Source organism: Streptomyces atratus, assembly GCF_040655115.1.
Taxonomy (GTDB): Bacteria; Actinomycetota; Actinomycetes; order Streptomycetales; family Streptomycetaceae; genus Streptomyces; species Streptomyces atratus_D.
In genome coordinates, this window is record NZ_JBFAJH010000003.1 from 56,642 (window position 1) to 113,875 (window position 57,234).

At 69.5% G+C, this 57,234-nt stretch carries 46 protein-coding genes and 4 pseudogenes (1 of these 50 running past the window's edge); 25 read left to right on the forward strand and 25 right to left on the reverse strand.

Translation table 11 applies throughout. From position 1 onward, the window contains the following. Together AB0I23_RS05385 and AB0I23_RS05390 are read right to left on the reverse strand one after the other, a co-directional pair. A protein-coding gene (locus AB0I23_RS05385) for a hypothetical protein (protein WP_359107043.1) crosses the window boundary here: on the reverse strand, positions 1-143 show its 5' portion. It extends 220 nt beyond the left edge of the window; only the first 143 of its 363 coding nucleotides appear in the window; the start codon lies at positions 141-143; the stop codon falls past the left edge of the window. Next, complete coding sequence (locus AB0I23_RS05390) at positions 140-424, reverse strand: hypothetical protein (protein ID WP_359107045.1); 285 nt, start codon at positions 422-424, stop codon at positions 140-142. The genes AB0I23_RS05385 and AB0I23_RS05390 overlap by 4 nt, the downstream gene beginning before the upstream one ends. A 138-nt stretch (positions 425-562) precedes the next feature. On the opposite strand from AB0I23_RS05390, the gene AB0I23_RS05395 reads away from it, so the two are divergent. The 3 genes from AB0I23_RS05395 to AB0I23_RS05405 all read left to right on the forward strand — a co-directional run bounded on the left by AB0I23_RS05395 (position 563) and on the right by AB0I23_RS05405 (position 2,739). Continuing rightward, positions 563-1,387: a helix-turn-helix domain-containing protein gene (locus AB0I23_RS05395; protein ID WP_359107047.1), complete on the forward strand. Its 825-nt coding sequence runs from the start codon at positions 563-565 to the stop codon at positions 1,385-1,387. Continuing rightward, a complete protein-coding gene (locus AB0I23_RS05400) occupies positions 1,374-1,598 on the forward strand; it encodes a DUF397 domain-containing protein (RefSeq protein WP_359107049.1) in 225 nt (74 codons plus the stop codon). Before AB0I23_RS05395 ends, AB0I23_RS05400 begins: the two co-directional genes overlap by 14 nt. 673 nt (positions 1,599-2,271) lie before the next feature. Continuing rightward, complete coding sequence (locus AB0I23_RS05405) at positions 2,272-2,739, forward strand: transglycosylase SLT domain-containing protein (RefSeq protein WP_359107051.1); 468 nt, start codon at positions 2,272-2,274, stop codon at positions 2,737-2,739. 346 nt (positions 2,740-3,085) lie between these two features. Here the strand turns inward: AB0I23_RS05405 and AB0I23_RS05410 are convergent, their stop codons facing one another. After that, positions 3,086-3,880 (reverse strand): SDR family NAD(P)-dependent oxidoreductase, encoded by a 795-nt coding sequence (locus AB0I23_RS05410; RefSeq protein ID WP_359107053.1) that lies wholly within the window; start codon positions 3,878-3,880, stop codon positions 3,086-3,088. A gap of 89 nt (positions 3,881-3,969) precedes the next feature. Further along, positions 3,970-4,587, reverse strand: a complete 618-nt coding sequence (locus tag AB0I23_RS05415) for a TetR/AcrR family transcriptional regulator (RefSeq protein ID WP_359107055.1) — start codon at positions 4,585-4,587, stop codon at positions 3,970-3,972. Between the two features lie 324 nt (positions 4,588-4,911). Between AB0I23_RS05415 and AB0I23_RS05420 the strand changes: the two genes are divergently transcribed. Beyond that, complete coding sequence (locus tag AB0I23_RS05420) at positions 4,912-5,247, forward strand: hypothetical protein (protein WP_359107057.1); 336 nt, start codon at positions 4,912-4,914, stop codon at positions 5,245-5,247. A gap of 373 nt (positions 5,248-5,620) precedes the next feature. Here the strand turns inward: AB0I23_RS05420 and AB0I23_RS05425 are convergent, their stop codons facing one another. From AB0I23_RS05425 to AB0I23_RS05435, 3 genes are read right to left on the reverse strand one after another with little or no spacing between them, the layout of a single operon-like run. Further along, on the reverse strand, positions 5,621-6,451 hold the full coding sequence (locus AB0I23_RS05425; RefSeq protein ID WP_359107059.1) for a sugar phosphate isomerase/epimerase family protein: 831 nt from the start codon (positions 6,449-6,451) through the stop codon (positions 5,621-5,623). Beyond that, positions 6,448-7,593 (reverse strand): dihydrodipicolinate synthase family protein, encoded by a 1,146-nt coding sequence (locus AB0I23_RS05430; protein WP_359107060.1) that lies wholly within the window; start codon positions 7,591-7,593, stop codon positions 6,448-6,450. The genes AB0I23_RS05425 and AB0I23_RS05430 overlap by 4 nt, the downstream gene beginning before the upstream one ends. Beyond that, on the reverse strand, positions 7,590-8,741 hold the full coding sequence (locus AB0I23_RS05435; RefSeq protein WP_359107062.1) for a Gfo/Idh/MocA family protein: 1,152 nt from the start codon (positions 8,739-8,741) through the stop codon (positions 7,590-7,592). The genes AB0I23_RS05430 and AB0I23_RS05435 overlap by 4 nt, the downstream gene beginning before the upstream one ends. Positions 8,742-8,849: 108 nt before the next feature. Between AB0I23_RS05435 and AB0I23_RS05440 the strand changes: the two genes are divergently transcribed. Both AB0I23_RS05440 and AB0I23_RS05445 read left to right on the forward strand, forming a co-directional pair. Further along, positions 8,850-9,953: a LacI family DNA-binding transcriptional regulator gene (locus tag AB0I23_RS05440; RefSeq protein ID WP_359107064.1), complete on the forward strand. Its 1,104-nt coding sequence runs from the start codon at positions 8,850-8,852 to the stop codon at positions 9,951-9,953. A gap of 119 nt (positions 9,954-10,072) precedes the next feature. Beyond that, positions 10,073-10,861: a sugar phosphate isomerase/epimerase family protein gene (locus tag AB0I23_RS05445; RefSeq protein WP_359107066.1), complete on the forward strand. Its 789-nt coding sequence runs from the start codon at positions 10,073-10,075 to the stop codon at positions 10,859-10,861. Between the two features lie 129 nt (positions 10,862-10,990). On the opposite strand, the gene AB0I23_RS05450 is transcribed toward AB0I23_RS05445, so the two are convergent. Then, positions 10,991-11,929 carry an EamA family transporter gene (locus AB0I23_RS05450; protein WP_359107068.1) on the reverse strand — a complete coding sequence of 313 codons (939 nt, stop codon included), beginning with the start codon at positions 11,927-11,929 and terminating at the stop codon, positions 10,991-10,993. Between the two features lie 100 nt (positions 11,930-12,029). On the opposite strand from AB0I23_RS05450, the gene AB0I23_RS05455 reads away from it, so the two are divergent. The 5 genes and pseudogenes from AB0I23_RS05455 to AB0I23_RS05480 all read left to right on the forward strand — a co-directional run bounded on the left by AB0I23_RS05455 (position 12,030) and on the right by AB0I23_RS05480 (position 17,265). Next, entirely contained in the window at positions 12,030-12,938 is a 909-nt protein-coding gene (locus AB0I23_RS05455; RefSeq protein WP_359107070.1) for a LysR family transcriptional regulator, read from the forward strand. A 357-nt stretch (positions 12,939-13,295) separates the two neighbouring features. Further along, positions 13,296-15,122, forward strand: a complete 1,827-nt coding sequence (locus tag AB0I23_RS05460) for a glycoside hydrolase family 3 protein (protein WP_359107072.1) — start codon at positions 13,296-13,298, stop codon at positions 15,120-15,122. A 514-nt stretch (positions 15,123-15,636) separates the two neighbouring features. After that, positions 15,637-15,884, forward strand: a pseudogene (locus tag AB0I23_RS05470) (transposase family protein); the annotation flags it as partial. Positions 15,885-15,886: 2 nt separating this feature from the next. Further along, positions 15,887-16,315: a hypothetical protein gene (locus AB0I23_RS05475; RefSeq protein WP_359107074.1), complete on the forward strand. Its 429-nt coding sequence runs from the start codon at positions 15,887-15,889 to the stop codon at positions 16,313-16,315. 557 nt (positions 16,316-16,872) lie between these two features. Next, complete coding sequence (locus AB0I23_RS05480) at positions 16,873-17,265, forward strand: hypothetical protein (RefSeq protein WP_359107076.1); 393 nt, start codon at positions 16,873-16,875, stop codon at positions 17,263-17,265. A gap of 530 nt (positions 17,266-17,795) precedes the next feature. Here the strand turns inward: AB0I23_RS05480 and AB0I23_RS05485 are convergent. Next, a pseudogene (locus AB0I23_RS05485) lies at positions 17,796-18,038 on the reverse strand (aminopeptidase); the annotation flags it as partial. A gap of 35 nt (positions 18,039-18,073) precedes the next feature. Then, a complete protein-coding gene (locus AB0I23_RS05490; RefSeq protein WP_436846875.1) occupies positions 18,074-18,529 on the reverse strand; it encodes a hypothetical protein in 456 nt (151 codons plus the stop codon). 147 nt (positions 18,530-18,676) lie between these two features. Here AB0I23_RS05490 and AB0I23_RS05495 point away from each other — a divergent pair, with 147 nt between their 5' ends. After that, positions 18,677-19,171: a hypothetical protein gene (locus AB0I23_RS05495; protein ID WP_359107078.1), complete on the forward strand. Its 495-nt coding sequence runs from the start codon at positions 18,677-18,679 to the stop codon at positions 19,169-19,171. Positions 19,172-19,231: 60 nt separating this feature from the next. Here AB0I23_RS05495 and AB0I23_RS05500 read toward each other — a convergent pair whose 3' ends face one another. The 6 genes from AB0I23_RS05500 to AB0I23_RS05525 form a co-directional block, all read right to left on the reverse strand. Continuing rightward, complete coding sequence (locus AB0I23_RS05500; protein WP_359107080.1) at positions 19,232-23,020, reverse strand: ABC transporter ATP-binding protein; 3,789 nt, start codon at positions 23,018-23,020, stop codon at positions 19,232-19,234. Between the two features lie 155 nt (positions 23,021-23,175). Continuing rightward, a complete protein-coding gene (locus AB0I23_RS05505) occupies positions 23,176-24,075 on the reverse strand; it encodes a serine hydrolase (protein WP_436846883.1) in 900 nt (299 codons plus the stop codon). A 208-nt stretch (positions 24,076-24,283) separates the two neighbouring features. Then, the gene (locus tag AB0I23_RS05510; protein WP_359107084.1) at positions 24,284-24,610 is read right to left on the reverse strand and encodes a hypothetical protein; all 327 of its coding nucleotides are present in this window, start codon (positions 24,608-24,610) and stop codon (positions 24,284-24,286) included. Between the two features lie 27 nt (positions 24,611-24,637). After that, positions 24,638-26,323 (reverse strand): thiamine pyrophosphate-binding protein, encoded by a 1,686-nt coding sequence (locus AB0I23_RS05515; protein ID WP_359107086.1) that lies wholly within the window; start codon positions 26,321-26,323, stop codon positions 24,638-24,640. Continuing rightward, a complete protein-coding gene (speB, locus tag AB0I23_RS05520; protein ID WP_359107088.1) occupies positions 26,320-27,297 on the reverse strand; it encodes an agmatinase in 978 nt (325 codons plus the stop codon). Before speB ends, AB0I23_RS05515 begins: the two co-directional genes overlap by 4 nt. A 171-nt stretch (positions 27,298-27,468) precedes the next feature. Continuing rightward, positions 27,469-28,935 (reverse strand): sodium:solute symporter, encoded by a 1,467-nt coding sequence (locus tag AB0I23_RS05525; protein ID WP_359107090.1) that lies wholly within the window; start codon positions 28,933-28,935, stop codon positions 27,469-27,471. Positions 28,936-29,067: 132 nt separating this feature from the next. Here AB0I23_RS05525 and AB0I23_RS05530 point away from each other — a divergent pair, with 132 nt between their 5' ends. The 5 genes from AB0I23_RS05530 (at position 29,068) to AB0I23_RS05550 (ending at position 32,760) form a co-directional block, all read left to right on the forward strand. Further along, entirely contained in the window at positions 29,068-30,570 is a 1,503-nt protein-coding gene (locus AB0I23_RS05530; RefSeq protein WP_359107092.1) for a PucR family transcriptional regulator, read from the forward strand. Between the two features lie 109 nt (positions 30,571-30,679). Continuing rightward, positions 30,680-30,877, forward strand: coding sequence for a hypothetical protein (locus AB0I23_RS05535; protein ID WP_359107094.1), 198 nt, complete (start codon positions 30,680-30,682; stop codon positions 30,875-30,877). A gap of 71 nt (positions 30,878-30,948) precedes the next feature. After that, a complete protein-coding gene (locus AB0I23_RS05540; protein ID WP_359107095.1) occupies positions 30,949-32,106 on the forward strand; it encodes an acyl-CoA dehydrogenase family protein in 1,158 nt (385 codons plus the stop codon). A 154-nt stretch (positions 32,107-32,260) separates the two neighbouring features. Then, positions 32,261-32,470 (forward strand): hypothetical protein, encoded by a 210-nt coding sequence (locus AB0I23_RS05545; protein ID WP_359107096.1) that lies wholly within the window; start codon positions 32,261-32,263, stop codon positions 32,468-32,470. Positions 32,471-32,535: 65 nt separating this feature from the next. Continuing rightward, positions 32,536-32,760 carry a hypothetical protein gene (locus tag AB0I23_RS05550; protein WP_359107098.1) on the forward strand — a complete coding sequence of 75 codons (225 nt, stop codon included), beginning with the start codon at positions 32,536-32,538 and terminating at the stop codon, positions 32,758-32,760. Positions 32,761-32,919: 159 nt separating this feature from the next. On the opposite strand, the gene AB0I23_RS05555 is transcribed toward AB0I23_RS05550, so the two are convergent. Then, positions 32,920-33,699, reverse strand: a complete 780-nt coding sequence (locus tag AB0I23_RS05555; protein WP_359107100.1) for a phosphatase — start codon at positions 33,697-33,699, stop codon at positions 32,920-32,922. A 480-nt stretch (positions 33,700-34,179) separates the two neighbouring features. Here AB0I23_RS05555 and AB0I23_RS05560 point away from each other — a divergent pair, with 480 nt between their 5' ends. Both AB0I23_RS05560 and AB0I23_RS05565 read left to right on the forward strand, forming a co-directional pair. Further along, complete coding sequence (locus AB0I23_RS05560) at positions 34,180-35,112, forward strand: helix-turn-helix domain-containing protein (RefSeq protein ID WP_359107102.1); 933 nt, start codon at positions 34,180-34,182, stop codon at positions 35,110-35,112. A gap of 52 nt (positions 35,113-35,164) precedes the next feature. Beyond that, on the forward strand, positions 35,165-35,752 hold the full coding sequence (locus AB0I23_RS05565) for a Uma2 family endonuclease (RefSeq protein WP_266985408.1): 588 nt from the start codon (positions 35,165-35,167) through the stop codon (positions 35,750-35,752). A gap of 98 nt (positions 35,753-35,850) precedes the next feature. On the opposite strand, the gene AB0I23_RS05570 is transcribed toward AB0I23_RS05565, so the two are convergent. Next, positions 35,851-36,456, reverse strand: coding sequence for an SACE_7040 family transcriptional regulator (locus tag AB0I23_RS05570; RefSeq protein WP_359107104.1), 606 nt, complete (start codon positions 36,454-36,456; stop codon positions 35,851-35,853). A gap of 108 nt (positions 36,457-36,564) precedes the next feature. On the opposite strand from AB0I23_RS05570, the gene AB0I23_RS05575 reads away from it, so the two are divergent. From AB0I23_RS05575 to AB0I23_RS05590, 4 genes are read left to right on the forward strand one after another with little or no spacing between them, the layout of a single operon-like run. Then, a complete protein-coding gene (locus tag AB0I23_RS05575) occupies positions 36,565-38,172 on the forward strand; it encodes a carboxyl transferase domain-containing protein (RefSeq protein WP_359107106.1) in 1,608 nt (535 codons plus the stop codon). 14 nt (positions 38,173-38,186) lie between these two features. Further along, on the forward strand, positions 38,187-40,265 hold the full coding sequence (locus AB0I23_RS05580; RefSeq protein ID WP_359107482.1) for an acetyl/propionyl/methylcrotonyl-CoA carboxylase subunit alpha: 2,079 nt from the start codon (positions 38,187-38,189) through the stop codon (positions 40,263-40,265). Then, positions 40,262-41,221, forward strand: coding sequence for a hydroxymethylglutaryl-CoA lyase (locus tag AB0I23_RS05585; RefSeq protein WP_359107108.1), 960 nt, complete (start codon positions 40,262-40,264; stop codon positions 41,219-41,221). Before AB0I23_RS05580 ends, AB0I23_RS05585 begins: the two co-directional genes overlap by 4 nt. An 8-nt stretch (positions 41,222-41,229) precedes the next feature. After that, positions 41,230-42,390 (forward strand): acyl-CoA dehydrogenase family protein, encoded by a 1,161-nt coding sequence (locus tag AB0I23_RS05590; RefSeq protein WP_359107109.1) that lies wholly within the window; start codon positions 41,230-41,232, stop codon positions 42,388-42,390. 29 nt (positions 42,391-42,419) lie between these two features. Here AB0I23_RS05590 and AB0I23_RS05595 read toward each other — a convergent pair whose 3' ends face one another. Then, positions 42,420-42,971: a GNAT family N-acetyltransferase gene (locus AB0I23_RS05595; protein ID WP_359107111.1), complete on the reverse strand. Its 552-nt coding sequence runs from the start codon at positions 42,969-42,971 to the stop codon at positions 42,420-42,422. A 265-nt stretch (positions 42,972-43,236) separates the two neighbouring features. Here AB0I23_RS05595 and AB0I23_RS05600 point away from each other — a divergent pair. Beyond that, positions 43,237-43,347: pseudogene (locus AB0I23_RS05600) on the forward strand (IucA/IucC family protein); the annotation flags it as partial. Between the two features lie 83 nt (positions 43,348-43,430). On the opposite strand, the gene AB0I23_RS05605 reads toward AB0I23_RS05600, so the two are convergent. The 5 genes from AB0I23_RS05605 to AB0I23_RS05625 form a co-directional block, all read right to left on the reverse strand. Then, positions 43,431-43,655: a hypothetical protein gene (locus AB0I23_RS05605; RefSeq protein ID WP_359107113.1), complete on the reverse strand. Its 225-nt coding sequence runs from the start codon at positions 43,653-43,655 to the stop codon at positions 43,431-43,433. Between the two features lie 565 nt (positions 43,656-44,220). After that, entirely contained in the window at positions 44,221-44,487 is a 267-nt protein-coding gene (locus AB0I23_RS05610; RefSeq protein WP_359107115.1) for a hypothetical protein, read from the reverse strand. Positions 44,488-44,915: 428 nt separating this feature from the next. Beyond that, entirely contained in the window at positions 44,916-45,431 is a 516-nt protein-coding gene (locus tag AB0I23_RS05615; RefSeq protein WP_359107117.1) for an Imm21 family immunity protein, read from the reverse strand. A gap of 108 nt (positions 45,432-45,539) precedes the next feature. After that, positions 45,540-45,980 carry a hypothetical protein gene (locus AB0I23_RS05620; protein ID WP_359107119.1) on the reverse strand — a complete coding sequence of 147 codons (441 nt, stop codon included), beginning with the start codon at positions 45,978-45,980 and terminating at the stop codon, positions 45,540-45,542. A gap of 8 nt (positions 45,981-45,988) precedes the next feature. Further along, positions 45,989-55,048, reverse strand: coding sequence for a DNRLRE domain-containing protein (locus AB0I23_RS05625; RefSeq protein WP_359107121.1), 9,060 nt, complete (start codon positions 55,046-55,048; stop codon positions 45,989-45,991). Between the two features lie 265 nt (positions 55,049-55,313). On the opposite strand from AB0I23_RS05625, the pseudogene AB0I23_RS05630 reads away from it, so the two are divergent. Next, positions 55,314-55,467: pseudogene (locus AB0I23_RS05630) on the forward strand (SIP domain-containing protein); the annotation flags it as partial. A 126-nt stretch (positions 55,468-55,593) separates the two neighbouring features. On the opposite strand, the gene AB0I23_RS05635 reads toward AB0I23_RS05630, so the two are convergent. Next, the gene (locus AB0I23_RS05635; protein WP_359107123.1) at positions 55,594-57,231 is read right to left on the reverse strand and encodes a beta-N-acetylhexosaminidase; all 1,638 of its coding nucleotides are present in this window, start codon (positions 57,229-57,231) and stop codon (positions 55,594-55,596) included. Between the last annotated feature and the right edge of the window lie 3 nt (positions 57,232-57,234).

Genomic DNA, 57,234 nt, shown 5'->3' on the forward strand with positions numbered 1-57,234 from the left:
ATGCCGAGTTGGACGCTCTCGACGCCGTCCGCCATCCGTGACACATAGCCGGCGCCGTCCCCCAGGAGGTAACACGGCTTGCCCTCCGACCCCGTCCAGGGCAGCAACCTGAACGTGTGGTGTTCGCACGGCTCCCCGTTCACGCGGCGGCCTCGGCTCCACGGAGGGGCCGGGGCCCGACGTCCGCACCGTGCACGGCGAGCCACAGCGTGCGCCGCCGACGCCGCGCCTCGGTCATCTGCCGCTCGTGCGCTACGAGATACGGACGGACCAGCGGGCTGTCCTCCCCACGCGGCGGACGCTCACCGGTACGGCGGGCGGTGGGGCCGGCCACGTATACGCAGGAGTACGGATGGACGGTGACGGGGACCGGGCGCAACAGCCGCACCAGCGACTCGGTGAACCGGCGGACGAGATCCTTCATGTCGGCGTGCTCTCCCTCTGATTACCCACGAACGGATGCGTTCTGTAGCGAACTCATCACAGAGTGAGGCCGGGCGTGGCTACGCTCCAGGGGTTCGGGCTTGACAGCCCGCCAGTCAGAAAGGGGAGTTGGGGCCGCATGGCGATGAACCGCAAGCCGCGTACACCGAGGGAGAAATACGGGGAGGAGCTGAGGCTGCGACGGACGGCGGCGGGGCTGACCCAGGAGGCCCTGGGCGATCAGGTGGTGTGCTCGCCGACGCTGATCAGTCATTACGAGGCGGGGCGGCGGCTGCCGAACCCGGATGACGCGCAGCGGGTCGACCGCGCACTTCAGACGGATGGCTTCTTCGCCCGATGGCTGGAGGACCTGGAGACGAAGTATGCCGATCACTTCGCCGTGATGGCGGAGTTGGAGCGGCAGGCAACACTGATCCAGCAGTTCGCGCTCTCCCTGGTGCCCGGCCTGCTCCAGACGGACGGTTACGCGCGTGCGCTGTTCCGCGCGTACCGACCGAATCATCGGCAGGAGGACCTTGACCGGGAGGTCGCCATCCGCACCGAGCGCGCCCGCATCCTCGACTCCCCGTTGAACCCAGTCCTGTGGACCCTGCTGGACGAGGCCGTGATCAGGCGCCAGGTCGGCGGACCGCAGGTGATGGCGGAACAGCTGCGCAAGATCGCGGACATGGCCGATGCCGGGCGACTGCGGCTCCATGTGCTGCCGTTCGGAGTGGGCGCCCACGCACTCCTGGAGAGCCTGGTATCACTTCTGAGCTTCGAGGACTCGGCGCCGGTCTCATACGTCGAGGGCTTGCTGACAGGGCACTTGATGGATGATCCGGCCCTGGTGAGAGCCAGTCAGACGGCCTACGATCTCGCCTTGAGCGATGCGATGTCACACCAGGAATCAGTGGCCCTTGTGCGGGCGGCAGCAGAGGAGCACGAACATGGCCAGCAGTAAGCACATCGTCTCCGACTCGTCCACGCTCACGGGGTGGTTCAAGTCCAGCCACAGCGGCGGCGGTCAGGGCGAGTGCCTTGAGGTCGCCCGCGGCTACGCCAACATCCCAGTCCGGGACAGCAAGGCCGCCAACGGCCCCGCGCTCGTCTTCTCCACGGGCGGCTGGTCGGCCTTCGTCGCCGCGGTCAAGCAAGGCGAGCTCTCAGCCTGAGGCGTTCACGGCAGCGCAGCGGCCCCGTTACGGTCACGGACCTGACGGGGCCGCTGTCATGTCTTCCGGGTAAGGACCCTTTGGCCGGAGAACTGGACTCCCTGATGACACTTCAGCGAATCGACATTGACGACCCCGAAGCGGACATGGACGACGGCGAGGCTCTCCACTACGAAGGAGAGCCCTTCACCGGCGAGGTCGTCGAATATCAAAATGGTGCACTCATCTGCCCGCGAGGGTCCGCGCGGCATCGTCCAGCGCCGGGTCGACGACAACCGGACTCATGACGAGACCTTCACCCGCCACCTCCGTTGAGACTGCTTCCGCGGACTCCCCCACGCCGCTTTTCGAATGGGTCGACCGCACTCTCATGACGCCGTGCTATTTATTCATCACACGGGTCGAACAGGAGGCTTTTCGTTTGGTGCAGGCAATATATATCCATGTCCGCTTTGGGTGATTTAATACTTTTGTCGTGTGACGTGGGCGATATGGCGCGCGTCACTATGATACGACTTAGTAGGGCAAAGAGGCCGTTTCATGGCCCGTTTGCGGCCATTTCGGACACTATTGCCGCTTCCCTGTACGTAACCCGATAGTAATGAGGGTTATTGACCGGAACTTGAACCCCGTTTAAGAATTCTTGGCATCCCCACGGAAGAGGTAATTTCCGATGCAGATCTCCGCGATGTCCAAGAAGTTCGCTCACATGACCCAGACCAAGAAGATCTCGCTGGGCATGGCCGCCGCCGGCGCCGCAGTCGTTGCCGGTTCTCTCGTCAGTGCTCCGGCCGCCTCGGCCGCCACCCCCGCCCAGTCCGGCGGCAGCGTCAGCACATGGATCAACCAGTCACTGGAGATCATGCGGGCGCAGGGCATCCCGGGCTCCTACAACGGCATCTACAAAAACCTGATGCGCGAGTCCTCCGGCAACCCCAACGCCATCAACAACTGGGACTCGAATGCCGCCAAGGGCATCCCGTCCAAGGGTCTGCTCCAGGTCATAGAACCGACCTTCAAGGCGTACCACGTCCCCGGCACCTCGTGGAACATCTACGACCCGGTCGCCAACATCACCGCCGCCTGCAATTACGCGGCCCACCGCTACGGCTCGATCGACAACGTCAACTCGGCCTACTGATCAGCCGGCGGCAACGCCTATCTCGACGGCCGCCGGCCTCGAACACCCCTTCCTCACAGTGAACCGCACGCCGTTCTCCCGGCACCTCAGATCTCGGGCGTTGACACCTCAAGATCTGTACGGGGGAACGGCGTGTACTGCGTCAGGCGCTCCGTACCGGCCCACGGATGGAGGAGACGAGCCGCGAAGACCCTGTACGTAGAGATTTCTTCGCACTGATGGCCCGGAAGTGTCGAATGCGGCTGCCGTGCGGAGTCGTCGACGACGAGGCCGCGTAAGGCGCGGCGATCACTTGTGCCGTGTCAGGCAATGTTTGCCCTGTCGACGACGCGTAGGCGTCGGTGGCTCACGCGCTCGGGCGTACGCTCCGTTCGGCGATGCGGATCAGGGGGCGCTCCGGTGCCAGGCGGCTGACGACGCGTGACACCAGGGCATTGCCGGCGCCGTCGACGACGGTCGCCTTGCGTCCGCCGAGCGCCGCGAGCGCTGTGGCGACGACCTGCTGCGGTGTGCGCCGGGCGCCGACCGACGCGTTGTCACCGGCCACGTCGAAGAACGGGGTGTCGGTGGCGCCCGGGCAGATCCCGAGGACGGTCACACCGGTGCCGCGGGTCTCACCCCAGAGGGAACGCGTGAAGGACAGGACGAATGCTTTCGTGGCGGAGTACACCGCCATGTGTGGCACCGCCTGGAATCCGGCCGTGCTGGCGACGTTGATGATGGTGCCGCGCCCGCGCTCGACCATGCCGGGCAGGAGCCGGGTGGTGTTGCCGACGAGCGTACCGACGTTCAACTGCACCTGGGAGGCCATGTGGTCGGGGTCGGCCTCGGCGAGGTCGCCGTGGGAAGCGAAGCCGGCGTTGTTGACGAGGATGTCCACGGCGACGCCCTGCTTGTCGAGCGTGCGCGCGAGGGTCTCGGAGGAATCGGGCCGGGAGAGGTCGAGGGCAATCGGCGTGACGGTCACGCCGTGCTTGGTCCGCAGGGTCGAGGCGAGCTCCTCCAGCTTGCCTTTCGAACGGGCGACGAGGACCAGGTCCACACCGTGGGCGGCCAGTTGCTGGGCAAACTCGGCGCCGATCCCTGAAGAAGCGCCGGTGACGACGGCCAGCTGGGAAGTGAGGGTGTCCGAATAGTTCATGTCTGTCTCCATACCGACTCAAAGGTTTTTTTCTTCGTGATGAGGAGGCCGAGGTGGCCGACGTGCGTGGCGTCCGGCCCGCCCGGCGTTCAGTGAGCTTCGATGGTCGCCTCAATGACTTCGGTGAGAACGGCCGCCGCACGGTGCAGCTCTTCGGGGGTGGCGCGTCCCGTGGCCTCGAGGACGCCCTTCAAGCCGTCGAACGCGCCCACGAATACGGTCGCCAGCGTGTGGGCGTCGGCCGAAAGATGCAGGTCGCCTGCGTGGGCGCCTGCGAGGAGGAGTTCTTCGACCAGGCCGACCCACTCCGCGAGAACGGACGCCTCGCCATGGTCCTGCGGCGACTCGGTGGTGAGCTCGCGGTCGAGCCGTACGACGGACCATCCCGCGGGTTCGGCGATGACGAGGTCCACGAGGACGGGGACGAGTCCGCGTACCTGTGCGGCCGGCCCTCCGAGCCCCTCGAGCCGCCCGCGCACATGCGCAAGCATCCCCTGCTTCTGATCGTCGACGACCGCGTGGGCCAGGGCGGCCTTGCTCTTGAAGTGGAAGTACACGGCGCCCTTGGTGAGGCCGGTCTCGCTCACCACGTCGTCCATCCGGGCCAGGGCGTACCCCTTGGCGTCGAAGACACGGGCGGCGGCGCGCAGAATGTCCCGGCGCGTCGCCGCGCCCTTCGGTGTCAGTTGGTCCACTGGCCTTCCCATGCCCCCGATAGTAAATACCTTCGAGTCGGTTTTTCAAGTTGATCAGGAGCCGCATTGCCCGGAGGGCCGTAGATGGTCGCAAGCAATGACCGAATCGCGCGGGGCTCGCTCACGACGAGTTCGGTGGTGAAGGCTCGCTCGCAAGCTCCGCACCTGGGCCGGCGCCCGCCCCATCTGCCACCGCGACATACCAACACTCGTACCGATGACCAAGCCCTACTGGCGACGTGCAGGCGGCCGTCCCTATGATTCTGCGCTGACCAGCGCCGTCGCCATCTTCCCGACCCGGCCCGGCATTTCCCCCTTGTCGCAGAGGACCTGCCCATGCCTTTCCGCCGGATCGCCGCCCTGGTCGCGGTGCCCGTGACCGTACTGCTGCTGGCCTCCTGTGGCAGCAGCGATGTGCACGGCACCATAACCGAGAAGGAATACAAGCCGGCCCGCATCACGTGGACGACCGAGCCGGTCACGAAGAGGAAGTGCACCACATCCCGGAGCAACGGCAAGACCAAGAAGTCGTGCCGCACGGTGCAGACCGGTACCCACCGTGTCTCGCACCGGCATCCGGCGTGCTGGCAGATCGAGCTGGACGACGACGCGCACGAGCTGTGCATATCCAGGAGCCGGTGGAACAAGGTGCGTGTCGGCGACCGGTGGTGACCCGCTGAGACCGCTACAGGGGGGCCGGTTCGGTCCCGCCCAGCATCCCTCGTGACCTGGGCGCGGATGGCGGCAATACCGAGGGGCACCCTCGCTCCGTCGCCCACGCGGGCGGAAGGGTCAAGGCCACAGGGACGAATACCGGGCCGGGACTCCGCCCGGCCGGTCCGTGGGGGCCGCAGCCCCGCAGCTGTGTCCTGGGAGACGAAATGGGGTCCGGTCAGAAGACCGGACCCCCCTCGCTTTCCCCCGTCAGGGCTTCCCGATCCCCCGGATCCCTCCCGGAAGCTCCCGACGCACGATACGACCCGGCAGGGCGGCAAAGGGTTGTAAGCCATTGCGATCTCTTTGCCCGGGCATCCGGCGCCCGCTCTCAGCAGGCGTGCTCGACGTACCGCGCCGCGACCTCCGCGAGGACTTCGGCGCCGTCGCGCGCCCACAGGTCCTCGTTGAAGATCTCCACCTCGATCGGTCCGTCGAAGCCGGTGCCCTCGACCATCTCGCGGAATGCGCGGAAGTCGACGCTCCCCTCGCCGAGTTGGCCCCGTCCGACGAGCACGCCCGCCGGGAGCGGGGTGATCCAGTCCGCCAACTGGAACGAGTGGATACGGCCGCCCTCCCCCGCCCTCGCGATCTGTGCGGCCGCCTGGTCGTCCCACCAGATGTGGTAGGTGTCGACGACCACGCCCACCTGCTCCGCCGGGAAGCGCTCCGCGATGTCCAGGGCCTGGGACAGGGTGGAGACGACGCAGCGGTCCGAGGCGAACATGGGGTGCAGCGGTTCGATCGCGAGGCGTACGCCGCGTTCCCGCGCGTACGGGCCCAGCTCGGCAAGCGCTTCCGCGATGCGTTCGCGGGCGCCGCGGAGGTCGCGGCTGCCGGGCGGGAGACCGCCGGAGACCAGGACCAGGGTGTCGGTGGACAGGGCCGCCGCCTCGTCGATCGCGGCGCGGTTGTCGTCCAGGGCGCAGGCCCGTTCGGCCGGGTCGAGCGCGGTGAAGAAGCCGCCCCGGCAGAGGCTGGTGACGGTCAGGCCCGCGTCCTTCAGGAGCTGCGCGGTGCGCTCGACTCCGTACTCCTGGACAGGGCCACGCCACAGGCCGACCTTGTCGATGCCCGCCTTGACACAGCCCTCGATGAGCTCGGGCAGCGACCACTGCTTGATGGTCTCCTGGTTGATGCTCAGGCGCGACAGGTCCGTCACCGGACACCTCCGTGGACCGTGAACAGGGCGCGCATCCGGGATTCGGCCAGCTCCGGGTCGGGGAACAGGCCCAGCCGGTCGGCGAGTTCGTACGCCTTCGCCAGGTGGGGCAGTGAGCGGGCGGACTGGAGGCCGCCGACCATCGTGAAGTGGTCCTGGTGGCCGGCCAGCCAGGCGAGGAGGACCACGCCCGTCTTGTAGAAGCGGGTGGGCGCCTGGAAGAGGTGCCGGGACAGCTCGACCGTGGGGTCGAGGAGTTCGCGGAAGCCCTTCACGTCCCCGGTGTCCAGGACGCGTACCGCGTGGGCGGCCAACGGGCCGAGCGGGTCGAAGATGCCGAGCAGGGCGTGGCTGAAGCCCCGGTCGTCGCCCGCGATCAGCTCGGGGTAGTTGAAGTCGTCGCCGGTGTAGCAGCGGACCCCGCCGGGAAGGCGGCGGCGTACGTCGATCTCGCGCTCGGCGTCGAGGAGCGAGATCTTGATGCCGTCGACCTTGTCGGGGTGTTCGGCGATGACCTTCAGGAAGGTGTCCGTGGCGGTGTCGAGGTCCGGTGAGCCCCAGTAGCCCTCCAGCGCGGGGTCGAACATCGGGCCGAGCCAGTGCAGGACGACCGGCTCCGAGGCCTGGCGCAGCAGGTGTGCGTACGTCTCCAGGTAGTCCTCGGGGCCGTTCGCCGCGGCGGCGAGGGCGCGGGACGCCATCAGGATGGCCTGGGCACCGCTCTCCTCGACGAGGGCGAGCTGCTCCTCGTACGCGGCCTTCACCTCGGCGGGCGTGGCGGGCCCTGCGGGGAGCTGGTCGGTGCCGACGCCGCACGCGATCCGGCCGCCGACCGCCTTCGCCTCGGCGGCGGAGCGGCGGATGAGCTCGGCGGCGCCGGCCCAGTCCAGGCCCATGCCGCGCTGGGCGGTGTCCATGGCTTCGGCGACGCCGAGACCGTGCGACCACAGGTGGCGGCGGAAGGCGAGGGTCGCGTCCCAGTCGACGGCCGCGGGGTCGTCGGGGCTGATGTCGGCGTACGGGTCGGCGACGACATGGGCGGCGGAGAAGACCGTACGGGAGGCGAGCGGCGCCCCGGCCGGCGCGAGGTCGAGGGGTGTGGTTCGGGGTTCGTACGGGCCCTGCGGGAGATGGATCGTCACGGCGTCAGCTCCGGTACGTCCAGGCGCCGGCCCTCGGCGGAGGACCTGAGCCCGAGCTCGGCGAGCTGGACACCGCGGGCGCCGGCCATCAGGTCCCAGGTGTACGGCTCGTCGAGCACGATGTGACGCAGGAAGAGCTCCCACTGGGCCTTGAAGCCGTTGTCGAAGACGGCGTTGTCGGGGACTTCCTGCCACTGGTCGCGGAACGACTCGGTGACCGGGAGGTCGGGGTTCCAGACCGGCTTGGGGGTGGCCGAGCGGTGCTGGGTGCGGCAGTTGCGCAGCCCGGCAACGGCGGAGCCGTGCGTTCCGTCGACCTGGAACTCGACGAGTTCGTCGCGGTTGACGCGCACGGTCCAGGAGGAGTTGATCTGGGCGACGGCGCCACCGGTCAGCTGGAAGATGCCGTAGGCGGCGTCGTCGGCGGTGGCGGCGTAGGGCTTGCCCTGCTCGTCCCAGCGCTGCGGGATGTGCGTCTGCACATGCGCCTGAACGGTCTTGATCTGGCCGAACAGCTCGTGGAGCACATACTCCCAGTGCGGGAACATGTCGACGACGATGCCGCCGCCGTCCTCGGCACGGTAGTTCCAGGAGGGGCGCTGGGTCTCCTGCCAGTCGCCTTCGAAGACCCAGTAGCCGAACTCGCCGCGCACGGAGAGGATCTCGCCGAAGAAGCCGCCGTCGATGAGGCGCTTCAGCTTCAGCAGGCCCGGCAGGAAGATCTTGTCCTGGACGACGCCGTGCTTGATCCCGGCGTCCTTGGCGAGGCGGGCCAGCTCCAGGGCGCCCTCGACGTCCGTGGCGGTGGGCTTCTCGGTGTAGATGTGCTTGCCCGCGGCGATCGCCTTCTTGATCGCTTCGACGCGGGCCGAGGTGACCTGGGCGTCGAAGTAGATGTCGTTGCGCTCGTCCGCGAGGACCGCGTCGAGGTCGGTCGACCACTCGGTCAGACCGTGCCGGTCGGCGAGTTCCTCCAGCGCGTGGGCGCGGCGGCCGACGAGGACGGGTTCGGGCCACAGCACCTCGCCGTTACCGAGGTCGAGGCCGCCCTGCTCGCGGATCGCGAGGATCGAGCGCACCAGGTGCTGCCGGTATCCCATGCGACCCGTGACGCCGTTCATGGCGATGCGCACTGTCCTGCGTGTCACGAAGTTCCCTCCATACAGCCGTAGCAAGCGCTTTCTATGCGGTATGACGCTAGCCTGCCGACAGCGGCCCGGACAAGAGGGCTCGGTCCAAAACCCTCGGAGGAAGCGATGACAGTCACCCTCGCGGACGTGGCGGCTCGCGCCCGGGTGTCGCCCGCCACCGTGTCGCGCGTACTCAACGGCAACTACCCGGTGGCGGCGTCCACTCGGGAGCGGGTGCTGCGCGCGGTGGACGACCTGGACTACGTACTCAACGGGCCGGCCAGCTCGCTCGCCGCGGCCACGTCCGACCTGGTCGGCATCCTGGTCAACGACATCGCCGACCCGTTCTTCGGGATCATGGCCGGGGCGGCGCAGACCGAGATCGGCGGGCCGGGCGACGGCTCCGGGCGAGCCGGGGGCGAGAAGCTCGCCGTCGTGTGCAACACCGGCGGTTCCCCCGCACGCGAACTCACCTACCTCACCCTGCTCCAGCGCCAGCGCGCCGCGGCCGTCATTCTCACCGGCGGCGCGGTGGAGGACCCGGCGCACCAGGCGGCGATGGCGGCGAAGCTGGCGAAACTCGCGGACGCAGGGACCAGGGTGGTGCTGTGCGGGCGGCCCCCGCTGCCCGAGGGCGAAGCGGTCGTGGCGGCGCTCGCCTTCGACAACCGGGGCGGCGGCCGACGCCTCACCGAGCATCTGCTCTCGCTCGGCCACCGGCGGATCGGCTATGTCGCGGGCCCGGTGGAGCGGACGACGACGCGCCACCGGCTGGAAGGGCACCGCGACGCGATGGCGGCGGCGGGCCTGTACGGGGACGACACGACCGCGGAAGGGCGTCTCGCGAACGCCCGGGACGAGAATCGCCTCACCGTGCACGGCCCGTACGACCGCCGGTCCGGTTACGACGCGACGCTCGAACTCCTGCGCCGCGAACCGGAGGTGACGGCGATCATCGCCGCCAACGACACCGTGGCCCTGGGCGCGAGCGCGGCGATCCGGGACCGAGGACTGCGTATCCCCGAGGACATCTCCGTGGCCGGCTTCGACGACCTGCCGTTCTCGGTGGACGCGGTCCCGGCCCTGACGACCGTACGGCTGCCGCTGTTCGAGGCGGGGGCGCGGGCCGGCCGGCTGGCGATGGGCAAGGAGACGCCGCCGCCCGGAGGCATCGCGACGATCGCGGCGGAGCTCATGGTGCGGGGGTCGACGGCGCCGCCGCGGAAGTGACGCGGCCTGGTTCCGCTCCCCGGTCCGGTACCCGTACCGCGGACCATGGGCCGATGATGTGCGGGCCGCTGTCCGGTCCGTACGGCGCAGGGGCAGGTACCGACGGAAGGAACACGCTCGTGAAGCTCGCTTTCTCGACCCTCGGAGTACCGGGGATGCCGATCGCCGACGTCATCCGGCTCGCCGTCGCCCACGGCTACCAGGGGGTGGAGCTGCGAGCCCACCCCGATGAGCCGGTGCACCCGGGGCTCTCCTCGGCCGAACGTGCCGACGTGGCCGAGAAGTTCAAGAAGGGCGGCGTCGAGATCCTGACCGTCGCCGGGTACGTCCGGGTCGCCGCCGAGGGGGACGACCAGCCGGTGCTGGACGAGCTCGCCGGGCTGGTGGAGCTGGCGCGGGATCTCGGCGCCTCCCACGTCCGGGTCTTCCCCGGTGGCGGTGGACTGGACCCGGAGGTGGCCGATGCGAACGCCGCACGCCGGCTGGGCGCCGCCGCCCCGTACGCCGCCGACCTGGGCGTACGGATCCTGCTGGAAACTCATGACTCGCACCGGGCCGGTGCCGATGTGGCCCGGATCGCCGGGACGGTCGGGCACCGGCAGGTCGGTGCGCTGTGGGACATCATGCACACCTGGCTGGCGGGCGAGGAGCCGGCCGCGAGCCATGCGGTGCTCGCCCCGCACCTGGGATACGTCCAGGTCAAGGACATCGCATCGGCGCAGGACTCCGAACCGTTGGCGCTCGGGGCCGGGGTACTGCCGCTGGGTGCCTGCCTGGACACGCTGGACGCGGACAGCTGGGTCTGCTGGGAGTACGAGAAGCGCTGGCACCCGGACGCGGCCGAACTGCCCGGGCTGCTGACCGCGGGACGGGAGCATCTGCTGCGGCTGGGCGCACCGAAGGGGTAGCAGGAGTCGGCGGTGGCGGACTCCCGGGGAGCAGGGCTTCCTGGGAGTCCCGTACGTGACGTGAGGCGGAACGCGGGGCCCGGCACGTGCGAGCCGGGCCCCGCGTTCCGCCAGGGTCTCTCGTTCGAATCAGGCCGGAGAGGGAGCCGGATTCGACTCCGGCTCCTCCTCCGGTGCCGGAACGTCGTCGGGCCCACCCGCCGTACGCGTCCGCCGCGCCCCCGCCAGTGAGGTGAGCGCCACCCCGCCCACCAGCAGCGCCGCCGCGCACCACCGCAGCGGGCTCACCGACTCGCCGAGGAACAGCGCGGCCGAGGACATCCCGAAGACCGGGACGAGCAGGGTGAACGGGGCCACGGACGAAGCCGGGTGGTGGCGCAGCAGGAAACCCCACGCCCCGAAGCCGAAGACCGTGGTGATCCAGGCGACGTAGACGATGATGCCGACGCCGCTCCAGTCCAGTGCGGCCAGCGCGTCGGCGTCGCGGTCCCAGCCCTCGAAGAGGAGGGAAAGACCGAGCAGCGGCAGGACGGGCACGGTCGAGACCCACACCATGAAGTTGAGGGAGTCGGGCGGGGCGGCCTTGCGGGTCAGGACGTTCGACACGCCCCAGCAGGCCGCCGCCACGATCACCAGCACGAACGCGAGCACGGGGCCGCTCGCGCCCTCGTCCACCGCCGCGACCCCGATGCCGGCCAGCGCGATCCCCATCCCCAACACCCTTGTTCCACCTGGCCGTTCGCCGAGCGCCACGGCCGCGAAGAGGGCCGTGAAGACCGCCTGGACCTGGAGCACCAGGGAGGAGAGGCCGGCGGGCATTCCGCGGTCCATGCCGATGAACAGCAGGCCGAACTTCGCCACGCCCAGGACCAGCCCGACGCCCACGATCCACTTCCACGCGACCTTGGGCCGCCCGACGAAGAAGACCGCGGGCAGCGCCGCGACCAGGAAGCGCAGGGCGGAGAAGAGCAGCGGAGGGAAGTGTCCGAGGCCGACCTCGATGACGACGAAATTGACACCCCAGACGGCAGCCACCAGGGCGGCCAGGGCGATGTGAAGGGGACGCATGGAGCGAGGATCACCCGCCGGGACCATGTAGCACCAGCGCGGATCTCTTCATGGTGAAATTGAGCGTTGCTAATGAATCAGGAAAGTCCGGGAGGTTCCGGTGCTCGATCTGTCCCGGTTGCGTGCCCTGCACGCCATCTCCGTCCACGGCTCCGTCGCGGGCGCCGCCGCCGCGCTCGGCTACACCCCGTCGGCGGTCTCCCAGCAGATCACGAAGCTGGAGCGGGAGACCCGCACGACGCTGCTGGAGCGGCGTGGGCGCGGTGTCGCCCTCACCGAGGAGGCGCTCCATCTCGCCGCCACCGCACAGCAGTTGCTGGCGATCGTGGAGCGCGCCGAGACGACGCTGGAGGAGCGCCGGGGGCTGCCGACGGGGCGGCTGTCGATCGGCGCCTTCGCGTCCGCGGCGCGCGGTCTGCTGCCCGGCGTGCTGGCCGAGCTGGACCGGGACCACCCCGCCCTGGACGTGCGGCTGTCCGAGGTCGACCCGCATCTGTCGGTCGATCTGGTGGCCAAGGGCGTGATCGACCTCGCCGTCGCGCACGACTGGGACATCGCACCGCTGCCCGCCCCCGAGGGCATCGCGCAGGCGGTGATCGGTGACGACCGGTGCGATCTGCTGGTGCCCCAGGGGCATCGCCTCGCCGGGCGGGACGCGGTACGGCGCGAGGAGCTGGCGAAGGAGCGGTGGATCTGCCAGCCGCCGGGGACGGTCTGTCACGACTGGCTCGTGCGGACGCTGCGGGCGGCGGGCTACGAGCCGGACATCCGGCACCAGGCGGAGGAGAGCCACACCCAACTGGCACTGCTCGCCGCCGGTCTCGGGGTCGCGATGATCCCGCGGCTGGGGCGGGGACCGCTGCCGGCGGAGGTGGTGGCGGTGCCGCTGGACCCCGTACCGGTGCGGCGGCTGTACGCGCTGTGGCGCACGGAGGCGGCCCGGCGGCCCGCGATCACGGTGGCGGTGGAATCGCTTCAGGCGCGGGGTGTGGGGGCGGGGTTGGCGTAACGGCCTCCCCCGCGGTAGGGAGTGGATCAGCGAGCGGCGTCATGCGGCTTCGATTGCAAGGCGGAGGAGGGAGTCGACGCGGAGCGTCGGTGACTGACGACAACGCCGCAAGCGGAGTCGCAGGGCGTCGGGAGCCCACTCCCTATCGCGGGGGAGGCCGTAAGCGCGGTGCTTCCGGGGCGCGGCCTTCGGCCATGAACCGCCCCGATCGCCGAACGAGCCGAGCCGGATCGCACGTCGCCGAGACGATTATCGGACCACCCCCTTGACTGGAAGTTACTTTCTAGATATTCGTGCCCCTTGGAAGTTACTTTCACCGCCCCCCTCTCTCCCCTGAGCACGGCCGAAGGAGCTCACGTGCACCACCGCACCTCCAGACGCACTCTCCTCACCGCCACCGCCGTGACCGCCGCAGCGGTTGCGACCGGCGCGGTCTCCGCCCCCGGGGCATTCGCTGCCTCCGCAGCCTCCGCCTCCACCACCGAGCGCCTCAAGCAGCTCATCTCCCGGATGAGCCTGGAGGAGAAGGTCGGCCAGCTCTTCGTGATGCGGGTGTACGGGCACTCCGCCACCGAACCCGACCAGGCCGACATCAACGCGAACATGGCCGAGATCGGGGTCCGTTCCGCCGCCGAGATGATCGCCAAGTACCACGTCGGCGGCATCATCTACTTCGCCTGGGCGCACAACACCCGCGACCCGCACCAGATCGCCGACCTCTCCAACGGCATCCAGCGCGCCGGTCTCTCAGGTCCCACGCCCCTGCCGCTCCTGATCTCCACCGACCAGGAGCACGGCATCGTCTGCCGCGTCGGCGAGCCCGCCACGCTGATGCCGGGTGCGATGGCGCTCGGTGCGGGCGGTTCGCGTTCCGACGCGCGCCGGGCCGGGCAGATCGCGGGCGCCGAGCTCGCCGCGATCGGCATCAACCAGAACTACGCCCCGGACTCCGACGTCAACGTCAACCCGGCCAACCCGGTGATCGGCGTACGGTCCTTCGGCGCCGATCCGCAGGCCGTGGCCGGGATGGTCGCCGCGCAGGTGAAGGGCTATCAGAGCGCCGGAATCGCCTCGACGGCCAAGCACTTCCCTGGCCACGGCGACACCAACACCGACAGCCACTCCGGCCTGCCCTACATCCACCACTCCCGCGACCAGTGGGACGAGCTGGACGCGCCGCCGTTCCGCGCCGCGATCGCCGCGGGCATCGACGCGATCATGACCGCGCACATCGTCGTCCCCGCGCTCGACGCCGCCGAGGACCCGGCGACCCTGTCCCGGCCGATCCTCACCGGCATCCTGCGCGAGGAGCTCGGTTACGACGGTGTCGTGGTCACCGACTCGCTCGGCATGGAGGGGGTGCGCACGAAGTACGGCGACGACCGCGTGCCCGTCCTCGCCCTGCAGGCGGGTGTGGACCAGCTGCTGAACCCGCCGAGCCTCGACGTCTCCTGGAACGCCGTTCTGGCGGCCGTGAAGAGCGGCGAGATCAGCGAGGCCAGGATCGAGGAATCGATCCTGCGCATCCTTCGGCTGAAGGCGAAGCTGGGGCTGTTCGACGACCCGTTCGTCAGCCACGAGGGCGTGGACCGTACCGTCGGCACCCGGTCGCACCTCGCCGCCGCGGACCGGATCGCGGAGCACACCACCACACTGCTGGCCAACACCGGTGCGGTGCTGCCGCTCTCCCGCCGCTCCCACAAGAACCTCCTCGTGGTCGGCGCCGATCCCGCCTCCCCGTCGGGCACCACCGGACCGCCGACCACGACCCTCGCCGGCGCCTTCACCGAACTGGGGTACGCGGCGACCGCACTGTCCACCGGTACCGCGCCCACCCAGGCGAAGATCGCCGAGGCGGTGGCGGCCGCGCAGGGCAAGGACGCGGTGATCGTGGGGACGTACAACGTCTCGGCGACCAGCTCCCAGCGCACCCTGGTCAGCGCCCTCGTGGCGACCGGCGTCCCGGTGATCACGATCGCGATCCGGAACCCGTACGACATCGCCCGGCTGCCCGCCCACGCGGCGAGCCTGGCCGCGTACTCCTGGACGGATGTCGAACTGCGCGCCGCGGCCCGGGTGATCGCGGGCCGCGCCGAACCGGAGGGCCGACTGCCGGTGCCGGTGCAGCGGGCGGACGATCCGGCGCAGGTGCTGTACCCGGTCGGCTACGGCCTGACGTACTGACCTCGCCGTTTCGGTTGGGCGGGGCCGGTTGGTGCCCAGTAACACGAAAGTGCCTTCTGAGCTGGGACGATGAACCTTGTCGAGGGGTTCTGTCGTCTCAAGCGGAAGGCACTTTCTACGTGCAGGCCATCGTCTCGCGTCCCAAGCCTCACGTCACCGCTGACGGGTCGGGGGGTCCGCATGCCGGAGCGCGGTTGCTGGCGGATCTCGCCGATGCGACCGGGCTGACCGGTGCGTACGCCACCGCACTGCGGTCGTTGCGACCGCGCGGGACCGGGCACGGCAGGCAGCGCGTCGAGCGACGCGGTGGTGAACACGGACACGTCGACCGCCCCGGCGGCGACGTGCCGAACCGAACCTCGCGCCACTCGGTGGGCTTGATCCATCCCAGGGTCCGCATGTGGTCGACCAACTCGCCCAACATCGAAACGTTCAGCGGCCTGGTCGGGATCGAGCGGGGTGGCAGCGGCGACCGGGGCAGCCCAGGCCCGGCTTCTTCCCGCGGGTTCTCGCCTGCTGGGCCGACAAGGGCTACCAGGGCGCCGGCGGAACTGTCCGTGTTCCCTACCATGACCGGGGGAGATGCTCTTTGATGGCCCGTAGGCGGCCCACCGCTCCCACGCGAAGAGACGGGCCCTCGTCGAGCAATCCGTCGCCACTCTCAAGTCCTGGCGTCTGCTTCGCACGCTCCGATTCACAACCACCCGGATCACGAGTCTCGTTCAGGCCATTTTTAGTCCGTATCTCGCCAGCTCGGACTGAGGATGGAAAGCGTTCAATCGAGGCTTGGTGACTACATGTGCCTGCCGCTGCAATCGTCCACGCATGAGACCCCCGATCGCCGCCATCCCCTGGTTTTTCTCATGCCGCTGGCGGCATGCAAGTCCCCTGAAAACAGGGCAACTTCGACTCCTCGCCCGCATATTGCCGCCGACATCGACGGTGAATCCCATAGCGAAAGCGAACGCCTCCACCTCGACGGCGAGCGGTACTACTTCCGTAACGACATCCCGCAACGCAACAAAGAATCCTTTATCGCGCAAATGGGACGAGAAAAAGGGAACGCCGCATTCCATCGCCAGGAAGCTGCACGCGAGCACTTGCGCTCACTGAAAATCTTGATTGAAGTCGTGGCGCAAACGATCAAGCCATGCCATCCTGTGCCGACCATCCGGTCCACATACAGGAGTTAGCCTTGACAGCAAAGACAGCAAGACAGACAAAACGGAGACGGGGATTCCTGCACGGGCTGCTGGCATTGGTCGGCGCGCTGATGCTCACGCTTACCACCGCCACTAGCGCCAGCGCCCACTACGTCTATGAACACGATGAAGTGTGGGCGAATGCGGACAGTTCCCATTGTCTGTATACGCGGGCCGAGGTCTCCCACGGGAGTCGCGGAGGCTACGTACAGTCGAGAGGACTCGCTTCCGACGACTGGGGAGTCCCGCCAGTTTGCATTTGGGGCTGGGACCGCCCGGCCGGAAACCTCGCCACTAAGTGGTCCTACTACAAGAAAACCTCTTCGGGCTGGAGCCTGTGTCGCTCGATATCATGGAAATATAACACTAGTAAAACAAACGTCCTCAGGGCCTCGAAGGACTTCGGCGTTGCTCCGCCGTGCGGCGGTGGCTACTACGCCACGAAGGCTTGGTCGAAGGTTTACTACTCCGGTGCTTGGCACGGTGCATACAGCATCTGGTCTGGATCCCACTACATCGAGCCGTAAACGCAGCGAAGGAGCACGCCCATGAAGAGAGCCCGCATTGCCCTCGTCGCAGCAGTGGCATCAGCACTGTTCGCGACTGGAGCGCTGACCGCAACGGCATCTGACGTACCTCCTCCTCCGGCGGACCCCGAGTGGGTCACCACTAACGGAAGAGTTGACGAAAGCTTGATGCCCAGCGAGATGCCAGTTGTCGGATCTGACGGCGAAATTCTCACGGACACCGCCGGCGACCCGATCACGGTCGACCCTAGAAGCGGAGATCCCGAGTTCGAGCCCATCCCGCGCTGCGGGCGGTGCCCCGACACAGAAGAGCCGCCCGTCGACGCCGGGGACACCCACAGCGTGACAACCAACACCGAGGGGATCATCGAGGAGTCAGTGGACGTTACTGATGACTCCCCCCTAGTTCCCTGATACCAATCACGTAGCCTCCGCCGGGCCACGAAAGGTTCTGGCGGAGGAACGCGGGTATACCGGTCGCGCAGTGCGCCTCGTAGCCGCAGAAAAGACAGAGGCCGCGACATTCTTGGATATCGAATCCGTCCGAGGCCTGGCCGGTCGCTGCCAGGCAAGCCGAGCGGTACCGGAATCCCTTCCGTACCGCGGCTTCCCGCGATGCATATGACGTTGCAAGCCGCCTTGGGGCATTTCAGCGCTCACCATCGTCCTGACGAGTTGTCAGCAGGCTGTGATCGAAGGTCCACCAGTGGGCGGACGCCTCCTGGGTACGGCGTGATGTTCCCGGGACCCGCCAACCATCGTCGCGGACTGTGTCCCCAGCTCCCGCAGGAACAGGTCGGAGAGACCGCCTGGAACGGTTCGGGGGCCGACGCCCCGCAGTTCGAGGTGGTTTCGGCGGTCGGCCCGCGCGCATGGTCTCTGCAGACGGCTGATCTGTATGTACGGTGGGGCGGGAAAAGGCCGGTGGGCTGCGCGCGCCGCGTCTAAAAGGAGATCTGCTTCAGCGCGGTGAAGACGCGATGCTGGTCGCCGGCTGCCTGCCAGATGTCGAGCTTCGACCAGTCGGCGGGGGCGGGACGGGGTAAAGAGGCGGTACTCCAGCGAGACCTGGTTGCCGTCGATAATGCGGGTCGCTCGGAGCGGCTGAGGTTCGTGGAGACGTTGTACCCGCTGGTGCAGAAGACCGGCGGGCGCGACGTGTGCTTGTGCAGCAGGGTAATGCGCTGCTGAAACGCGCACTCCTGTCACATCGTCTGAAATATCAGCAGAGTATCCAGCCCGTGGCGCCGGATTTTCCGGCGACCGAACCCGCGACCCGGACACATCGGTGCAGCGCGTGGACGGTCACCCGGCCGGTCTGCTGGGTGAACCTGCCGCTGTCGGTGACGGGCCGGCCACCGCGCGCCTGGATCATGACGGACATCCTTCGGCGCGGTCCCGACTTCCTCGCGACCGCGATCGCACAGGCGTAGGAGCGGCTCCTGAAGATGCGCACCTCACCCGTCGAGAACGTCACCGTCTTCGCGAGCCGTCCGCCGCAGGCCGATGCGGCGTCGGCGCTGCCGGCCCCGGGACCGCCGAGCACCAGCCCGACGGCGCTCACCAGCGCGAGTACGAACGCCTGGACGAGCACCCTCCGTCCGGTGCCGCCGCCTCCGGCAGCTCCGGCGGTCTTCTCATTCCTGTTCCCCGGCAGTTCCCTCACCTCATCGAACACTCTCGCCCTCACCCGGCCCATGCGCGTACATGCGTACGACGCGAAGGGCCATCCGAAGGTTGCATGCGGCGCGCACCGCATCCTGCGCAACCGAACCGTCACAGCATGGCCCCATAGGACAGAGCCATACGAAAGGAAGGAACCGTCATGGTCCAACTCCGCAATGCGCCCACCCCGCGCGTCCGCCGCACCGCCGGCCGCACCCTTCTCGTGACCGCTCTCCTCGCCGCCGCCTTCGTGGTCCCGGCCGCCGCTGCCGCGCCGCAGGCCCCGGCGCACGCGGCGCAGGTGCGCAGCGCCCTCTCCACCCCCGCCCATCAGCAGGTCGCCCACTTCTACGGCGCCTATGTCGACGCGGTCACGGCCAAGGGCGGCGGCAAGCTCGCCACCGCCCTCCGGTCCTTCTATCTGACACCCGGTCTCCGCTCGCAGCTGCGCACCTGGGAGGCGCGCAACCACGCGGACGGGGTGCTCCGCGCCCAGAGCACACCGCTCGCCCTCAAGGTCACCGCGGGCGACAGCGGTGCCGGTCACACCTGGTCGAAGGTGCGGCTGACCTGGAGCGGCGGCAAGCACCCCACGTACACCTATCTGACCGTTCAGTCGGACCTGCAGACCGGCAGGATCTCCGGCATCCGCTGAGACCCGCGGTTCAGAGTGTCCGGCAGTAGGCGTCGCGGGGCTGCCTCCTGCCGGGCACTGTCAGACTCCCGCGGGCTCGTCCTCCCCGATGAAGGTGCGCCACAGCACGGCGTAGTGCCCTTCCCCGGCGAGGAGTTCGTCATGCGTGCCGTCCTCGACGACCCGGCCGTGGTCCATCACCACGACCCGGTCGGCGCGGGCGGCCGTGGTCAGCCGGTGGGCGACGACGAGGGTGGTGCGCCGGCCGGTCAGCCGGTCGGTCGCCTGGTTGACCAGGGCCTCGCTGGCGAGGTCCAGGGAGGCGGTCGCCTCGTCGAGCAGCAGGATGTCCGGGTCGACGAGTTCGGCGCGGGCGAGTGCGATCAGCTGGCGCTGGCCGGCCGAGAGGTTGCGGCCCCGCTCGGCGACCTCGTGCAGATAGCCGCCGTCCAGTGTGGCGATCATGTCGTGGGCGCCGACCGCCCGGGCCGCCGCCTCCACCTGTGCGTCGGTGGCGTCCGGCCGCCCGTACGCGATGGCGTCCCGGACCGTACCCTCGAAGAGGTACGCCTCCTGCGGTACGACTCCGAGCCGGTGCCGGTACGCGGTGAGGTCGAGGCGGCGCAGATCGGTGCCGTCCGCCGTGACCCGGCCGCCCGTCGGGTCGTAGAACCGGGCGACGAGTTTGACCAGGGTGGACTTCCCGGCGCCGGTCTCCCCGACGAAGGCGACGGTCTGCCCGGCCGGAATCCGCAGGTTGATGCCGGTGAGTGCCTCCTCCTCGTCGTCGCCGGAGCCGTACGCGAAGGTCACGTCCTCGAACGCGATCTCGCCGCGCAGCGAGAGCACGTCCAGCGGCTCCTCGGAGTCGGCAGTGGAGGTCGGCTCCCGGAGGAGTTCCTGGATGCGGCCGAGCGAGACCGTGGCCTGCTGGTAGCCGTCGAAGACCTGCGAGAGCTGCTGCACGGGCGCGAAGAACAGGTCGATGTAGAGGAGGTACGCGACGAGGGCGCCGGTGGTGAGGGTGCCGTTGTCGACGCGGCCCGCACCGACGATCAGCACGGCGGCGGCGGCCACCGACGACAGCAGTTGCACGAACGGGAAGTAGACCGAGATCAGCCACTGGCCGCGCACCCGGGCCTCGCGGTAGTGGTCGCTGCGGTCGGCGAACCGTTCCGCGCCGTCCTTCTCGCGGCGGAACGCCTGCACGATCCGGAGCCCGGACACGGACTCCTGGAGGTCGGCGTTGACGACGCCGATCCGCTCACGGGCCAGCTCGTACGCCTTGACGCTCTTGCGGCGGAAGAAGAACGTACCGATGACCAGCACCGGGAGCGTCGCGAAGACGACGAGCGCCAGCTCGACGTCGAGGACGAGCAGCGCGCCCATGATGCCGAAGAAGGTGACGACGGAGACGAAGGCCGTGACCAGACCGGTCTGCAGGAACGTGGACAGCGCGTCCACGTCCGTCGTCATCCGGGTCATGATGCGGCCGGTCAGCTCGCGCTCGTAGTAGTCGAGACCGAGCCGCTGGAGCTGCGCGAAGATCTTCAGCCGGAGTGAGTAGAGCACCCGCTCCCCGGTGCGGCCCGTCATCCGGGTCTCGCCGATCTGCGCCGCCCACTGCACCAGTACGACGAGCAGGGCGAGCGCGGAAGCCGCCCAGACCGCACCGAGTGCCATCTGCGTGACGCCCCGGTCGATGCCGTGCCGGATCAGTACGGGCAGGAGCAGGCTCATGCCCGCGTCGACGGCGACGAGCGCCAGGCTGACCGTCAGCGGAAGCCCGAAGCCGTGCAGCAGCCGTCGCAGCCCGTAGGACTCCTCGCGCCGGACGGCGCGCGCCTCGTCGATCTCGGGGGTGTCGGTGGCTGGGGGCAGCGCCTCGACCTGGGCGAGCAGCTCGGGCGTGGCGGGCATGCCGGCCGCGCCGGTGTCGCGGGGCTCCTCCTTGCGGACCCAGAGTCCGGGGCTGATGCCGCGCTCGGCGTCGAAATCGGCTTCCAGCTCCTCCTGGAGCGCCCGGTCGTCCTCGACGGTGGTGTCGGCCATGACCGGCTGGTGGCCCGGGGAGGTGCCGCCCAGCTCGTCCGGGTCGGTGAGCAGACGCCGGTAGAGGGCGGAGCGGCGCTCCAGCTCCTCGTGCGTGCCGATGTCGGCGAGCCGGCCCTTTTCGAGCACGGCGATGCGGTCGGCGAGGCCGAGGGTGGAGCGGCGGTGAGCGATGAGGAGCGTGGTCCGCCCCTCCATGACCTGGGCGAGGGCCTCGTGGATCTCGTGCTCGACGCGGGCGTCGACGGCGGAGGTGGCGTCGTCGAGGAGGAGAAGCCGGGGGTCGGTGAGGATGGCGCGGGCGAGCGCGACGCGCTGGCGCTGGCCGCCGGAGAGGGTGAGCCCGTGCTCGCCGACCTTGGTGTCGTAGCCGTTCGGCAGATCGGCGATGAACCCGTCCGCCTGGGCGGTGCGGGCGGCCTGCTCGATCTGTTCCTGGGTGGCGTCCGGGTGCCCGTACGCGATGTTGGCGCGGACCGTGTCGGAGAAGAGGAAGCTGTCCTCCGGTACGAGGCCGATGGCGGCCCGCAGCGAGTCCTGGGTGAGCTCCCGGACGTCGTGGCCGCCGACCAGGACGGCGCCGTGCGCCACGTCGTAGAAGCGGGGCAGGAGGAGGGAGACGGTGGACTTCCCGCTGCCGGACGCGCCGACGACGGCGACGGTCTCGCCGGGTTCGATGGTGAGCGAGAACCCGTCGAGGACCAGCCGCTCGGGGGCTCCGCTTCCAAGGTCTGTATCTCGAGCGGAGGCGGAGCGAAGCGGACCATACCCGAACCGCACGTCGTCGAACTCGACGCTCGCCGGGGCATCGGCGGGGAGCTCCACCGCGCCGTCCTTCATGGTCGGCTCGGTGTCGATCAGTTCGATGACGCGCTCCACACCGGCGCGGGCCTGCTGCCCGACGGTGAGGACCATGGCGAGCATCCGGACCGGTCCGACGAGCTGGGCCAGGTAGGTCGAGAACGCGACGAACGTACCGAGGGTGATCTCGCCGCGGGTGGCGAGCCACCCGCCGAGCCCCAGCATCGCGACCTGACCGAGTGCGGGGACGGCCTGGAGGGCGGGGGTGTACACGGAGTTCAGCCGGATCGTGCGCAGCCGCCCGGCGAACAGCTTCCGCCCGACCTCGCGCAGCTTCCCGGTCTCCTGCTCCTCCTGCCCGAACCCCTTGACGACCCGGACCCCGGAGACGGCCCCGTCGACGACTCCGGCGACGGCGGCGGCCTGCCCCTGGGCGTACCAGGTGGCGGGGAAGAGCCGGGAGCGGGAGCGGCGGGCGATGAACCAGAGCGCGGGGGCGACGGCGATCGCGACGAGGGTCAGCAGCGGCGAGAGCCACGCCATGATGACCAGGGAGATGAGGAAGAGCAGCACGTTCCCGATCGTCATCGGGAGCATGAACAGCAGGCCCTGGATCAGCTGCAGGTCGCTGGTGGCGCGCCCGACGACCTGCCCGGTGGACAGCTCGTCCTGTCGCTTCCCGTCGAGCCGTGTGAGGGTCCGGTACATGTCGGTGCGCAGATCGTGCTGTACGTCGAGGGCGAGCCGGCCGCCGTAGTAGCGGCGGATGTACGTCGATATGTACACCAGCACGGCGGTGGCGATCAGGAGGCCGGTCCAGAAGCCGAGGGAACGGGTGTGGTTCCCGACGACGTCGTCGATGATCACCTTGGTGATCAGCGGGACGACTGCCAGCACGGCCATACCGGCGAGCGACGAGCCGAGCGCCAGCAGCACATTGCGCCGGTAGCGCCATGCGTAACCGCCCAGTCGCCGCGCCCAGCCCTGCTGTGCCGCGTCCGTGTCCGCGTCCGTCACCGGTGCCTCCCGTTCGACCTGGTCTACCGGAAGGCACCAACGCGATCAGCTGCGGATTTCATCCCGCCGTCACAAAGACGGTCCCATCGGCGTAGGACCGGCCTACGTCGTCCGGCGGAGCGCACCCGGGGGGCGGGGGCGCGGCTCGGGGCGCCCTACGACCCGGGCGTGGCCGTCAGCATCGGCACGGCGGGGGCTTCCGGCACCGCCGGGACCGCCTCCTGCGGCGTGGCCGGCGGGGCGACGGTCGTCTTGGTCGCGGTGGCCGGATTCAGGTCCTTGTGGATGGCGCGGGCGACGGCCTGGATGGTGTTGATGCCGTCGTTCATCGTCTTGTTGTCGTGGGTGAGCACGGTGATGCCGTAGTCGTGCCCCTTCCCGGTGAACGCGCCGATGCTGTGCACCCGCCAGCCGTGCGTGGCACGCGGCAGCCAGCCGTTCTTGACCTGGACGATCACCCCGGACGGGGCTCCGGCGGGCGTTCCCCAGCGCTGCGAGGAGATGACCTTGCGCATCAGGCCGAGTTCGTACGCACGCGCGTTGTCGCTGAGTACGGAGTTCCTGGCGGTCAGCAGCGTCAGCAGTCGCAGCTCGTCCTGCGCGGTGATCCGGGTCAGCCCCCAGTAGCCACCGGAGCCGGGCACGGTGTGCGTCATGCCCGCAGCCTTCAGGAACGCCTTCACCTTGGTCACGCCGAGCTGCTTCCACAGGCTGGTGGTCGCGTTGTTGTCGGACTTGGTGATCATGGCGGTGGTGAGGTTGATCTCACGCTGCGTGAGATAGCGGTTGTGCTTCTTGTTGTCCCAGAGCAGCGTCGCGAGGACGGTCGCCTTCACGACGCTCGCGGAGTCGTACGTGCTGGTGGACCGCATCGTGCACGACGTCTTGGTGGTCCGGTCGTAGAGTGCGATCGCCGTGGTCGACCTGCGCCCCACGAGCGCCGCGGTGATGTCCTTCGACAGCTTGGCGGCGAGTCCCGCCTTGCCGGAGGTACAGCTCACGGTCGGCGTCGCGGCGGCGGCGGGCGTGGCCGCGAGGGTCACGGGCGCGAGCATGCCCGCGGCGAGTGCGACGGAGACCGCGGTGCGCGCGCGGCGGGATATACGAGGCTGGTCCGTCATGAGACGTGTCCCCCTGGGTGATCTGTGCGGTGCGCCCCCTGCACACCTGTCAGGGATGACTCATGACTGACCGAAAAGTTGTACGGGCCGCAGCCGGAACGGCCAAATTCCGACGCGGGGACACCGGCTGCGGGGCGCATGGTCAAGGAGTTTGCCGCCGATCACGCATCGGAGACCGCAGGAGCACCTCGACGAACATGATCCGGGCGTGCACCACGTCGAGCAGCAGCATGCCGTCCGCCGGGGAGAGCATGACGGTGCGGTGCCCCTCTCCGTACGGCTCCCCCCTCCGATGGGGCCCTGTGCTGAAGCTCTGGCAGAAGTCGTCCGTGCAGGGACATTCCGCAAAGAGGCGAAGGTCCCACGCGCAGATCGCCAGATGTCGCTCCTCTTCGTCTTCGAGAAGGGCGACCAACTCGTCCACGAGGCCGGGGAAGACCTCGCGGACGAGGGGAGGTTCCGAGTCCATGCCCCGGGACCCTAGCGGGACCGCGGCCTACAGATGTGTCGGCTCGAACATCTTCAGCAGTGCCGGAAGCACGACCACGGAAGGGCCGGGCTCCGCAAAGGACTTCGCCAGATCGTCGGCGAGCGTCTCCGGAGTCGTACGGACCGCCGGTACGCCGAACGACTCGGCGAGGGCGACGAAGTCCGGGCGGGACAGTTCCGTCGCCGTGGCCTCGCCGAACGCACCCGTCATGTACTCGCGCAGGATGCCGTAGCCGCCGTCGTCGACGATCAGCCAGGTGACCGGCAGGTCGTACTGGCGGGCGGTGGCCAGCTCCGCGATGGAGTACATCGCGCCACCGTCGCCGGAGACCGCCAGGACCGGCTTCGTACGGTCGGCCGCGGCTGCGCCGAGCGCTGCCGGGAAGCCGTAGCCGAGGCCGCCCGCGCCCTGCGCGGAGTGCATCGTGTTCGGGTGGCGGGCGTCGAAGGCGGACCAGGCCCAGTAGGCGAGGATCGTCATGTCCCAGAAGCTGGGGGACGTGTCGGGCAGTGCCTCGCGGACCGAGGCGATGAGCTGCTGCTCCAGCGTGAGGTCCTGACCGGCGATCCGTGTCCGCACGGCGTCGAGGACCGTACGCACCCGGGCCGCCGCCGCCTCGTCCTCGCGGCGGTCGACCGCTTCGAGGAGGTCGGCGAGGGCCTCGCGGGCGTCGGCGTGAATGCCGAGCGCGGGGTGGTTGGACTCCAGCTTCCCGGCGTCCGCCTCGATCTGGATGATCCGGCCGCGCGGGCTGAACGTGTGGTAGTTCGAGGAGAGTTCGCCGAGTCCGGAGCCGACGACCAGCAGGACGTCCGCCGCTTCGAGGAAGTCCGTCGTGTGGCGGTCCTCCAGCCAGGACTGGAGCGAGAGGGGGTGCTCCCAGGGGAACGCTCCCTTGCCGCCGAAGGTGGTGACGACCGGGGCGTCGATCTTCTCCGCGAGGGCGAGCAGCTTGCCGGACGCGTCGGAGCGTACGACTCCGCCGCCCGCGATGATCGCCGGGCGCTCGGCGTTCGACAGCAGATGCGCGGCCACGGCGGTCAGCTCGGGACGCGGGTGCAGGGGGCGCGGGGTGGCGTCCATCGCCGTGACGGCGGGCAGGGTGGTCTCAGCGAGGAGTACGTCCTGCGGGATCTCGATCCAGACCGGGCCGTGCGGGGCCGCCAGCGCGGACTCCCACGCGGCGGCGATCGCGGACGGGATCTGCGACGCCGTACGGACCGTGTGGACCGACTTCACGACGTCGCGGAACGACGCCTTCTGGTCCCGGAGTTCATGCAGGTAACCGTGGCGGCCGCCGCCCAGACCCGCGGTCGGGATCTGGCTGGAGACGGCCAGCACGGGGGCGGACGCTGCCGCCGCCTCCTGGAGCGCGGCGAGGGAGGTGAGCGCGCCCGGCCCGGTGGAGAGCAGCAGCGGCGCCACTTCGCCGGTGATCCGGCCGTACGCGTCGGCGGCGAAGCCCGCGTTGTTCTCGACGCGCAGCCCGACGTACGAGAGGGAGGAGCGGCGCAGCGCGTCGAACATGCCCAGCGCGTGCTGACCGGGCAGCCCGAAGACGGTGGTCGCGCCGAGGCCCTGGAGGGTCTCGACGACGAGGTCACCGCCGTTGCGTCCGGCGGTCGGACTGAGTGCGGCCGCGATCTGCTCCGGGGTGAGCTGCGGCCGCTCGTCGTGGTGGTCGTGGGTCACTTGCCCTGCGTCCCCTTCGCCGCCGCGATCTGACGGGACATGATCGTCGTCAGCTCGTACGCGGTGTGGGAGGCGGCGACGGAGGTGATCTCCGCGTGGTCGTACGCGGGGGCGACCTCGACCAGGTCGGCGGAGACCAGGTTGCAGGAGGACAGGCCGCGGACGATCTCGAGGAGTTCGCGGGAGGTGAGGCCGCCCGCCTCGGGGGTGCCGGTGCCGGGCGCGTGCGCCGGGTCCAGGACGTCGATGTCGATGGAGATGTACAGCGGGCGGTCGCCGATGCGCTGGCGCAGCTGGTCGGCGATCTCGTCGACGCCGCGGCGCATGACGTCGGCGGAGGTGACGATGCCGAAGCCCATCTTGGCGTCGTCGTCGAGGTCCTGCTTGCCGTACAGCGGGCCGCGGGTACCGACGTGGGAGAGCGCGGACGTGTCGAGGATGCCCTCCTCCACGGCCCGGCGGAAGGGGGTGCCGTGGGTGTACTCGGCGCCGAAGTAGGTGTCCCACGTGTCGAGGTGGGCGTCGAAGTGGAGCAGGGCGACCGGGCCGTGCTTCTTCGCGACGGAACGCAGCAGCGGGAGGGCGATGGTGTGGTCACCGCCGAGCGTCATCATGCGGGCACCGGTGGAGAGGAGGTCGTCGGCCGCGGACTCGATCGTCTCGACGGCCTCGTGGATGTCGAACGGGTTGGCGGCGATGTCACCGGCGTCGGCGACCTGCGCGAGGGCGAACGGCGAGGCGTCCTGCGCCGGGTTGTACGGGCGCAGCAGGCGCGACGCCTCACGGATCGCGTTGCCGCCGAAGCGGGCACCGGGGCGGTAGGAGACACCCGTGTCGAAGGGCACGCCGACGACGGCGACATCGGCGGTGCCGACCTCGTCGAGGCGGGGCAGCCGCGCGAACGTCGCGGGACCGGCGTACCGCGGGACGCGGGAGGAGTCGACGGGGCCGCGCGGCGTTTCGTTGCTGCTCATGTGGAGTGCCTTTCTTCGGGCGATGCGGGTGGTGCACGCTTCGTGGGCGTTCGTGCGGTATTCAGTGTGCGGGGTGCGGTGGAGTGCGAGTACGGGCCCCCACGGCAACGGTTTCCGTCCTCAATCGCCGGACGGGCTCGAATGGCCCGTCCGGCGATTGAGGACACGTAATCAGACGGTCACCGGGTCCGAGTCGGGCGCCTCCGCTTCGGCGCCCCTGCCCGCCAGGCGCTCGCGCCAGGCGGTGAGCACCGCCGCGTCCGTCGGCTTCGTGGCCAGGGACACGATCACGTACACCGCGAGCGAGGACAGCAGCCCGTAGTAGACCGGCTCGTTGGCGAGGATTCCGTACGACGCCATCAGACCGATCACCGCGAGGCCACCGACGGACACCGCGGCCAGCGCGCCGGCGGCCGTGCCGCGACGCCACAGCAGACCACCGAGGATCGGTACGAGCAGCCCGCCGACGAGCAGGTTGTACGCGACGGTCAGGGCCTCGACGACGTTGTTGAGGGCGATGGCGATGGCGATGACGGCCACACCCATGATGAGGATGAAGACCCGGTTGCCCTTCACCTCGTCGTGCTCCTCGCCGCCGCTCCGGGTCACCGCGCCCCGCAGCCTCGACCAGATGTCGTTGTTGGCGACGGTGGCGCAGGCGATCAGCGCACCGGACGACGTCGACATCACCGCGGCGAGTGCGGCGGCCAGCACCAGCCCGCGCACACCGACCGGCAGTTCGTCCTTGACGATGGTCGCGAAGGCCGCGTCCGCGCTGGGCAGCTTCGGGTACATGACCTTGGCGGCGGTGCCGATGACGGCTCCGGCGATCGCGTACACCAGGCAGTACGTACCGGCGACGGTGCCGCCCCAGCGTGCGGTGCGGTCGGTGCGCGCGGTGAACACGCGCTGCCAGATGTCCTGGCCGATCAGCATGCCGAAGGTGTAGATCAGCACGTAGGTGAAGATCGTCTCGCCGCCGATGCCCAGCGGGTCGAAGTACTCGGTGGGCAGCTTCGCCTTCATCTCGCTGAAGCCGCCGGCCTTGATGACGGCGATCGGCAGGAGCAGCAGCAGGACGCCGATCGTCTTGACGACGAACTGCACCATGTCCGTGAGCGTGATCGACCACATGCCGCCGAGCGTCGAGTACGCGACGACGATGGCGCCGCCGAGGATGATCGCGACGGTGCGGTTCATGTCGAAGAGGACGTCGAAGATGGTGGCGTACGCGATGGTCGAGGTGACCGCGAGCATCAGCGTGTACGCCCACATGACGACGCCGGAGATGAGTCCGGCCCGGCCGCCGTAGCGCAGGTCGAGCATCTCGGAGACGGTGTAGACCTTCAGCCGGGCGATGCGCGCGGAGAAGAAGACGGACAGGGCGAGCAGCCCGAGGCCGATGGTGAAGACCATCCAGGCGCCGGAGAGTCCGTACTGGTAGCCGAGGCCGACGCCGCCGATGGTGGAGGCACCGCCGAGGACGATCGCGGCCATGGTCCCGGAGTACATCCAGGGGCCGAGGCGGCGGCCCGCCACCAGGAATTCGCTCTTGGACTTGGCGCGGCGCATGCCCCACCAGCCCATCGCGAGCATGCCGGCCAGATAGACGATGATCACTGCGTAGTCGACAGCCATGGGCTTACCTCCGTCTCAGTCATTTCGCGAAATGTTGCGGGTATGTGTTTCGTGAAGACGGTAGGTGGCCCACAAGCGGCGCTGAAGTGTACGTTTCATCCATTCTCGCCGTAACCAATGGATGGACCATCCATGCCGGACACTCCCACCGGACCCCATTCCTCCACCGTCCCCACGGCCACCACCGGGTCCGCTCCCCCCACTCCGCCCATCCCGCTCGCCGAGCTGCTCGCCCGCGAGGAGCTCCGGCTGCGCCGGATCGCGGGACCGGTCCACGCGGACCTGTTGTGGGTGCACACCTCGGAGATGGCCGACCCGTACCCGTATCTGCTCGGCGGTGAGCTGCTGCTGAGTGCCGGGGTGCTGCTCAAGGACCCGGACACCTATGTGGCCCGGCTGGTGGAGGCGGGGGCGGCGGCGCTCGGTTTCGGGGTGACGCCGGTGCACGACGCCGTGCCGCAGGCGCTGATCGAGGCGTGCGACCGGCACGGGCTGCCCCTGGTGGAGGTGCCGCCCGAGACCCCGTTCACCGCGATCGCCCGAGCGGTGTGGCGGCTGATGGCGGAGGCCCGGCACCGGGAGCTTCGCCGGGTGACGCGCGCCCAGCAGGCCCTGGCCACGGCCGCGGCCCGGCCGGATCCGGTCCCCGCGGTGCTGCACCAGCTGGCCGCCCAGCTGTCGGGGCGGGCGGTCCTGCTCTCCGCGGCCGGCGAGGAGCTGCACGCGGCGGGCCGCCGCCCGCCCCCCGAGGTGCGGGCGGCGCTGACCCGGCTGACCCGCGTGGTCTCCCCCGCCGCGCCTCCCACCTCCCCCGCCCCCACATCCGCGACCGACACCGTCGGCGACACGCATCTCTTCGCGTACGCGCTCGGCGGCGGGCAGGGGCTCGTCCTGGCGCTGTCGACGGGGCGGCGCGAGGCGGGCGACCACACGGTCACCGGGATCGCGGTCATCCTTCTCTCCCTGCTGGCCGCCCCGCACCAGGGCGCCGACGCCGCGGGCCGGTCGGCGGCGCTGGTGCGGATGCTGCTGGGCGCGGACCCGGCGGACGTCGCCCCGCTGCTCGGCGGCGCCGAACTCTGGACGGTGGTGCATGCCCGGCGCAGCAGTGGCGGCCCCGTCGACCCGCTGACCGCCGGGGCGCTGGGTGCCGCGCTGGGGTCGGCGCTGGTCGACGCGGGCCGGGGCGGCGACGCGGTCAAGGTCCTGGTCCCGGGTGGTGAGCGGGTCACCCCGCAGCCCGGCTGGACACTCGGCACCTCCGCCCCCGTCTCCATCACCGCGCTGGACCTCGCCGACGGCCAGGCGGCCCGCGCCCTGGGCCGGGCCGTCGCCACCCGCACCCCCCTGGCCCACCACGACAACGGCACCGGAGGCGGTCTGGCCGCCCTGGTCCCTCCGGACCAGGCCGAGGCCCACGCCCGCGCCCTCCTCGCCCCGCTCACCGAGCCACTGACCGAGACGCTGCGCTGCTGGTTGAGCCTGCACGGCAGCTGGGACCGCACGGCAACGGCCCTCCAGGTCCACCGCAACACGGTCCGCCAGCGCATCGCCCGCTGCGCGACGCTGCTGGACGCGGACCTCGACGACATGGACGTACGGACGGAGCTGTGGTTCGCGCTGCGGCAGCAGTGAGCGGCATTCGCCAGCGACCGCCCACGCCTGACACGGCATCAGGCACGGCGCGTGACAAGACCGACGCCCTCTCACGTGTCCGGGTGTCGCTCCGCGACCTCGGCGTTACGTGGCTGCGACCGGCCTCCGGATCGGTATCCCGGCGGTCGTCGGTCACGCCTTCTTCAGCGCGGCCAGCGTGAGCACGGTCGGGGAATTCACCGAGCCGGATGCACCGCTGAAGCCGCCGCACATGAGCCTCGCGGGCGTGCTGAGCATCACCCTGGACAGCTTCAGTGACCGCCGGGTAACTTTTGACCAGAACTGAGCAAGCGCTTAGCCATCCCGCTGGCCGATGCTCGCCCGAAGCCGATCGAAGCCGACAGAGGAGGCACCCCCGTGCGCCGTACGGTATTCAACGAGGACCACGAGGCGTTCCGGGAGACCATCCGCGCCTTCATCGCGGCCGAGGTCGTCCCCGTCTACGACGAGTGGTTCGCCGCCGGCCAGGCGCCGCGCGAGTTCTACCACAAGCTCGGCGAGCTGGGCGTCTTCGGCATCGAGGTGGACGAGGAGTACGGCGGCGCCGGCATCGACTCGCACAAGTACGAGGCCGTCATCTACGAGGAGACCGCCCGCGCCGGTGTCTCCTTCGGCGGCTCGGGTGTGCACACCCTGCTCGGCCTGCCGTACATCAAGATGCTCGCCACCGACGAGCAGAAGAAGCGCTGGCTGCCGAAGTTCACCACCGGCGAGGAGATGTGGGCTCTCGCGATGACCGAGCCGGGCACCGGCTCCGACGTCGCGGGCATGAAGACCACCGCCAAGCTTTCCGAGGACGGCACGCACTACGTCCTGAACGGCGCAAAGACCTTCATCACCGGTGGCGTGCATGCCGACCGCGTGATCGTGTGCGCCCGTACGTCCGCGCCCCGCGAGGACGACCGCCGCTTCGGCATCTCCCTGTTCGCCGTGGACACCAAGTCGGCGGGCTACTCCGTCGGCCGCAAGCTCGACAAGCTCGGCCTGAAGGTCTCCGACACCGCCGAGCTGGCCTTCGTCGACGTCAAGGTCCCCGTCGAGGACCTGCTCGGCGAGGAGAACAAGGGCTTCGGCTACCTCGGCATCAACCTGGCGTCCGAGCGCTGGGGCATAGCCTTCGGCGCGTACGCGCAGGCCGCTGCGGCCGTCCGGTTCACCAAGAGCTACGTGCAGGACCGCACGGTCTTCGGCAAGACCGTCGCCTCGTTCCAGAACACCAAGTTCGAGCTGGCCGCCTGCCAGGCCGAGGTGGACGCGGCCCAGGCCGTCGCCGACCGCGCGCTGGAGGCCCTCGACGCCGGCGAGCTGACCGCCGCCGAGGCCGCCTCCGCGAAGCTGTTCTGCACCGAGGTCGCGCACCGCGTGATCGACCGCTGCCTCCAGCTGCACGGTGGCTACGGCTTCATGAACGAGTACCCGATCGCGCGCCTGTACGCGGACAACCGCGTCAACCGCATCTACGGCGGCACCAACGAGGTCATGAAGTCGATCATCGCCAAGTCCATGGGGCTTTGAAGCGCTCTCCCTCGTGAACGAGGGAGATTCCTGCCTACCTTGCGGTGGCGGGCTTGACGCGACGGGCGCGCCTGACGATTGCCCTTCCGGCAGCCGGGACGAGCGCGGGGAGTGTCATGAATCAGGTGTGGGCCCTCCACGAAGGAGTCACCTGATGAGTACGAGTGCTGGTCACCTGATCGAGTCTGCTGGGGGCGTGTCGCTTGCCGAGGCTGGTGAGAGCGCCCAGGGTGCCGACGTGAAGTCGATGCCGGTATCCGTGAACGGTCTGTCCGCTGAGTTGCTGGAGGAGCTGGCCGCGCTCGCGGTGGAGCGGACCGCCGAGGGCGGGCTGCCGGTCGCTGCCCGCTCGGCGAGGTCATAGCCGCCACGTCCCGGCTCCACGTGCCGATCTGGGCCGGTCTCGGCGGGCTGGTCACAAGCGGGCTCATGCTCCAGCCCGACCTGCACTCCGTGCTGACCCAGACGAAGATCGCGCTGGTCGGCCTGCTCACCCTCAACGGCCTCCAGGCGGGCCTCCTCGGTCGCCGCGTCGCCGAGGCCACCGAGCCGATCGGCCGCGGAATGACGGCCTGGGGAGGCGCCACGGCACTCCTGTCCCAGGTCTGCTGGTGGGGCGCGGTCGCGATCGGCTTCCTCAACACGAACCGCTGACCGATCCCACCTCAGTGGATCACACCTGCCGGCAATCGCTTCTGCATGGAGGTCACCGGATACCCGACTGTTGTGACGCTCCGTCCGCCTCCGGAATGTCCGCAGGGCAGAGCGCCCCACAGCTGTCGGCGCGGATCGGCCCCGTGCCGTCCGTACGCATCAGAGCAGCCCGGCCGCGTCCAGCAGATAGTCCGTCATCGGGTCGTAGAACCGTGGGTCGAGCACGTGATCGTCCAGCGGCACGACCACCTGCAGGGTGCCCTCCGCCTCGCCCAGGAAGAGCGCCGGGTCGTTGCAGTCCGCGTACCCGACCGAGTCGAGCCCCCGCTGCCCGGCGCACCCCGCCCACCCGTGATCGGCGACGACCAGGTCCGGCAGCGGCCGCTCCTCCCGCTCCAGACCGTCCAGGATCGCCGCCATCGGCGCCGGTGAGTGCGTGTGCCACAGCGTCGCCCCGCGCTCCATCACGGCCACGTCGGCGAACTGGAAGACCATGCCCTCGTCCGCCATCAGCCCGGAGGGAATCCGCACGATCTCGCACCCGGCGCCGCGCAGCGCATCCGCGGTCTGCCGGTGCACGTCCAGCAGCCCACCCGGATGCCCGGTTGCGAACAACACCCGCTCCGCCCCGGCCGCCGCCTTGCGCAGCCGGGCCGCCATCCGCTCCAGCGCGTCGACGGTCAGCTCGGGATCGATGGTGTCCTGCCCGTGCCGGTGCTCCGGATCATCACTGACCCCACAGCGCTCGGCCATCACGGCGAGCACGTCCTGCTCATCGGCCCACCGGTTGCCGAGCTCCAGCCCCAGCCAGTAGTGGCGGTCCCCGTTGGCGAGCCTGCGGTAGTGGGTGAGGTTGTTGTCGCGGGGGGTGGCGACGTCTCCGGCGATGCGCGTACGGACGAGGTGTTCGACAAGGGCGGCGCGGCTGGGTATCGGCATGAACCCATTGTGCCGTCAGGTGTGCGCAGCGTGCCGGGCGTCTTGCGCGGCGGACGCGGAGGGTCGGGCCGCGCTGCCCCCTCCGGACCGTCGCGGAGCGGTCGGATCCCGGCACTCCGCCGTGGAGTGGTGCTCCTGCCACCCGATGGGGCGTGGTGCGGGGCCCGATCCGCGTGACACTGTCCGGACGGACGTGGCCCTCACCGGATCGTGACTGTCGCGACCCGGTGGGCCACGACCCGGCTGACCGCGACGCGGTCCGGCACGACATCAAAAGCTTTTGATTCCTTGGGCAATTACCATTCCCAACCCCTCCCTGTCTCCCGTCACCCGCAAGGGTGAGGTTTGCCAACTGGGCTGGATTTCGGTCCGGTTGGCAGGCATATGCTCGCCGCGACAACCCCAGACATGCGTCGGCCCCCGGCCGGGACTGCGAATCCCGATCGAGGGCCTGACCACCGAGGAAGAAGCACCTTCCCGATGGATACCCAGCAGATTACCGCGCCCTCGCGCGCCACGGCAGGCGATCCCCGTCCTGCCACCCCTTCCGGTGTCATCCACGTCAACACCCGGCACACCAGCCGCTACACGGTCATCGGCAATCACCTCGCCCAGCATCGCGAGATGTCGCTGGTGGCGATCGGGCTGGCCGTGCACATCCAGTCGCTGCCTGCCGGGGCCAAGATCGGTATCAAGTTCCTCGCCGATCGCTTCCCCGAGAGCGAGACCCGGATCGCGGCCGCCCTGCGCGAACTGGAAGGCCACGGCTACCTGTCCCGTACGCGGGAACGGACGCCCGGCGGGCGGGTCGTGACGCGGACCGTGTCGTACAACCAGCCGGGAGGGGACATGGGCCGCCCGGCGCCGCGGCCCGCACCGAGGGCCGAGCGGCAACGGGAGCGGGAACGCCAGTCGGTGGTTCTTGTGGTGCCTGCCCCGGTTACCACCCCAGCCACCGTCCGGGCCTCCGTACCGGAGCAGCGAGCCTCGTCACCCGTCGCGCCGCTGCCCCCGCCGCTTGCCGAGCCGCAGACCCATGACCTCGCACATCACCGCGCCGCCGTCGACCTCCTCGCCGGCCTGCGCCGCGACGATCCCCGGCTGCTGCTCGCCGAGGACGACATCCGCCGACTCGCCCCCGCCGTCGCCGCCTGGCTCGAACGCGACGCCCACCCCGACGCCGTGCGCCGCACCCTCGTCGCCGACCTCCCCGAACCTCTGAAACGCCCAGCGGGCCTCCTCGCCCACCGACTCGCCACCCTCCTGCCACCCCCGCTCCCCGCCGCCCCGGCTGGGGAATCCGTACGGCGCCCGGACCCGCTGCAGAACTGCGACGGGTGCGACCGCGCCTTCCGGGCGCCGGAGCCCGGCGAGTGCTGCGACTGCCGATCCAACCTGATGGAGGCCGCTTAGCATGAACGTGACGACCCTTGATCCCGGGTACAGACGACGAGGAGCGAGCACCATGACCATCGCCCCGGACGACGCACGGCGAGACGCCCGCCTGTACCAGATCATGCGGGACTTCGTCTCATCCATGGACGACACCCTTCCCGGCAAATTCGAGATCACCAAGGAAGGGATCGTCCACGACATGATGTCGCCCGCGAGGCCGCACGAACTCACCACGCTGCGTGTACGGAAACGCCTGGAGAAGGTCCTCCCGGAAGAGCTGGTGGCCCACACCGGGACTCCCGACGTGGAAGACGCGCCCGAGGGCATCATGCGTCACCCCGACGTCATGGTGATCGCCGAGGCGGACATGGAGGGCGAGGGTTCCTTCGAGCCCCGCACGCTCATCGCCGCCGTCGAAGTCGTCTCACGGTCCAACCCGGACAACGACTGGGTGAGCAAGATGCGGGACTACCCGCTTCTGGGCATCCCCCTCTACGTGATCTTCGATCCGCGTACCGGGTCGGGGGCCGTGCTCTCCGACATCCACCCCACGCCGAACGGGCCGCGCTACGCCACGCGCAAGGACTTCCTGTACGGCGAGGACATCACCATCGGCGAGTGGACCATCTCGACCGAGAACCTGCCGCGGTACGCATAGCGCACCGCGGCCTGCCCGGTCGGTATCGCGTACCGCGGCCTGCGCGGTCGGTGCGATCTGCGCACGGCCTGTGGTCAGCGACCCGCGCCCGATCACCGCTAGGAACCGCCCGCCGCCTCGAACGCCCCCCGCGCCAGTCGGTGCAGCAGCGCCGCCGTCGCCGTGCGGCCCGGGAGGGCGCCGGGGCGGCCCAGGTGCGGGGTCGAGTTGAGCAGGCCGAAGACCGCGTGGACGGTGGCGCGGGCCTCGCTCTCGGGGAGGAGCGGGTAGAGGGCGCGGACCACCTCGACCCACAGCTCCACGTACTGGCGCTGGAGCTGGCGCACGCGCTTGCGGTCGCTGTCCCGGAGGCGGTCCAGCTCGCGGTCGTGCAGGGTGATCAGGGGACGGTCGTCCAGAGCGAAGTCGATGTGGCCCTCGATGAGCGCGTTCAGGAGGGCTTCCGGGGAGTCGTCGCCGGAGGTCGCGTCCTCCGTGACGCGGAGCCTTCCGCCGGCCAGGAGGCGCTCGCTGATGCCGACCAGCAGTTCGGCGAGCATCGCGTCCTTGCCGGGGAAGTGGCGGTAGAGGCCGGGACCGCTGATCCCGACGGCTGCGCCTATCTCGTCGACGCCCACACCGTGGAAACCGCGCTCGGCGAAGAGGCGGGCAGCCTCCTTGAGGATCTGCTCGCGGCGCGTGGGGGCGTCCGTCCTGGTGGTCATGGATTCGATTCTAGACAGTGGCGTTAGCGGGCGTTAACCTGAAGGAAACGTGTTAACGCTCATTAACCGGATCGGCGGACCTGTCGACCGGGCAAGGGGGCTCGACGGATGCAGCAGGCACCGGTGCTGGCGAGTGCGGCGGATCCCGCTTCTCAGGGCTGGCTGGCCAACGAGGAGGCGCACCGCGCGCTCGGCGACGAGCTGCGGGCGCGGCTGGCCGCGGCCAGGCTGGGCGGGGGCGAGAAGGCCCGCGCCCGGCATGTGGCGCGCGGGAAGCTGCTGCCCCGGGACCGGGTGGACGCGTTGCTGGACCCCGGGTCGCCGTTCCTGGAGCTGGCGCCGCTGGCGGCCGAGGGGCTGTACGGGGGTGCTGCTCCGGCGGCCGGGGTGATCGCCGGGATCGGGCGGGTCAGCGGCCGGGAGTGCGTGATCGTCGCCAATGACGCCACGGTCAAGGGCGGCACGTATTACCCCATGACGGTGAAGAAGCACCTGCGGGCCCAGGAAGTGGCGCTGGAGAACCGGCTGCCCTGTCTGTACCTGGTGGACTCCGGTGGCGCGTTTCTGCCGATGCAGGACGAGGTGTTTCCCGACCGGGAGCACTTCGGGCGGATCTTCTACAACCAGGCCCGGATGTCAGGGGCCGGGATTCCGCAGGTCGCGGCCGTGCTGGGGTCCTGTACGGCCGGTGGGGCGTACGTCCCCGCGATGAGCGACGAAGCCGTGATCGTGCGGAACCAGGGGACGATCTTCCTCGGCGGTCCGCCGCTGGTGAAGGCCGCGACCGGTGAGGTCGTCACGGCGGAGGAGCTGGGCGGCGGCGAGGTCCACTCCCGTACGTCGGGCGTCACCGACCATCTCGCGGAGGACGACGCGCACGCCCTGCGGATCGTCCGGAACATTGTGGCCACGCTGCCCGCGCGCGGGGCTCTGCCCTGGTCCGTGGAAGCTGTGGAGGAGCCGAAGGTCGATCCTGCCGGGCTCTACGGGGCCGTGCCGGTCGATTCGCGGACGCCGTACGACGTGCGGGAGGTCGTCGCGCGGGTCGTCGACGGGTCGCGGTTCGCCGAGTTCAAGGCGGAGTACGGGACGACGCTGGTCACCGGCTTCGCCCGGATCCACGGGCACCCGGTCGGCATCGTCGCCAACAACGGCATCCTGTTCTCCGAGTCCGCCCAGAAGGGTGCGCACTTCATCGAGCTCTGCGACCAGCGCGGCATCCCGCTGGTCTTCCTCCAGAACATCTCCGGGTTCATGGTCGGGCGCGACTACGAGGCCGGCGGCATCGCCAAGCACGGCGCCAAGATGGTCACCGCGGTCGCCTGCACCCGGGTCCCGAAGCTGACCGTCGTGGTCGGCGGGTCGTACGGGGCGGGGAACTACTCCATGTGCGGGCGGGCCTACTCGCCGCGCTTCCTGTGGATGTGGCCCAACGCCAAGATCTCCGTCATGGGCGGCGAGCAGGCCGCGTCCGTGCTCGCGACGGTCAAGCGCGACCAGCTGGGCGACGACTGGAGCGCCGAGGACGAGGAAGCCTTCAAGGCGCCGATCCGCGAGCAGTACGAGACGCAGGGCAACGCGTACTACGCCACCGCCCGGCTCTGGGACGACGGTGTGATCGACCCGCTGGAGACCCGGCAGGTGCTGGGGCTCGCTCTGACCGCGTGTGCCAACGCCCCGCTGGGTGAGCCCGGCTTCGGCGTCTTCCGGATGTGAGGGAACAGATGACGATGTTCGACACCGTTCTGGTCGCCAACCGCGGCGAGATCGCGGTCCGGGTCATCCGGACCCTGCGCGAGCTGGGTGTACGGTCCGTCGCCGTCTTCAGCGACGCGGACGCCGACGCCCGGCACGTACGGGAGGCCGATACGGCGGTACGGATCGGTCCCGCACCCGCCGCCGAGAGCTATCTCAGCGTGCCCGCGCTGCTGGAGGCCGCCCGCCGCACCGGCGCGCAGGCCGTGCACCCGGGGTACGGCTTCCTCGCCGAGAACGCGGGGTTCGCGCAGGCGTGCGCGGACGCGGGGCTCGTCTTCATCGGGCCGCCCGCTTCCGCGATCTCGCTGATGGGCGACAAGATCCGGGCCAAGGAGACCGTCGCGGCGGCCGGGGTTCCGGTCGTGCCGGGGTCGTCCGGCAGCGGGCTCAGCGACACACAGCTCGCGGAGGCGGCGCGCACGATCGGCATGCCGGTGCTGCTGAAGCCCTCGGCGGGGGGCGGCGGCAAGGGCATGCGGCTGGTGCGCGACGAGGCGCTGCTCGCCGACGAGATCGCCGCCGCCCGGCGTGAGGCGCGCGGCTCGTTCGGGGACGACACCCTGCTCGTGGAGCGGTGGATCGACCGGCCGCGCCACATCGAGATCCAGGTCCTGGCCGACGGGCACGGGAACGTGGTGCATCTCGGCGAGCGCGAGTGCTCGCTCCAGCGCCGCCACCAGAAGATCATCGAGGAGGCGCCGTCCGTCCTGCTCGACGAGGAGACCCGGGCGGCGATGGGCGAGGCGGCCGTCCAGGCGGCCCGCTCCTGCGGGTATGTCGGTGCGGGCACGGTGGAGTTCATCGTCCCGGGCAACGACCCCGCCTCGTACTACTTCATGGAGATGAACACCCGCCTCCAGGTCGAGCACCCGGTCACCGAACTGATCACCGGCCTGGACCTGGTGGAGTGGCAGCTGCGGGTCGCCTCCGGCGAACAACTCCCCTACAAGCAGCCCGACATCACGCTCACCGGACATGCGATCGAGGCCCGGATCTGCGCCGAGGACCCGGCCCGCGGCTTCCTGCCGTCCGGCGGTACGGTGCTCTCCCTCCGCGAGCCGAACGGCCACGGCGTACGGACCGACTCGGGTCTCAGCGAGGGGGTCGAGGTCGGCAGTCTGTACGACCCGATGCTCTCGAAGGTCATCGTCCACGGACCCGACCGGGCCACGGCGCTGCGGCGGCTGCGCACCGCCCTGTCGGAGCTGGTGATCCTGGGCGTGCCGACCAATGCCGGGTTCCTTCGCCGGCTGCTCGCCCACCCGGCGGTGGTGGCGGGCGATCTCGACACCGGGCTGGTGGAGCGCGCGGTGGACGGGCTGGTGCCGGACGGGGTGCCGGAGGAGGTGTACGCGGCGGCGGCGCTGCTGCGGCAGCCGGCCGCCGGGGGCACCTCTCCCGGGGGCAGCTCCGGTTGGGTCGACCCGTTCTCGGTGGCCGACGGCTGGCGGCTGGGCGGCGCCCCCGCGCGCACGGTCCGCCACTTCCGGCTGCCGGGTCACGACCCGGTGCAGGTCGGCGTGCGCTCCTGTCCGGCGGGCACCGAGCTGACGTTCGGCCATGTCGGGGAGGGCGCACTGCCGCCGGCGCCCGCGACGGGCACCTGCGGCCCGCTGGCCCCCCTGCCCGGCGGCACGGAGACAGCCAGGGTCATCGACGTCTCCGCGCACCGCCTCACCTTCGAACTCGCCCGTGTCACCCATACGTTCACGCACGCCGCCTCCCCGGAGGGGAGCTGGCTGGGATGCGACGGCGACACCTGGCACGTGCAGGACCACGACCCCGTGGAGGCGTCCCTCACCGGTGCGGCGCACGGCGGTGCCGACACACTCGCCGCGCCCATGCCGGGCACGGTCACCGTGGTGAAGGTGGCCGTCGGGGACGAGGTCGTCGCCGGGCAGAGCCTGCTCGTCGTGGAGGCGATGAAGATGGAGCACGTCATCTCCGCCCCGCACGCCGGGACCGTCACCGAACTCGATGTGGCAGCCGGTGCCACCGTCGTCATGGACCAGGTACTCGCCGTGGTGGTTCCGAGCGAGGAGGAAGCATGACCGCCGGCAATCTGCCCATGACCGTGCCCGCACCGGATCTGCCCGCCCGGGTGCGCATCCACGAGGTCGGTGCCCGTGACGGGCTGCAGAACGAGAAGGCGGTCGTCCCGACCGAGGTGAAGGCGGAGTTCATCCACCGCCTCGCCGCGGCCGGTCTGACGACCATCGAGGCGACCAGCTTCGTCCACGCGAAGTGGGTGCCCCAACTCGCCGACGCGGAGGACCTGTTCCCCCGCCTCGGGGACATCGAGGGGGTCGCGCTCCCCGTGCTCGTACCCAACGAGCGCGGGCTGGAGCGCGCCCTCGCTCTCGGTGCCCGCCGGATCGCCGTGTTCGGGTCGGCGACCGAGACGTTCGCCGCCCGCAATCTCAACCGCACCGTCGCCGAGTCGCTCGCCATGTTCGAGCCCGTCGTCACCCGCGCCAAGGCGGACAAGGTGCACGTCCGCGGCTATCTGTCGATGTGCTTCGGCGACCCGTGGGAGGGGCCCGTCCCCGTCCACCAGGTCGTGCGCGTCGCCAAGGCGCTGATGGACCTCGGCTGCGACGAGCTCTCCCTCGGCGACACCATCGGCGTCGCCACCCCCGGCCATGTGCAGGACCTGCTCTCCGAGCTGAACGAGGAGGGCGTGCACACCAACACCATCGGGGTGCACTTCCACGACACGTACGGCCAGGCGCTCTCCAACACCCTCGCCGCGCTCCAGCACGGTGTCACCACCGTGGACGCCTCCGCGGGCGGCCTCGGCGGCTGCCCGTACGCGAAGAGCGCTACCGGAAATCTCGCCACCGAAGACCTCGTGTGGATGCTCCACGGCCTCGGCATCGAAACCGGGGTCGACCTCGACGCGCTCACCGCCACCAGCGTGTGGCTCGCCGAACAACTGGGCCGCCCGAGCCCGTCCCGTACTGTCCGCGCGCTCTCGGTTCAACAAACACAGTCCCACAAGGAGTGATCCCCGCCATGTCTCTGGACCACCGGTTGACCGCCGAACACGAGGAACTGCGCCGCACTGTAGAGGAGTTCGCGCACGACGTGGTCGCCCCGAAGATCGGCGACTTCTACGAGCGCCATGAGTTCCCGTACGAGATCGTGCGCGAGATGGGGCGGATGGGCCTGTTCGGGCTGCCGTTCCCGGAGGAGTACGGCGGCATGGGCGGCGACTATCTCGCCCTCGGGATCGCCCTGGAGGAGCTGGCCCGCGTCGACTCGTCCGTCGCGATCACCCTGGAGGCCGGGGTCTCGCTCGGCGCCATGCCGGTCTACCGGTTCGGTACGGAGGAGCAGAAGCAGCAGTGGCTGCCGAAGCTCTGCTCGGGCGAGGCGCTGGGTGCCTTCGGACTGACCGAGCCGGACGGCGGGTCGGACGCGGGCGGCACCCGGACAACGGCGGTGCGCGACGGGGACGAGTGGGTGATCAACGGCTCCAAGTGCTTCATCACCAACTCCGGTACGGACATCACCGCGCTCGTCACGGTCACGGCGGTGACCGGTCGCAAGGAGAACGGCGCCCCGCTCATCTCGTCGATCATCGTGCCGTCCGGCACCCCCGGCTTCACGGTCGCCGCTCCGTACTCCAAGGTCGGCTGGAACGCGTCGGACACCCGTGAGCTGTCCTTCTCGGACGTCCGGGTCCCGGCGGCGAACCTGCTGGGCCAGGAGGGCCGCGGGTACGCGCAGTTCCTGCGGATCCTCGACGAGGGACGGATCGCGATCTCGGCGCTGTCCACGGGTCTGGCGCAGGGCTGTGTGGACGAGTCGGTGAAGTACGCCAAGGAGCGGCACGCCTTCGGCCGGCCGATCGGCGCCAACCAGGCCATCCAGTTCAAGATCGCTGACATGGAGATGCGGGCGCACATGGCCCGGATCGGCTGGCGGGACGCGGCGTCCAGGCTGCTGGCGGGCGAACCGTTCAAGAAGGAAGCGGCACTCGCCAAGCTGTACTCGTCGACGGTGGCGGTGGACAACGCCCGCGAGGCGACCCAGATCCACGGCGGGTACGGCTTCATGAACGAGTACCCGGTGGCGCGGATGTGGCGCGACTCGAAGATCCTGGAGATCGGCGAGGGAACGAGCGAGGTGCAGCGGATGCTGATCGCCCGGGAGCTGGGGCTGCCGGCCTGACGGTCGCCGGGCAGGGGCCGGGTGGGCGATCAGCTCGTCACGCCCGGCCACTCCTCGCGGAGCATTCCGAACAGCACGGTGTCGTACCGCTTGCCCGCCACCAGCACGGTGGCCCGGCGTCGGCCCTCCTCGCGGAAGCCCGCCTTGGTGAAGGCGCGGACGGCCCGCTCGTTGCCGCTCCAGGTGTCCAGCTCGATCCGGTGCAGCTCGAAGACCCCGAACAGGTGCCCCACCAGCAGCCGCAGTGCGTCGGAGCCGTGGCCGCGGCCCCAGCGGTCTCGGGCGCCGATGGTGACGCCCACGGTGGCCAGCCCGGCGAACGGGTCCAGGTCCCGGTAGTCCACCATGCCGATCACTGCGCCGTCGGCGAGGTCCTCGACTGTGAAGACGGCGGACTCCCTCGGGTTCAGCCGCAGCATCGTCTCGAAACCGAGCTCGACGGCCTCGGCCGTGACCGGGCCGAAGCACGGGTTGCCGCCGGTGGCCCAGTGCACCACCTCCGGATCGTTGCGCCACCGGAGGTGATGCTCCGCATCCTCCGCGCGCAGTGCGCGAAGCCTTACCAACTTGCCTTCGATCATCCGGAGATCGTATTCCGCCCCGCCGGGCCGGTTCACAGGAGGTCCCGGAAGCCCGAGCCTTTCCGCGGTCCGGTCACCCGACCAAGCCGTTGTGCCGCAGCCGATGCAGCGTCTCGATGGCCGTCAACTACCGCCGCTCGTAAGCCGTACCCGGCCGCACTGAGGCCGAGGACTCTGCAGGTGAGGCCGGTGGGGCGCGACAGCGTGACGAACGGGCCGACGAATTCGTCGACCACGCCCGCCATGTCGTGGGACCTGTCGAAGACGACCACATCCGGTCTGCCTGGGCGAGCGCGACCACACCTACCTCGCGCAGCAGTCCATCCGTACCTTCTCCAACACCGGCGACCCGGACCGACACTACGTCAAGACTGCGACGGGCGGACCCGACCGGTTGCTCTCTGCCGTTACCGGCCGGACGGGCTCGAACGTCAAGCCCGTCCGGCCAGGCAGCGAGAATCAGAGGTCGTCGGGCAGTAGCCGGAACGCCTTGTGACCGGTCAACGGTCGCACGGCGCGGAAGTCCCGGCGGTCGAGCGTCAGGACACACTCGGTCTCGTACGCCTCGGCCAGAACCACGTTCACCGCGTCGGCGAGGTCCATGGTCAGCGCGGCGTACCGGGTCTGGATCCCGCGCGCCTTGCGCAACGTGCCGGCCGAGACTTCTGGTACGAGCACCCTCATGGTGCGTTCCTGACCGAGCAGCCAGTCAGTGACCGCATAGGCGGCCCGCCGGTCGACGTTTCGGGTGGTGATGTGCTCGAGTGGCCGGCCGGGCGAGCAGTCCGATGCCGTCCGAGACCGGCCTGTCGTGGGCGGTGGGGCCGCCCACAACAGCGCCGATGAAGAGCGGGGCCCACGGTTCTTCCCCGGCTGCCACCAAACCGTTCCTGGGCAGTGAGCAGGAGTGAGCCCCGACTCATCGGCACGCCCCGAACGGTCTTGGGCGCGCTGGTCCTCCGCTTTCGCATCCTGGTCGGCGACGCATATCCCGTATGCGGTCCGTCCCAAGTGGGCGGAATCCCTACGACCTGGCCATATGGGTGTGGCCAGAGGCGACGGGGAGGCCCCGAACCATCTCGCTGGTGACACGGGGGCCCCGACTGCTGACGCCACACCCGGCGTCCCAGATCGCGTCACGTACGTTACGCACACCACGCCAGAAACACCCACCGATCGTCACACCGTTCACTCAATCGTGCCCATGTTCGCCAAAACGGAGTGCTGGCTCAGCAGTTGTGAACCCCCTTCAGGCCGCCCCGGCGTCGATCCATTCCGTTCCGTCACCGGGCCGGATCCGGGCGAGCCCGGCCAGACCCAGTCGGCCGAGCACGCCCAGGACGCGGTCAACGGCCTCGTCCCGCTCTGCCTCGGGGTCGATATCGACGTCGAGATGCGCCCCGAACGCTCCGGAACCCGCGCCGCTCACCTCTCCGAAACCGCCCAGCGCGTCGTTCAGCTCGTCCTCGACATCATCCCGGTCGACCGGAAGCGCCCTGTCGAATCGGATCTCCATGAAGTCCATCGGCCTACGGCTTCCCGCCGTGCCCAGGTTCGAGCTCACACCGGCAGTCGGCCCACGTCGCCGCAGGCCGCCCCGTCCGCGACCGTGAGGAACGCGCGGACCGGAGCCGGCGGCCGGGGCCCCGGCAGGCAGCTAGTGCCCCTCCCGGCAAGCTTTGCCCCGTCGCGCCGCCCAGCACGCACGCTCGCTGCGTTGGCCAAAAGCCCTGGTAGCTCCTTCCCCAAGCTCTCAACTTCGTTCGAGCAGGGGAGACCCCATCCAAGGACTTCCGGCCGCCTTGCGATCGCACGCACTGGACGACGCTCCTTCCGGGCAAACATTGCCGGTCACGGCACTAGTTCAGCAGTCGCCACTCGCTCCGCGAGGAGGGCGCGGAGCGCAATTCCTCGACGGTCCACCCGAGTTCGGCGCTCATTCCGTCACGCCCCCTCAGCGGCGGCCAGTCTGATCAGCACGAGCCAGGTGTCGTCGTCCGGCTCCACGTACGCCGACTCGACCCGGTAGCACCCCGGCGCGAGGTCCATTCGCAGGGACCCTGTGCTGCCGAGATCCTCGGCGGAGTAGGCGGAATCGAAGAGGACGACCGGACCCGGCACATCCCAGTCGGCCGACTCCTCCCACTCCGCCCTTTCCAGCGCCTGCCCGAGGGCGGCAAGCGCGGCCTCCTCGCTGTCGGCTGCCAAGCGGCGCACGAAGAGCGAGTGTTCCGGGAGGTAGACCGTCGGGGCGGGGTCGTCGCCCAGGACGAGGGCCGGTGTGCCGCCGACGTCGATCACGCCGGCGTAGTCGTCCACCGCACAGGCCCGCCCGTAGTCGCCGGCTTCCTCGTCGACGTCTCCGTCCTCGTCTTCCAGGTCTTCGGCGCCCTTCCACGCTCCGAGTACGGACTCGGGCACGGCGATCAGCGGACCGCCTTCGGTCGTGATCCACTCCATGGGCTGTCTCGGCTTCCTTCCGGTCAGCGGAGATGCGGCGGGCCCCGGGGATCGTGATGACGCTGTTGGCGTCATCGTGATCCCCGGGGCCCGCCGTGTCGTGCTGGGTCAGCCCTCGTCGTGGACGCGCTCGGCCACGAAGCGGGCCATGGGCACCGCCTGGCCGACGGCGAGCGTCGCCTTCCGGCGAGCCACCGTGGTCCTGGCCACGTCCACGGCTTCCACGAGGCGGTCCGCGAGATAGCGGGACACCTCGCGCTCCCCCCGCGTACCGAGGTCCGCGGGAACAGCGATCTGCATCGTAATCAGGCGTTCACGCCGCGAGAGCGTGCCCGTGCGCGTTCCCTCGTAGTCGGGGGCGAGGAGCGGGCCCGGTACGTGGAAGACCACGTCCACACCCGTTTCCTCGTCGGTCGGCTGCCACGGCGCCTCGTCGGCCAGCCGGGCGAGCAGCCCGATGCTGTCCGAGACCGGCCTGTTGTGGGCGGTGGGGCCGCCCACAACAGCACCGATGAACAGCGGCGCCCAGGGTTCTTCCTCGGCTGCCACACAACCTCCTAGCCGAACGGTCCTGGACTGAAGGACGGCAGGCTACCTGCCCAGCTTTCCTTGTTCAAAGGACCGGGCCATCGTGAGGTCAGGAACCTCTCGTGGGCGGTCATGTCCCTGCGCGTACCGGTGGCGATGATGTCCATCCGCTTGCCGCGCATGAACTTCCCGGAGTAGCGGGCCATGGGGTTCGCCTCGCTGGTGATGCCCCACTTGAGGTGGTCACCGGTCTTGGAATCGACCAGCTGGTACAGCGTCGTCGGACGCGAGCTGTTGAGCGAGTTGCCGTGGGTCCCGCTGGCGGCGGGCTTCGGCGGGGTCGCGGGGTTGGGTGTGAACTGTCCTCCGGGGCCACGCAGTGCCCCGTTGCACCCGGGTGCCGTCGCCGGGTTGGTGTTGTGAACCAGGAGTGCCTGGTCACCGACGAAGACGTAGTAGTCGTGGACGGCGTCGACGGTGAGGTTGTGGACCCGCTGCTGCCGCGTCGGATGCGCGACCGCGGTGATCTGCACCCACGTCCCGGACGAGGCCCGCAGCCACATGCCCGGCTCCAGCTCGCCCGCCTCGACCCAGCGGCCCGCGTCCGGCAGCCAGAACGGGTGGCCGGCGGTCGCGGTGACCTTGCCGGTGGCCTTCCCCTTCGTACCGTCGGTGTCGACGGTGAGGGTGACGAGGGACTTCTTCCCCGCGTGACTACGGGTGTTGGTCACCTCGCGGGCCCTCGAGTCGCCCGACTCGACGTCGGTCGCCAGCACCTGGTCACCGACGACCAGCTTGTCGATGTCCTTACGGCTGCCGTCAGCCATGAGGACCTCCGTGCCGGGCACGAAGCTGTTCGGCAGGGGGCAGCTCGTCGGCTCGTCCTTCGGCTTGGCCGGGGCGGCCGGCTCGTCCTTCGGCTTGGCCGGCGCGTCTGTCTTCGGCTTCGGCGGCGTCGCCGCGTCCACTACGTCGTCGACCTTGTCCTCCGCCTTGCGGACGTCGTTGGCCGTGTCGAGTGCGTCGGCGCCCTTCTTGGCGTACTTGCCGGCCTTGACCGCCGTGGCGCCGTACCCGACAAGCGGGATGGCCGAGGTCATCGACAGGGCCGCGTCCACGTAGTTGCCCTCGGCGAGGTACCACAGGCCATTCGCTACGTCGGCGACCTCGCCGACCACCGGGATCAGACCGACGACGTCGAGCGTCGCGTGTCCGATGTCCGAGAGCGACATTCCGAAGAGGTGCCCGTCGATTTCCACGAAGCTGATCGGGTTGCCGCCCGCGAAGGCGTACCGGTTCCCCGTGAAGGGGTCGGAGGCGAGCGACATGTCCGCCAGAGCCCCGGCGTACGAGTCCCGGGTCAGGAAGCGGTTCAGCCCCGGGCTGTAGTTGCGGAAGCCCATGTCGTACGTTCCGGCGCCCTTGTCCCAGCGCGCGGCGTTGAAGCGGAAGGCGTTGTAGGGCTCGGCGTCGGGGTTCGACGCGTCTTCCTTGTCGGCGCCCGTGAACTGGGACCTGTCGTCGTTCCCGTACGCCGTGTACCCGTACGTCGCCCGAGTGGTGCCGTTCTCCTTGGTGATCGCCTCCACATCACCGCGGGGGCTGTAGGTGTACTGCGAGAGCTCCTTGCTGCCGTCGTCCTTGTGCTTGATCTGGGTGGCCTGCTGGCCCGACGGCAGGTACTGGTAGGACTTGTCGGCCTTGCCGTCCAGGACCTCGCGCAGTACCTGGTTGTCCAGCCCCAGATAGGTGAAGGCCGTCGTCTTGGACTCGGTCCCGGAGGTCGTCTGGGACACCGTGCGGTCGAACGGGTCGAAGACGTACGACGTGGTCTTCGCCGCCGAGCCCGCCCCCGCCCGCGTCTTCACCGTGCGGTCGAAGCCGTCGTAGTAGTACTTCTGAATCGTCTGGCCGCCGCCGCTGACGGTGTCCAGCCGTCCGAGCGGGTCGTAGTTGTAGGTGGAGGTGACGCCGCCCGAGCTGGACGAGAGGAGGCGGTTCCTGTCGTACGTGTGGGTGGTCGTGGCGCCGCCGACCGTCTGCTCCACGACGTTGCTGTTGTTGTCGTAGGTGTAGGCCTCCAGACCGGTGGAGTCACCGGTCTTGTCGACCTTGGTCACCCGGTCCTGCGGGTCGTAGTCGAAGGCGTAGGTGTTGTCGATGTACGCCGACGAGTCATCGGCGTTCATCAGTTTCAGGACGTCCTTGGAGCGGTGGCCGTTCGGGTTGTACTCCAGGTCGTGCTGGGCGACGACCGTGCCGGCCGACGTCTTCTCCAGGGACCGCTTCACCGATCCGTCGAGGTAGTACGTCAGGTCGAGCGTGTTGCCGTTGGGCTTGGTCTGCTTGAGCGACTGGCCACGGGCCGTGTAGCTCAGCGAGGTGACCTGCTGATTCCCCGCTGTGGGCGAGTCGGCGTTGGTGACCTTGGCGACCAGGTCCCGCTCGTCGTAGTCGATCTTCGACCAGGTGAGGTCGTGCGTCGCCGTGACGGGGTTGCCGTTCTCGTCGTACGTGAGCGCGGTCGTGTTCTTGACGACTCCGGCGGTGAGTTCCTCGACCTTCGCGATCTGGTTGAGGCCGTCATAGGCGATCCGGTACGTATCGATCTTCGCGCCCGGCGAGTTGTCCTTGACCTCGACCAGCCCGCCGTTGGCGTCGTACTTCTTGGCGAAGTCCTTCTTCTCGGTGTCGGTGTCCCCGCTGTTGTTGCGGACGAGCTTCACGGCGTCGGCGAGGACGGTGCCGTTCGCCCGGTCCGTGACGCTGACCTTCTGCGGACCGTCCTCGACGAAGGCGTAGCTGCCGAGGGAGACCCATTCGCCCGTGTTGAGCGTCTGGTTGACGGCCTTGGTCGCGCTGCCCCCGTCGTGGTCGACGGTGAAGGAGGCGTCGGTCGCGGCGCCCGTCACCTTCGGGTGGCGGACGAAGACCTCGTACGAGCCGTTCTGCGGGATGTTCAGCTGCCACACGAACTTCGCTGTGCCGTCGCCGGCCGCGTGCGAGAACGTGTCGTAGCCATAGTTCTGCTCGGCCGTCGTACGGGGCCAAGTGCCCTGGGTCGCGGTGTTGTTGCTGTCGGAACTGTCGACCAGGACGACGGACTTGCCGACCGGTACGCCGTCGTCCGAGCGGCCCTTCTCGTTGCCCGACGCGTAGTACGAGGTCGTGATGGTCCGCTGCTGCGAGCCGCCCGCCGAGGTCAGCGAGCTGATCGTCTGCTGCCCCAGGTCGTTGTACTCGTAGGCGGTCTCGATGTCCCAGGGGTCGCTGGACGTGCGGGTCCAGCCGTTGTCGAAGTAGGAGTAGACGGTCTCGTTGCGGACGCTCTGCCCCTCGGACGGCGGGGCCGAGACGCGTTCGAGGTTGCCGACCGCGTCGTAGAAGTACTTCGTGATGTCGGGCGACTTGTAGCGCGAGTCGTCCTTGTCGTACGGGGAGCGCTCCTCCTTCACCCGGTTCAGTTCGTCGTAGACGGTCTCCGCGGCGAAGTCGTCCGCATCGTCCGTCGTCGCCACCCCGCGGGGGGTGATGGTCCTGGTGCGGTTTCCGACCTGGTCGTACGCGTACTTGGTGGTGCGGTGGACGACGTTCCCGGAGGCGTCCTTGTCAGTCGGGACCTTGGACTCGACCAGCGCGCCGCGCTCGTCGTAGGAGGCCAGGGCCTCGTTGCCCTCCGCGTCCGTCTGCCCGACCGTCAGCCCGTCCCGGTCGTACCGCGCCGAGGTGCTCTTGCCCAGCGCGTCGATGGTCCTGACGATCTGGTGGTTCAGGTCATAGGTGTACGCGGTGGTGTAGTCGTCGGGATCCGGTGTCGCGTTCTTCCGGAAGTCGGCGACCTTGGTGACGTTCCCGGCGTTGTCGTAGACCGACGTGGCCTTGCGGCCTTCGGCGTTACGGATCTCCACCGGCTGGTAGACCGCGTCGTACGTGGTCGTCTCGGTGAAGTCGCCGACCGTCGCGGTCGCGTTGCCCTTCGGCTCCGTGACCGTCACGGTGTTGCCGACCTTGTCGTACGTCATGGTCGTCGTGCGACCCGGGTCGGTGAGTTCGTCACCGGGCACGACCGATTCGGTCACCTGGTCAGCCCGGTCGTACACCGAGGTCGATACGGACCCGTTGGGCGCGGTCACCTTCGTGATGTTGTCGTTCGCGTCGTAGTCCGGGGCTGGTGTCGTGATGAAGACGCCCGCCGCCTGGTCCTTGGGTTCCTTCTTCACCAGCGGCCGGCCGTAGACGTCGTAGGTCTGGGTGACCTGGGCGCCCTTGGCGTTGGTGACCTCGGTGACGTTGCCGCGCTCGTCGTACTCGAAGCCTGACGGCGCGTTCTTGGCGTCGGTGATCGTCGCCGGGAAGCCGACGGGCTGGAAGTCGCTGTTGACGGTCGCGTGGCCGTTGGCGTCGATCGACTTCGTCAGCTGGCCGTACGTGTCGTACTCGGACTTCGATGTGTAGTCGTCCAGCGTCGCCGTCGCGACACCCTTGGGGTCGGTGACCGAGGTCAGGTTGCCGCGGGGGTCGTAGCCGAACTGCCAGGTGCGGCCCTCGGCTGAGGTCTTGCGGTAGAGATCGGCGATGTGACCGTTCAGGCCGGTGGAGTAGGTGAAGGTGCGGGCCGCGGTGCCGTTCTTGTTGGCCTCGGCGTCCTTCTGCTCCAGCGGGTATCCGGTCTTCTGGTCATAGATCCAGGTGGTGACCGCCCCGTTGGCCTCCTCCAGCCGGGCTACGTTGTTGTCCGCGTCCCAGTTGACCTTGCTGATCTCCGACTTGGCGTTGGTGATCTGCGTGGCGCGCCCGTAGCCGTCGAGCACCTGCGTGGTGACGTGGTTCTCCGCGTCCGTCACCTTGGTCTCGATCACCGAGCCGGCGCTGCCGTCCGGGTCGGTGTACACGAAGCCCGTGGTGCCGCCGAGCCGGTCGGTGACCTGCTGGGTACGCCAGTGGAACTTCGGGTCCTCACCCTCGCTCGGGTAGTAGTAGTCGAGCGAGGTGGCGTTGCCACGCGGGTCGGTCGTCTTGACCAGCTTGACGTTCTTGTTGCCCTGGGTGGCGTCGTACTCGAAGAGGAACACCTTCGGCTGGGACGATCCCGCGCCGTCGGTGAGCTTGGTGAGCAGCCCCTTGTCGGAGTACTCGAAGGCCAGCTTGCGCCCCGAGATGTCGGTCATCGACCTGACGTGGTCGATGATCTTCGGGTTGCTGCTCTCGGCCTTGGAGTAGTAGTCGAGGGTGAGCGACTGCCGGCCGGCCGGGTCGGTGATGTACCGCAGGAACTTGACCGGCTTGTTGTTGGACTTGCGCTCCTCGTAGGTGAACGCCTGGGTGTTGCCGTTCTTGTCGGCCACCGAGGTCACATAGCCGTCGCAGTCGAAGAAGAACTGCGTGCGGTCCGGGCGGGTCAGCGACCAGGCCTTCGGGTCACCGTCCTTGTCCGGGGTGCAGTCCACGCCTGAACCCTGCTCCAGCAGGTAGTGCACGCCCGCGGGCGCCTTCCACGACCCGTCCTCCTGCTTGCGGAAGATGTGCGAGGTGCCGTCGCCGTCCGGCAGGGTCACCTCGCTCGGATTCGGGTTGGGGTGGAAGTCGAGGGCCGCGCCGAGGCGCAGTGGCGAGGCGGCCTGGGCCGACCACCCGTGGCCGAGGACGGTGTCCGAGGTGTCGAGCGAGTTGTATGCGAAGCGGGCGAAGGTGGACAGTCCGCGGCCCGGGTTGCTGAAGGCGTTGTACTGCCAGACGGTGTTGCCGGCGTAGACATTGTTCATGAGCGTGCCGCCGGCGCCGGTGTTCTTCCCGCTGTACGAGAAGAACTTCTCCATGCCCAGTTGGTCGGAGGTCGGGTCCTCCACCCGGACGTTCTGCGCGAGCGGCGGGATGGACTCGGTGGCCGAGAGCCAGGTACCGGCCGTTTTGTTGCGCAGGTCCCACTTGAGTACGTAGTCGAGGCGCTTGTTACCCGAGTCGGAGTTGATCGGGGCCTTCAGCTGCGCCTTGACGGTGACGGTCTCACCGGGCAGGACGTTCTTCGGCAGCGCTGTCTCCAGCTGGTTGCCGCCGGTGGTGGCGTCCGTGCCGTCGGGCAGGGACCAGGTGTAGGAGAGGGCTTGGTCCGCGGACTTCCACTCCGTGGTGGTGGTGTTGGTGAGGGTGACGTCGATGCCGTACTGGTCGCCCGGGATCATCCGCGACGGGGTGTCGGGGGCGAAGTAGGTGGAGTCCGTGGTCTTGTCGATGTACGTGACGGCGAGCTGCGGCCGCAGTTGCGGCTCCTCGGCCTCCGAGGACAGGAACAGGGTGCGTTCCTGCGGTCCGGTGTCCGACTCGTCGCTGAGTCTGACGGCCAGGCCCTTGTTGGCCGCCGGGTCCGTGACCCAGCTCTGGGCGAGCGAGGTGATGTACCAGCTCTGCCGGGCCGGGTCGTTGGTGACGTTGCCGACCGTGTCGGCGACGGCGGGGTTCATGTCGCCGCCCGCCGTGGTCCAGGTGGTGGCCGCGTCGGCCTTGGTCCAGGATGCGGCGGATTCGTCGAAGGCCCGGTTCAGTCCGTGCACCTCGTAGACCGCACCGGTCGTGCCGGTGGTGGTGGTCGTGCCCCACAGGTCGAGCTGGGCCTCCAGTACGCGCGACGAGGCAGGTATCCCGCTCAGGGTGGGGAACTTCAGCAGTGCCCGGGTCTTGCCGTAGGTCGTGGAGTTGTTGCCCACCGACAGCCAGGGGTGGTTGATCCCGGACTCGGAGATCGCGTCGTGGCCGGTGGTGGGCTGGGCGCTGGACAGGGTGGTGTCGCTCGCGTCGCCCTGCAGTACCGCGGTCGTACGGCCCGCCTTGGGCAGCCGGACGATCTGTGTCGGGGCCGGGATCACCTGCCCGTCGCGGGTCTTCACCGCGACCATGTAGTAGTAGACGTTCCCGAAGGTGTCGGCGGAGTCCGCCGGGGTCGGGGTCGCGGTGGAGTCGGTGAAGGCCCTCGTGGTCGACGCGACGGGCGCGACCAGGGTCTGCGAGGACGGGGTGAAGGTCTGGAAGACGCTGCGGTGGACCTGGTACTCGACGATGTCGTCGGCCGTCGTCGCGGCGGACGGGTCGGCGTACGCGGACCAGTCCAGCTCGGCGCCGGTGGAGTGGATGACCTGGGGTGCGTCGAGGGTGACACCGGGGCGGCCCCAGGTCAGCACCAGACGCGGGTAGTTGGCGACCTCGCCCTTGTAGGCGTACTCGGCGGCCTCGTAACGCGGACCGCCCTTGGGGGCGTTCGCCGCCTCGCTCTGGGCCTTGACGACGAAGCCGTGGTTGGGGTCGGTGCCGTTGACCCAGGACTGCACGGTCTTGGTCACGGGGAAGGAGTGCCAGGTGTTCGTGACCCCGGGCTGCTTGGTGGCGACGCCGCCCTTGGTGAGCCGTACGGCGTCGGCGATGACGGAGGTGGTCGTCGAGGCCGGACCGTCACCGAGGACGACCTTGCCGGTCGTGCCCGCCTTGAACGGGTGGCTGCCGAGCGTCTTCCATACGCCGCCGGTCCCGGCGGTCTGGTCGACGGTGTAGGCCTTGGAGCCGCCGTCGTACGTCACGGTGTACGGGACGTTGGTGGCACGGTCGGAGGCGGGGACGTTGTGCACGTCGACCCGGTAGGTGCCGTCCTCGGGGATCTGCGGCTGCCAGGTGTAGGTGTCCCCGGCGATCGTGTCCTTGTTGTACAAGTAGTCCTGGTTGACGGCGTACTGCGTGTACGCCGTGTTCGTGGACGCCGGCCAGGCCCCCTTGGCGGCGGTCGTACCCGCGTCCCGGTCATCCACGAGGACCGAGGTGCCGGACAGCTCACCCGTGATGCCGTTGGACTTGGCCCAGGTGGCGGTGGTCTCGTCCCAGGCGGCGGTGGCGCGGTGCGCCTCCAGCGGGACTTCCGTGTCGCCCGTGGTGTGCGTCTGGTCGTAGTACAGCCTGAGGTCGGCGGAGTCCAGCTTGGTGCCGACCGGGACGCCGGTCAGCGGGAACCGCACGAGGGCACGGGACGATCCGGTGCTCGTGTTGCCGACGGACAGCCGCCAGTTCCCGTCGTAGTTGGCGGTCGGGTCGTCCGAGGAGATCATCACGTCCTGGGACTGGGTGGACGTCGGCGCGATCTGGATCGTCGGGTCGATGACGACGGGGTACTGCCGCTCCGGGGCTGCCAGCCACTTCGCGTCGGGCCGCAGGCTCAGTTCGTACGCGCCCCGCCTGCCCGTGAGCTTCTGCTGGACGGCGTCGGTGGCGGACGTCCCGTACGGCGACTTCGCGCTCTTCTTCGCGTCCGTCATGAACGGGGCGGGAATGACCAGTTCGGGGCGCGTGGGGCCCTGGCTCTCGCTGTAGAGGGCGATCGCGCCGTTCTTCAGCTGCTTGGCGTCAAGGCCCTTGGTGTCGAGCGTGAAGGTGTACTCGGTGCTCCCGGCGGGCGGGGCCGCCAGAACGATGTCTTCCTTCACCGACCCGTGGCCCACGGTGTACCGGAGGTCCGCGCCGCTGCCGAGGGCATCGGCGTAGCCGACGGTGGAGCCGTCCGCCTTCGGGGTGAGCTTCCGGACCGCGGGGCCCTTGATGCCGAGGGCGGCCCAGTGGCCCTGGTCGGTTTCGAAGCGGACGAGCTGATGGGGGTCGGTGCCGAACCAAGTGCGGGCGAGGTTGGTGGTGTTGGCGTGGCTGAAGCCGGTGCGGTCGGCGGGGCGTACCGCCGTGTCGATCGCCTTCCACTCCTTGCCCGACTCGTAGTGCGTCGGGGCGCCGGAGACCTCGGCCTGGATTCTGCCGTCGGACAGTTTCCAGTAGCGCGCGCTGGGCGTGCGTCTTTCCTTGAGCTCCGCCGTCCGCTTCGGCTTGGGTGCGTCGCGCCCGTCGGGGAGGTGTTCGTTGGCCGGCACCCCCTGGTCGGGGAGTTTCGGCGGCCGGGATCTCTCCCTATTGTCACCTTCACCGTCTGCACCGAACCAGCCCTTGACCTCGTCGATGAGCGCTCTGCCCTCGACCGGGGCGGCGAACGCCGGTTGTGGTGTCCCGGCTAACAGAAGCGCCGTGATCGCGCTGGTCGTCAGATGTCGGCGTGTGCGTGGTCCCAGCATCGCGTGTCTCCCTCTCAGTGCCTTCGGACCGCGCCGGACCAGGCTCTTCGCAGGGTGCCGCGAAACGTCTGGGCGGTAACGGTCGGTTCCGGACCGGCGCCCCAGCGTTCGTCACCGGCGGGAGAGTTGTACTGCGCACGGAGGGGTTCATGTCAACCGTTGGGACGGAAGGGGCATTGCGCCCTTAAGGCACCTTCGCCCGCAGAGCCACCGAGGGCGCCTTGAACCGAAGCCCATTCAGCTTCATATGCGGTCAGGCCGAGCAGGGACCCCGTACGTCTGGATCGCGGGCGAGTCCTCCGAGGTGCGGGCGCTGCGCCGACACCTCGTACAGGAGCGGCAGTTCGACCGTAAGCGGGGTGACCTTCGTCGGGTCCTGGCGCCGCGGGCTCAGCGAGGAGCAGCTGCGCGCGGAAACAGCCACCGAAGACGCATGGAAGACCGTTCAGACGGTTACCTACGACCAGAGCGACTGTCCGGAGATCGAGGACAAAGGGTGCCCGGGCAGGGTCCAACCAGGCCCGCCCGGGCACCTGTTCAAGCCCTCACTCCGCACCCCAGGGAACCTGCGGCGACCGGTAGTAGTCGATCCCGAGCGCAGAGAACCGCGGCCCCTGCGCAGCCAGCCGCACCTTGTACGACTCCCAGTCATGCGTGGCCGCGGGCGACCACCCCAGCTCGGCAACCCCCGGCAGCCGCGGGAACGCCATCTGCTCGACCTCGTCGCTGTTCGTCAGCGTCTCCGACCAGATCGGCGCCTCGACACCGAGGATCGAACCCTCCGGGGCGCCTTCGAGGTACGTCGCCGGGTTCCAGTCGTAGGAACGCTGCACCTCGACATAGCCGGCCCAGGCCAGGCCCAGCTCGGTGTCCTTGTTGTACTTCATGTCGAGGTACGTACGGTCCGCCGGGGACAGCACCAGCTTCGTGCCGTTCTTCGCCGCGTCCGCCACCTGCTTGCGCTCGGCGGCGCCCGTCCGGTCGTAACCCCAGTACTGGGCGACCGCGCCCGCGACGGGCGTGGCCCCGGTCAGCTGATGCCAGCCGACCACGGTCTTGCCGTACGTGCCGACGATGGCCTGCGCCCTGTTCATGAACGTCACGTAGTCGTCGTGACTGGTGGAGTGCGCCTCGTCGCCGCCGATGTGAAGGTATGTGCCCGGCGTCAGCGCGGCCAGCTCACGGACCACGTCGTCCACGAACGTGTACGTGATCGGCTTCGGCACGCACAGTGAGCTGAAACCGACGCTCGTGCCGGTGTAGAGCGGCGGTGCGACACCGTTGCAGTTCAGCTCGGCGTACGAGGCGAGTGCCGCGTTCGTGTGGCCCGGCAGGTCGATCTCCGGCACGACCTCCAGATAGCGGGAGGACGCGTACCGGACGATCTCCTTGTAGTCGCTCTTGGTGTAGTAGCCGCCGACTCCCCCGCCGACCTCCGTCTGCCCGCCGTACGTGGCCAGCTGCGGCCAGGAGTCGATGGCGATGCGCCAGCCCTGGTCGTCGGAGAGATGCAGATGGAGCTTGTTCATCTTGTAGAGGGCGAGCTGGTCGATGTAGCGCTTGACCTCGGTGACGGAGAAGAAGTGCCGGGAGACATCGAGCATCGCGCTGCGGTACGCGTAGCGCGGCGCGTCCGTGACCGTGCCGCCCGCGACCTGCCACGGCCCCGCCTGGCGGCTGTTCTTCTCCACGTCCGCCGGGAGCAGCTGACGGAGCGTCTGGACGCCGTGGAAGAGGCCTGCCGGGCCGAGCGCGGTGATGGTGACGGATCCGTGGCTCGACTTCAGCGTGTAGCCCTCCGCGCCCAGCCCGCTGTCGTGGGAGCCGAGCCGGAGCCGGATGCCGTCACTGCCGCCGCGGTCGGTGACCGGCAGGGCGTACCCGGTGGAGGGGCGCAGCACGCCCGCCAGATAGGTGCCGATCCTCCGGGCCTCGCCGGAGTCGTGGTCGACGCGGATCTTCGTTCCCGCGGTGATGGTGTACGGGGAACCGCCCGCCTTCACCTCGGCGGGGGCGGGCACGATCTGCCCGAGCGGACGGGGCGCGGTGGCGGAGGCCTGGCCGTTGTGCGCCACGGATCCTCCCGGAGCCGCGCCGACACTGGAGATTCCGGCCGCCGTGACGAGCAGCAGCGAGCCGAGCAGACGGGGAAGTGCGGTGCGCTGTGTCCTGTGCAGTCTCACAAG

Excerpts from the sequence above, each read along its gene's own strand:
- AB0I23_RS05605 (WP_359107113.1), bottom strand. The coding sequence starts at position 43,655 with ATGAGGGTGCTCGTACCAGAAGTCTCGGCCGGCACGTTGCGCAAGGCG.
- AB0I23_RS05550 (WP_359107098.1), top strand. The coding sequence starts at position 32,536 with ATGCTCCAGCCCGACCTGCACTCCGTGCTGACCCAGACGAAGATCGCG.
- AB0I23_RS05625 (WP_359107121.1), bottom strand. The coding sequence starts at position 55,048 with ATGCTGGGACCACGCACACGCCGACATCTGACGACCAGCGCGATCACG.
- AB0I23_RS05580 (WP_359107482.1), top strand. The coding sequence starts at position 38,187 with ATGTTCGACACCGTTCTGGTCGCCAACCGCGGCGAGATCGCGGTCCGG.
- AB0I23_RS05590 (WP_359107109.1), top strand. The coding sequence starts at position 41,230 with ATGTCTCTGGACCACCGGTTGACCGCCGAACACGAGGAACTGCGCCGC.
- speB (WP_359107088.1), bottom strand. The coding sequence starts at position 27,297 with ATGAGCAGCAACGAAACGCCGCGCGGCCCCGTCGACTCCTCCCGCGTC.
- AB0I23_RS05585 (WP_359107108.1), top strand. The coding sequence starts at position 40,262 with ATGACCGCCGGCAATCTGCCCATGACCGTGCCCGCACCGGATCTGCCC.
- AB0I23_RS05420 (WP_359107057.1), top strand. The coding sequence starts at position 4,912 with ATGCCTTTCCGCCGGATCGCCGCCCTGGTCGCGGTGCCCGTGACCGTA.
- AB0I23_RS05525 (WP_359107090.1), bottom strand. The coding sequence starts at position 28,935 with ATGGCTGTCGACTACGCAGTGATCATCGTCTATCTGGCCGGCATGCTC.
- AB0I23_RS05560 (WP_359107102.1), top strand. The coding sequence starts at position 34,180 with ATGGATACCCAGCAGATTACCGCGCCCTCGCGCGCCACGGCAGGCGAT.
- AB0I23_RS05510 (WP_359107084.1), bottom strand. The coding sequence starts at position 24,610 with ATGGACTCGGAACCTCCCCTCGTCCGCGAGGTCTTCCCCGGCCTCGTG.
- AB0I23_RS05410 (WP_359107053.1), bottom strand. The coding sequence starts at position 3,880 with ATGAACTATTCGGACACCCTCACTTCCCAGCTGGCCGTCGTCACCGGC.
- AB0I23_RS05480 (WP_359107076.1), top strand. The coding sequence starts at position 16,873 with ATGAAGAGAGCCCGCATTGCCCTCGTCGCAGCAGTGGCATCAGCACTG.
- AB0I23_RS05530 (WP_359107092.1), top strand. The coding sequence starts at position 29,068 with ATGCCGGACACTCCCACCGGACCCCATTCCTCCACCGTCCCCACGGCC.
- AB0I23_RS05450 (WP_359107068.1), bottom strand. The coding sequence starts at position 11,929 with ATGCGTCCCCTTCACATCGCCCTGGCCGCCCTGGTGGCTGCCGTCTGG.
- AB0I23_RS05595 (WP_359107111.1), bottom strand. The coding sequence starts at position 42,971 with ATGATCGAAGGCAAGTTGGTAAGGCTTCGCGCACTGCGCGCGGAGGAT.
- AB0I23_RS05495 (WP_359107078.1), top strand. The coding sequence starts at position 18,677 with ATGGTCCAACTCCGCAATGCGCCCACCCCGCGCGTCCGCCGCACCGCC.
- AB0I23_RS05545 (WP_359107096.1), top strand. The coding sequence starts at position 32,261 with ATGAGTACGAGTGCTGGTCACCTGATCGAGTCTGCTGGGGGCGTGTCG.
- AB0I23_RS05610 (WP_359107115.1), bottom strand. The coding sequence starts at position 44,487 with ATGGAGATCCGATTCGACAGGGCGCTTCCGGTCGACCGGGATGATGTC.
- AB0I23_RS05575 (WP_359107106.1), top strand. The coding sequence starts at position 36,565 with ATGCAGCAGGCACCGGTGCTGGCGAGTGCGGCGGATCCCGCTTCTCAG.
- AB0I23_RS05555 (WP_359107100.1), bottom strand. The coding sequence starts at position 33,699 with ATGCCGATACCCAGCCGCGCCGCCCTTGTCGAACACCTCGTCCGTACG.
- AB0I23_RS05415 (WP_359107055.1), bottom strand. The coding sequence starts at position 4,587 with ATGGGAAGGCCAGTGGACCAACTGACACCGAAGGGCGCGGCGACGCGC.
- AB0I23_RS05505 (WP_436846883.1), bottom strand. The coding sequence starts at position 24,075 with ATGCTCGCGCCCGTGACCCTCGCGGCCACGCCCGCCGCCGCCGCGACG.
- AB0I23_RS05390 (WP_359107045.1), bottom strand. The coding sequence starts at position 424 with ATGAAGGATCTCGTCCGCCGGTTCACCGAGTCGCTGGTGCGGCTGTTG.
- AB0I23_RS05615 (WP_359107117.1), bottom strand. The coding sequence starts at position 45,431 with ATGGAGTGGATCACGACCGAAGGCGGTCCGCTGATCGCCGTGCCCGAG.
- AB0I23_RS05395 (WP_359107047.1), top strand. The coding sequence starts at position 563 with ATGGCGATGAACCGCAAGCCGCGTACACCGAGGGAGAAATACGGGGAG.
- AB0I23_RS05565 (WP_266985408.1), top strand. The coding sequence starts at position 35,165 with ATGACCATCGCCCCGGACGACGCACGGCGAGACGCCCGCCTGTACCAG.
- AB0I23_RS05400 (WP_359107049.1), top strand. The coding sequence starts at position 1,374 with ATGGCCAGCAGTAAGCACATCGTCTCCGACTCGTCCACGCTCACGGGG.
- AB0I23_RS05475 (WP_359107074.1), top strand. The coding sequence starts at position 15,887 with ATGGAAAGCGTTCAATCGAGGCTTGGTGACTACATGTGCCTGCCGCTG.
- AB0I23_RS05440 (WP_359107064.1), top strand. The coding sequence starts at position 8,850 with ATGACAGTCACCCTCGCGGACGTGGCGGCTCGCGCCCGGGTGTCGCCC.
- AB0I23_RS05405 (WP_359107051.1), top strand. The coding sequence starts at position 2,272 with ATGCAGATCTCCGCGATGTCCAAGAAGTTCGCTCACATGACCCAGACC.
- AB0I23_RS05570 (WP_359107104.1), bottom strand. The coding sequence starts at position 36,456 with ATGACCACCAGGACGGACGCCCCCACGCGCCGCGAGCAGATCCTCAAG.